This window comes from Frankia canadensis (genome assembly GCF_900197875.1).
GTDB lineage: Bacteria > Actinomycetota > Actinomycetes > Frankiales > Frankiaceae > Frankia > Frankia canadensis.
Genome location: NZ_FZMO01000335.1, coordinates 1 through 41246 on the forward strand (window position 1 = coordinate 1; position 41246 = coordinate 41246).

The 41246-nt window shown below is 72.4% G+C and carries 28 protein-coding genes; 14 read left to right on the forward strand and 14 right to left on the reverse strand.

Annotated features, from left to right (window positions below):
* Positions 1-46 precede the first annotated feature (46 nt).
* From C1A33_RS22865 to C1A33_RS22875, 3 genes are all read left to right on the forward strand, one after another.
* Complete coding sequence (locus tag C1A33_RS22865) at positions 47-2374, forward strand: KR domain-containing protein (protein ID WP_101833421.1); 2328 nt, start codon at positions 47-49, stop codon at positions 2372-2374.
* Positions 2375-2496: 122 nt separating this feature from the next.
* Positions 2497-8469, forward strand: a complete 5973-nt coding sequence (locus tag C1A33_RS37570) for a type I polyketide synthase (protein ID WP_101833422.1) — start codon at positions 2497-2499, stop codon at positions 8467-8469.
* Positions 8470-8481: 12 nt separating this feature from the next.
* The gene (locus tag C1A33_RS22875) at positions 8482-10038 is read left to right on the forward strand and encodes an FAD-dependent monooxygenase (RefSeq protein ID WP_101833423.1); all 1557 of its coding nucleotides are present in this window, start codon (positions 8482-8484) and stop codon (positions 10036-10038) included.
* Between the two features lie 150 nt (positions 10039-10188).
* Here the strand turns inward: C1A33_RS22875 and C1A33_RS22880 are convergent, their stop codons facing one another.
* Positions 10189-13131: an AAA family ATPase gene (locus C1A33_RS22880; RefSeq protein ID WP_165818546.1), complete on the reverse strand. Its 2943-nt coding sequence runs from the start codon at positions 13129-13131 to the stop codon at positions 10189-10191.
* A gap of 622 nt (positions 13132-13753) precedes the next feature.
* Between C1A33_RS22880 and C1A33_RS22885 the strand changes: the two genes are divergently transcribed.
* Positions 13754-14824 (forward strand): LLM class flavin-dependent oxidoreductase, encoded by a 1071-nt coding sequence (locus tag C1A33_RS22885; protein WP_243407852.1) that lies wholly within the window; start codon positions 13754-13756, stop codon positions 14822-14824.
* A 63-nt stretch (positions 14825-14887) separates the two neighbouring features.
* On the opposite strand, the gene C1A33_RS22890 is transcribed toward C1A33_RS22885, so the two are convergent.
* Entirely contained in the window at positions 14888-16390 is a 1503-nt protein-coding gene (locus C1A33_RS22890; protein ID WP_133150794.1) for an MFS transporter, read from the reverse strand.
* A gap of 95 nt (positions 16391-16485) precedes the next feature.
* Here C1A33_RS22890 and C1A33_RS22895 point away from each other — a divergent pair, with 95 nt between their 5' ends.
* The gene (locus tag C1A33_RS22895) at positions 16486-17070 is read left to right on the forward strand and encodes a TetR/AcrR family transcriptional regulator (RefSeq protein ID WP_165818547.1); all 585 of its coding nucleotides are present in this window, start codon (positions 16486-16488) and stop codon (positions 17068-17070) included.
* Between the two features lie 11 nt (positions 17071-17081).
* On the opposite strand, the gene C1A33_RS22900 is transcribed toward C1A33_RS22895, so the two are convergent.
* Entirely contained in the window at positions 17082-18809 is a 1728-nt protein-coding gene (locus C1A33_RS22900; RefSeq protein ID WP_101833428.1) for an acyl-CoA dehydrogenase family protein, read from the reverse strand.
* A 444-nt stretch (positions 18810-19253) separates the two neighbouring features.
* Here C1A33_RS22900 and C1A33_RS22905 point away from each other — a divergent pair, with 444 nt between their 5' ends.
* From C1A33_RS22905 to C1A33_RS33830, 5 genes are all read left to right on the forward strand, one after another.
* Positions 19254-20144 (forward strand): alpha/beta fold hydrolase, encoded by an 891-nt coding sequence (locus tag C1A33_RS22905; protein WP_101833429.1) that lies wholly within the window; start codon positions 19254-19256, stop codon positions 20142-20144.
* A 224-nt stretch (positions 20145-20368) separates the two neighbouring features.
* A complete protein-coding gene (locus C1A33_RS22910) occupies positions 20369-21199 on the forward strand; it encodes a radical SAM protein (RefSeq protein ID WP_243407855.1) in 831 nt (276 codons plus the stop codon).
* Between the two features lie 51 nt (positions 21200-21250).
* Positions 21251-21688: an SRPBCC family protein gene (locus C1A33_RS22915; protein ID WP_101833431.1), complete on the forward strand. Its 438-nt coding sequence runs from the start codon at positions 21251-21253 to the stop codon at positions 21686-21688.
* 16 nt (positions 21689-21704) lie between these two features.
* Positions 21705-22241 carry a MarR family winged helix-turn-helix transcriptional regulator gene (locus C1A33_RS22920; RefSeq protein WP_101833432.1) on the forward strand — a complete coding sequence of 179 codons (537 nt, stop codon included), beginning with the start codon at positions 21705-21707 and terminating at the stop codon, positions 22239-22241.
* 66 nt (positions 22242-22307) lie between these two features.
* A complete protein-coding gene (locus C1A33_RS33830; RefSeq protein WP_115538004.1) occupies positions 22308-22694 on the forward strand; it encodes an SDR family oxidoreductase in 387 nt (128 codons plus the stop codon).
* Between the two features lie 27 nt (positions 22695-22721).
* Here the strand turns inward: C1A33_RS33830 and C1A33_RS22930 are convergent, their stop codons facing one another.
* On the reverse strand, positions 22722-23930 hold the full coding sequence (locus C1A33_RS22930; protein WP_101833433.1) for an acyl-CoA dehydrogenase family protein: 1209 nt from the start codon (positions 23928-23930) through the stop codon (positions 22722-22724).
* 214 nt (positions 23931-24144) lie between these two features.
* On the opposite strand from C1A33_RS22930, the gene C1A33_RS22935 reads away from it, so the two are divergent.
* Positions 24145-25551 (forward strand): NtaA/DmoA family FMN-dependent monooxygenase, encoded by a 1407-nt coding sequence (locus C1A33_RS22935; RefSeq protein WP_101833434.1) that lies wholly within the window; start codon positions 24145-24147, stop codon positions 25549-25551.
* A gap of 261 nt (positions 25552-25812) precedes the next feature.
* Here C1A33_RS22935 and C1A33_RS22940 read toward each other — a convergent pair whose 3' ends face one another.
* The 5 genes from C1A33_RS22940 to C1A33_RS22960 form a co-directional block, all read right to left on the reverse strand.
* Positions 25813-26928 (reverse strand): ABC transporter substrate-binding protein, encoded by a 1116-nt coding sequence (locus C1A33_RS22940; protein WP_101833435.1) that lies wholly within the window; start codon positions 26926-26928, stop codon positions 25813-25815.
* A 26-nt stretch (positions 26929-26954) separates the two neighbouring features.
* The gene (locus tag C1A33_RS22945; protein ID WP_480014664.1) at positions 26955-27806 is read right to left on the reverse strand and encodes an ABC transporter ATP-binding protein; all 852 of its coding nucleotides are present in this window, start codon (positions 27804-27806) and stop codon (positions 26955-26957) included.
* Positions 27807-27882: 76 nt separating this feature from the next.
* Positions 27883-28770, reverse strand: coding sequence for an ABC transporter permease (locus C1A33_RS22950; protein WP_101833437.1), 888 nt, complete (start codon positions 28768-28770; stop codon positions 27883-27885).
* Positions 28771-28795: 25 nt separating this feature from the next.
* Positions 28796-30487 (reverse strand): rhodanese-like domain-containing protein, encoded by a 1692-nt coding sequence (locus tag C1A33_RS22955; protein ID WP_101833438.1) that lies wholly within the window; start codon positions 30485-30487, stop codon positions 28796-28798.
* A gap of 22 nt (positions 30488-30509) precedes the next feature.
* The gene (locus C1A33_RS22960) at positions 30510-31283 is read right to left on the reverse strand and encodes an SDR family NAD(P)-dependent oxidoreductase (RefSeq protein WP_101833439.1); all 774 of its coding nucleotides are present in this window, start codon (positions 31281-31283) and stop codon (positions 30510-30512) included.
* 435 nt (positions 31284-31718) lie between these two features.
* On the opposite strand from C1A33_RS22960, the gene C1A33_RS22965 reads away from it, so the two are divergent.
* Positions 31719-32648 (forward strand): LysR family transcriptional regulator, encoded by a 930-nt coding sequence (locus tag C1A33_RS22965; RefSeq protein ID WP_207770447.1) that lies wholly within the window; start codon positions 31719-31721, stop codon positions 32646-32648.
* Positions 32649-32912: 264 nt separating this feature from the next.
* Here the strand turns inward: C1A33_RS22965 and C1A33_RS22970 are convergent, their stop codons facing one another.
* Positions 32913-33731 (reverse strand): TIGR03620 family F420-dependent LLM class oxidoreductase, encoded by an 819-nt coding sequence (locus tag C1A33_RS22970; RefSeq protein WP_101833440.1) that lies wholly within the window; start codon positions 33729-33731, stop codon positions 32913-32915.
* A gap of 946 nt (positions 33732-34677) precedes the next feature.
* On the opposite strand from C1A33_RS22970, the gene C1A33_RS22980 reads away from it, so the two are divergent.
* Complete coding sequence (locus C1A33_RS22980; RefSeq protein WP_101833442.1) at positions 34678-35259, forward strand: class I SAM-dependent methyltransferase; 582 nt, start codon at positions 34678-34680, stop codon at positions 35257-35259.
* A 50-nt stretch (positions 35260-35309) separates the two neighbouring features.
* Here C1A33_RS22980 and C1A33_RS22985 read toward each other — a convergent pair whose 3' ends face one another.
* Positions 35310-37586, reverse strand: coding sequence for a molybdopterin oxidoreductase family protein (locus C1A33_RS22985; protein ID WP_101833447.1), 2277 nt, complete (start codon positions 37584-37586; stop codon positions 35310-35312).
* A 392-nt stretch (positions 37587-37978) separates the two neighbouring features.
* A complete protein-coding gene (locus tag C1A33_RS22990; RefSeq protein WP_101833443.1) occupies positions 37979-38719 on the reverse strand; it encodes an SDR family NAD(P)-dependent oxidoreductase in 741 nt (246 codons plus the stop codon).
* Positions 38720-38861: 142 nt separating this feature from the next.
* On the opposite strand from C1A33_RS22990, the gene C1A33_RS22995 reads away from it, so the two are divergent.
* Positions 38862-39785: a helix-turn-helix domain-containing protein gene (locus C1A33_RS22995; RefSeq protein WP_101833444.1), complete on the forward strand. Its 924-nt coding sequence runs from the start codon at positions 38862-38864 to the stop codon at positions 39783-39785.
* An 81-nt stretch (positions 39786-39866) separates the two neighbouring features.
* Here C1A33_RS22995 and C1A33_RS23000 read toward each other — a convergent pair whose 3' ends face one another.
* Both C1A33_RS23000 and C1A33_RS23010 read right to left on the reverse strand, forming a co-directional pair.
* Positions 39867-40043 (reverse strand): hypothetical protein, encoded by a 177-nt coding sequence (locus C1A33_RS23000; protein ID WP_207770448.1) that lies wholly within the window; start codon positions 40041-40043, stop codon positions 39867-39869.
* A gap of 982 nt (positions 40044-41025) precedes the next feature.
* On the reverse strand, positions 41026-41246 hold a 221-nt coding region (locus C1A33_RS23010; RefSeq protein WP_133150795.1), incomplete at its 5' end, for a HepT-like ribonuclease domain-containing protein.

The following is a 41246-nucleotide window of genomic DNA, read 5'->3' on the forward strand; positions in this document are numbered from 1 at the left end:
ACCCTGCCCACCTACCCGAGCGCACCGCGACAGCGGATCCAGCGGGTTGGACACCAGCACAGACACCGGCGGCACCGGCACCCCGACCCACACCACCCTGCCCACCTACCCCTTCCAACACCACACCTACTGGCTCACCGAGACGGCTCGGCCGGCCGCGAACCAGAGCGTCGGTGGCACGGACTCCGGTGAACGCGCGTTCTGGGAGGCCGTCGAGCGACAGGACCTGGACACCGTGGCCGAGGCCCTCGGCACCGACCGTTCCGGGGCGCTTGGCGAGGTGCTGCCGGTGCTGTCGGCGTGGCGGCGTGGCCGCCAGGATCGCCAGATCGTCGACTCGTGGCGCGTCCGCACGCGGTGGACACATGTGAGCCGACCGGCCGCGGCTCTGACGGGAACGTGGTTCGTGGTGACACCCACGCAGGCCGTCGAGGAGGGACCGGTCGAGAAGGTCATCGCCGCGCTGCGCGCCGGCGGGGCGCGGCTGGTCCTCATCCCGGGGCCGGCGATCGCGTCCGAGCGTGGCGGCCTCGTCGCCCGGCTGCGCGAAGCCGCCGAGGCTGACGCGGGGGCCGGCCGTGGCGCCGCGGTCGGTGTGCTGTCGCTGCTCGCCCTGGATGAGACACCGCACGCCGAGCACCCGGCCATCACGAACGGGCTGGCGGCGACGCTGCTGCTCGTCCAGGCGCTGGACGAGGCGGACGTCACCGGGCGGCTGTGGATCGTCACGCAGGCCGCGGTCAACGCCGCGCAGGGCGACCGCGTCGACCATCCGCTGCAGGCTCTGGTCGCGGGTCTGGGCCGCGTCCTCGCCGTGGAGCAGCCGACCCGTTGGGGTGGGCTCGTCGATCTGCCCTCCTCACTCGACGAGGAGGTGACGACCCGGCTGGTGGCCGTCCTGGCCAGCGGTGACACCGACGTCGATACCGACGTCGATGACCAGCTGGCGGTCCGGCCGACGGGGACGCTCGCGCGCCGGCTGGTGCGCGCGCCGCTGGTCGACGACGTCGCCGGGGCACCGTGGAGGCCGCGCGGTCCGGTCCTCGTCACGGGCAGCGCCACGGCTGCCGGGGCGCAGGTGGCGGACTGGCTGGAACGCGACGGCGCCGAGCGGCTCCTGGTCGCGGACAACGCGTCGCTGGCCACCGATCCCGCCGGCGCGACCCCGGTGCCGGCCGGCGAACCGCCGACCGCCGTCGTCCACGTCCCCGTCATCGGCGCCGGTGACAACGGCGGCGACGGCGACGGCGACGGCGACGGCGACGGCACCAGTGACGACGGTATCGGTGACGACGGCGGCGACGCTCCGACCGCCCTGATCGCGGACCTGGAGATCGCCGCCCTCGCGGCGGCGGTCGGCCCGGCCGTCGTCGGTGCCTCCCGCCTGCACGAGCAGGTGGCCGACCGGCCGGTGGACGCCTTCGTCCTGTTCTCCTCGGCGAGTGGCGTGTGGGGAGACGCGGGACGCGGCGCCGACGCTGTGGTGGGCGCCTACCTGGAGGCACTGGCCGAGTACCGTCGGGGCCGCGATCTGCCCGCGACCCATCTCGCCTGGGGCCACTGGCCCGACCTGGCGCCCGCCGGGAGCGGCGGGAACGGCGGGCGGGACGTCGTCCCGCAGCCGGGACGCGGCGAGGCCCGCATGGGGGACGCGGTCCGTCCGCTCGTGCCGGCGCTCGCGCTCGGCGCGCTGCGGGAGGCGATCGAGCGCGGGGAGTCCGGCCTGCTGCTGGCGGACGTCGACTGGTCCCGGCTGGCGTCCGTGCGGGGGGCGGCCCCGGCCGGCCTGCTGGCGGCGCTGGCAGGGCCGCGACCCGTCGCCGAGGCCGAGGCCGGGCGGGGCGACAGCGCGAACCGTGCCGCCCAGGAGCTGGTCGAACGGCTGGCCACCCTGGACGAGACCGGCCAGGACCAGGTGCTCGTCGAACGGGTCCGCATCGAGGTGGCGGCCGTCCTCGGCGCCGACAGCCCGGACGACGTCGACCCGCGCCGCGCGCTGAAGGATCTCGGGTTCGACTCGCTGGCGGCCGTGTCGCTGCGCAACCGGCTCAGCTCCGCGACCGGGCTGAGCCTTCCCACCACGGTGGCCTTCGACCATCCGACCACCGAGGCGGTCGCGGCGTTCCTGCGCACCCGGCTGGCCCCGCAGGCACCCGCGGAGGGCGTCGAGGCGCAGCTGGACCGGCTCGCCGCCACCGTGGCCACCCAGACCGACGAGGCGCAACGCCGCCGGACGGCGAACCGGCTCCAGGACCTGCTGCGGCAGCTGACCGTGGCGGCATCCGCCGGGGGCGACGACATCGCGGCGGCGATCCACGACGGCTCCGACGACGACCTGTTCGACCTGCTCGACAGGACTTTCGAGCAGTCCTAGACCGACCGTCCCCAGCCCCGACCGTCCCAGGCCCGACCGCCCCCAGGCCCCGACCGTCCCAGCCCCGACCGTCCCGCCGGAGCACCGGCGGCCGCGATCCCACCGAGCAACGAGGTACCGCCATGTCTGATGACCAGAGGCTTCGTAACTACCTCAGGCGCGCGACAGTCGAACTGCACGAGACCCGCCAGCGGCTCCGCGAGGAGCAGGAACGCCGCCACGAGCCGATCGCGATCGTCGCGATGGCCTCCCGGCACCCCGGGGGTGCCCGCTCGCCGGAGGACCTCTGGCAGCTGGTCATCAACGAGACCGACGCGATCTCGGAGTTCCCCACCGACCGGAACTGGGATCTGGGGTCGCTGTACGACCCGGATCCGGACCAGCCGGGCACGTCGTACGTGCGCACGGGTGGCTTCCTGTACGACGCCGGGGACTTCGACCCCGAGTTCTTCGGGATCAGCCCGCGTGAGGCCGTCGCGATCGACCCGCAGCAGCGGCTGCTGCTGGAGACGACCTGGGAGGCCCTCGAGCGCGCCGGGATCGATCCGGAGGGCCTGCGCGGCAGCCGGACCGGGGTCTTCTTCGGCACCAGCACGCAGGACTACGGGACGAACCTGGCCTCGCTGCCGCTGGACATCGAGACGTACCGGATGACCGGCGTCGCGGCGAGCGTGCTGTCCGGGCGGGTCGCGTACACGTTCGGGCTGGAGGGCCCGGCGGTCACGGTCGACACCGCCTGCTCGTCGTCGCTGGTCGCGCTGCATCTGGCCGTGCAGTCGCTGCGGCAGGAGGAGTCGTCGCTGGCGCTGGTGGGGGGTGTGTCGGTGCTGACGACCCCGGCGGGCTGGGTGTACTTCAGCCGGCAGCGCGGGCTCGCGCCCGACGGGCGGTGCAAGCCGTTCGCCGCCGCCGCGGACGGGACCGCCTGGGGGGAGGGCGTCGGCGTCCTGGTGGTGGAACGGCTCTCCGACGCCAGACGGCTGGGCCATCCGGTCCTGGCCCTGGTCCGCGGCACGGCGGTCAACCAGGACGGGGCCAGCAACGGCCTGTCCGCGCCGAACGGGCCGTCCCAGCAGCGGGTGATCCGGGCGGCGCTGGCGAACGCCGGCGTGCGGCCGAACCAGGTCGACGCCGTGGAGGCCCACGGCACCGGCACCACCCTGGGCGACCCGATCGAGGCGCAGGCCCTGCTCGCGACCTACGGCCAGCAGCGGCCGGCCGACCGTCCGCTGTGGCTCGGCTCGATCAAGTCGAACGTCGGGCACACCGGGGCCGCGGCCGGCATCACCGGTGTGATCAAGATGGTGCTGGCGATGCAGCACGGCGTGCTGCCGAGGACCCTTCACGTCGACGCGCCGTCGCCGCACGTGGACTGGTCCGCCGGCGCGGTGTCGCTGCTGACCGCTGCGGCGCCGTGGCCGGACACCGGCGAGGCGCGCCGCTGCGGTGTGTCGGCGTTCGGTGTGAGCGGGACGAACTCGCACGTCATCCTGGAGCAGGCCCCGCGGCCCGAGTCCGCCGACGCCGTCCTCGACGCCGAAGCCGACGGCGTCGTCGCGACGGGCGGCACCGGCGTCGAGGGCGCCGGGACCGCCGAGGCGGACGCGGACCCCGGGGTGCGGCCCTATCTGGTGTCCGCGCGGGGCGAGGGCGCGCTGCGGGCACAGGCGGCACAGCTGCGCGGATTCGTCGCGACGCGCACCGACCTGGCACCGGAGGAGATCGCGACCGCGCTGGCGTCGTCGCGGGGCCGTCTGGACCACCGGGCGGTGATCCTCGCCGCCGACCGGGCCGGGCTGCTGTCCCGGCTGGGCGAGCTCGCCCGGGGCGAGCACACGGACGGGGTGGTCACGGGGGTCCGCGGCGACTGGCGCCGAGGGCCGGTGTTCGTCTTCCCCGGCCAGGGCTCGCAGTGGGCGGGGATGGTGGCGGAGCTGCCGGCGTCGTCGCCGGCGTTCCGGCACCAGTGGCGGCAGTGCGCGCAGGCGCTGGCCCCGCACGTCGACTGGTCACTCGACGCGGCGGCCGCCGACGCGGCACTGCTGCGCCGGGTGGATGTCGTGCAGCCGGTCCTGTGGGCCGTCCAGGTGTCCCTGGCCGCGTTGTGGCGCTCGTTCGGGGTGGAACCGGCGGCGGTGATCGGCCACTCGCAGGGCGAGCTCGCGGCGGCCGTCGTGGCGGGTGGACTGTCCGTGGCGGACGGCGCGCGTGCCGTCGCGTTGCGCAGCCGGCTGCTGGCGGACATCGCCGGTCAGGGCGGGATGGTGTCGGTCGCCCGGTCCGAGGTCGAGGTCCGGGCGCTGCTCACCCGTTGGGAGGGGTCGCTGGACGTCGCCGCCGTCAACGGGCCCTCGTCGGTCACCGTCGCGGGAGACGCCGACGCCTGCGACGACCTGGTAGTGCTCTGCGAGAGCCGGCAGATCCGGGCCCGTCGGGTGCAGGTCGACTACGCCTCCCACACCCCCCAGGTCGAGGCGATCCGGGAACGGCTGGTCGAGGCGCTCGCGCCGCTGGCACCGGTCTCGTCGAGCGTGCCCTTCTACTCGACGGTCACCGCCGGCCTGCTGGACACCGCCGGGCTGGACGCCCACTACTGGTACCGCAACCTGCGCGAGCCGGTCGCGCTGGACCGGACGACACGGGCTCTGGCCGCCGCCGGCTTCCGGGTCTTCGTCGAGCCCAGCGCGCATCCGGTGCTGACGACCAGCGTCGAGGAGGCGGTCGAGGAGACCGTGGGCGCCGCCGCGGGTCTGGTGGTCGGGTCGCTGCGCCGCGGCGACGGCGGCCTGGACCGGTTCCTGGCCTCCGTGGCGGAGCTGTTCGTCCGCGGCGTCCCCGTCGACTGGCTGCCCGTGCTCCCCCCCGGCGGCCCCCGGCGGCTCGACCTGCCCACCTACGCCTTCCAGCGGCGCCGGTTCTGGCTGGACGGCCCGGCCGAGAGTGCCACGTCGAGCGCACGGTCCTTCGCCGCCGCCCCGGCACGGGGGCCGGCTGGGGACCCGGCGGAGGCGGAGTTCTGGGCCGCGGTGGAACGCGAGGACGGCGCGACCACGGCCACGATCCTGGGCACCGAGCCGGCGGCGCTGCCCGACCACGTCCTGACGGCGTTGCGTGGCTGGCGCCGGGAGCGACGCCGCCGCGGCCGCATCGACTCCTGGCGCTACCAGCAGCGCTGGCAGGCCCTGAGCGAGGCGGGCCCGGCGGTGCTCGCCGGGACGTGGCTCGTCGCGCATGATGGGAGCGACACGACCGCGCCCCTGGCCGCCGAGGTCGCCGACATCCTGGCGGTGCACGGCGCGCGGGTCACGCAGGTGACGGCGACGGCGGGCGGCGACCGCGCCGCGCTCGCCGAACGGCTCCGCGAGGCCGGTGCCGAGGGTGCCGCCGGGATCGTCTCCCTGCTGGCCGTGAACGAGTCCGACGATCCGGGCGAGCCCGGGATTCCGATCGGATTGACGGCGACCCTGCTGCTGGTCCAGGCCCTCGTCGACGCCGCCAGCGCCGCGACGTTGTGGCTGGTGACCCAGGGTGCCGTCGCGGTGGGGCCGTCGGATCCGCTCACCCACCCACTGCGGTCCCTGGTGTGGGGCCTCGCCCGTGGGATCACGGCGGAGCATCCCGGCCTGTGGGGCGGCCTGGTGGATCTGCCGGCGGTCCTGGACGGGCGGACCGGATCCCGTCTCGCCGGCGTGTTCGCCGCGCGGGCCCGGCTGGACGCGGCCGCGCGGACCGGCGACGCGCTGGGGCGCCCTGGCGACGCGGCGGGGCAGGCGGCCGGCGACGCGGCCGAGGACGAGGTGGCCCTGCGCGGCACCGGCGCGTTCGCGCGCCGGCTGGTTTCGGCTCCGCTGACGGCCACGGCACCCGAATCGCCGTGGCGGCCGGATGGCGCCGTGCTGGTCACCGACGGCACGTCGCCGCTGGGCAGCGGCACCGCGCTGTGGCTCGCCCGCGAGGGCGCCCGCCACCTCGTTCTCACGGTGCCGGACGGCGCCGACCCGGCGGCGGCCGACGGCCTGCGCGACCAGCTCACCGAGCTGGGGGTGACGTCCACCGTGGTGGCCGTGGACCTCGCGGACCCGGAGGCGGTCGCCGCTGTGCTCGCCACGCCGACCGGCCACCGGCTGACCGCCGTCTTCCACACCGCCCAGCTGCTCGACGAGGGCCCTCTGGACGCGTTCGGCCCGCAGCGCCTCGCGCACGTCGTGCGCACGAAGGCGGTGGCCGCCCGCAACCTGGACGAGCTGACGCGTCCGCTGGACCTGTCGGCGTTCGTGTTGTTCTCCTCGGCGGCGGCCACCCTGGGTGGTCTCGGCCTCGGCGCGTTCGGCGCGGCCAACGCCTACCTCGACGCCCTCGCCGAACACCGGCGCGGCGCCGGGCTGCCCGCGACCGCCATCGCGTGGGCGGCCTGGTCCGAGCGGGCGGCGAGCACCCACCCCATCGACGGCGCCGACGGGGCCGACGCAACCAACACGACCGACGCGACCCGCGTGGCCTCCCCGACCGACGCGGGTGACGCGGGTGACGCGAGTGACGAGGAGGGTCGGCTCGCGCGGCTGCGCCGCCGCGGTTTCGCCGCGATCGCGCCGGCGCTGGCCCTGCACGCGCTGGGCGAGGTGCTCGACCACCGGGAGAGCGCGATCCTGATCGCCGAGGTCGACTGGGAGCGACTCGCGGGCGGCCGGGTGGCCTTGGGCGGCCCGCGGTCGCTGCTGCGCGGGATCGCGGAGGTCGAGCGGCTGCGACGGGAGTGGGAGCCGGGCGCCGACACCGCCGCGGCGTCCGTGCGGGTCTCCGCCCGCCAGCTCGCCGGCCTGGCCGCCGCCGAGCAGGATCGGCTCCTGCTGGAGCTGGTCCGTACGGAGATCGCGACCGTCCTCGGCCATGCCGCTCCCCACCAGGTGCAGGCGCAACGCGGGCTGCTCGAGCTCGGCTTCGACTCGCTCACCACGGTGGAGCTGCGCAATCGGCTGGGCGCCGCGACCGGACTGCGCCTGCCCGCCCGGCTGATGGTGGACGTGCCCACGCCGCAGGCGCTGGCCCGACACCTGCGCCAGCAGCTGGTCGGCGGCCAGAGTGATGGCCTGGACACGCGCCTGGCCGACGACGCGGGCCTCACCGCAAACGCGGGCCTGGCCGGCGGCAGGGACCCGGCCGGCGAGGCGGCGGACGAGGACCTCGGCGAGGCGGCGGCCATCCCGCGTCAGGAGGCCGGTCCGGCCAGCTCGGCGGCACGGGTGAGCGCGGCGGCCGGCACCTCGTCCCAGGACATGATCAGCACCCTGTTCCGGCGCGCGCAGGAGCTGGGCCGGGCGACCGAGTTCACCGAGCTGATCATGAAGGCGGCACAGTTCCGGCCCACGTTCGACCGGCCCGAGCCGGCCGAGGCTCCCGGCGTCATCCGCCTGGCCGAGGGCCGGGAGCAGCCCGCGCTGATCTGCGTCCCCACGGTGCTGGCGACCACGGGTCCCTATCAGTTCGCCCGTTTCGCCGCCCACTTCGTGGGTTCCGCCGACGTCTGGACCCTGTCGCTGCCCGGGTACCGCGACGGTCAGCGGTTGCCGTCGTCCCTGGCGGCGGTCGTGGAGGCCAGCGTCGACGCGCTGCTCGCGACCGTGGACGGCTCGGCGTTCGTCCTGGTCGGCTACTCCTCGGGCGCGCTGCTGGCGCACTCGATCGCGCGGCGGCTCGAGGAGATGGCGCGGGGGCCCGCCGCGGTCGTGCTGCTCGACCCCTACCGGACCGGCGGTGGCGCGCTGGAGCGGATCGGGCCGGCGGTGCTGGACGGCATGGCGGCCCAGCTGGGCGAGCTGACCCCGGCCGACGAGTTCCGGATCACGGCCATGGGCGGCTATCTGCGCCTGCTGGCCGACTGGCAGGTCAGCGGGCTGCGGGCGCCGACCCTGCTCGTCCGGGCGACCCAGCCGCTGCCCGCCTGGGCGCCGGACACGGCGTGGCGGGCGCACTGGGACGGCGCCGACGCCGTCACCGACGTCCCGGGCGACCACTTCTCGGTCCTGGACGCGCACGCCGGCGCCGCCGCCCGCGCCGTCCAGCACTGGCTCGGCCAGATTCTCGTCACCAGGAGCTAAGGAGCTTCCAGCATGAGCGACAAGACGCCGGTACTGATCGTGGGCGCCGGTCCGTGCGGGCTGGCGCTCGCCGCGACCCTGACCAGACTCGGGGTCACGGTGCGCGTCCTCGACGCCGCCGACGGCCCGGGCGGCGGATCGCGCGCGATCCTGCTGTGGCCGCCGGCCCTCGACGTCCTCGCCGACATCGGAGTGCTCGAGGAGGCACTCTCGATCGGTTTCCAGCCGCGGGCGATGAACTACCACCTCAGCGGCAGGCGGACCGTCCGGGTCGAGCTGGACCCGCGCAACCGGCCGCTGATCCTGCCCCAGGAGCACACCACCCGCCTCGTGACCGCGGCGCTCACCCGGCTCGGTGTCACCATCGAACGGTCCACCCGGGCCACCGACATCACGGTCACCGACGCCGGCGCCACCGTGCGCGCGCTCGGCCCGAACGGGGTCGAGGTCATCGAGGCGGACTGGCTCGTCGGCGCCGACGGGGTGGGCAGCGCCGTCCGCCAGCAGCTCGGCATCGACTTCCCGGGCGAGCAGGTCGCCGTCACCGTGCTGCTCGCCGAGGGGACGGTCGACGGCGACTTCACCCGCGACGAGCTGCACTACCACTTCGGTCACGCCGGTCCGCTGCTGTGCGCGCCGCTGCCCGGCGAGGCCGTCCGGCTGGCCACCCCGGTGGCACCCGGCACGGACCTCACGGCCGAGACGGTCCAGAGGCTGGTGGACCTGCGCGGGCCGGGCGGTCTGGCCGTGCGGGAGCTGGGCACGCTCACCACGTTCACCAGCCAGGAGCGGATCGCCGCGACGCTGCGCCAGGGCCGGGCCTTCCTGGTCGGCGACGCGGCGCACACCCACTCGCCGATCGGCGGCCAGGGCCTCAACCTCGGGCTGTCCGACGTGCGCAACCTGGCCTGGAAGCTGGCGGGGGTCGTGCGCGGCCAGCTCGACGAGTCGGTGCTGAGGACCTACGACCCGGAGCGACGGCAGGCCGCGCAGGAGACGGTCAGGGTCGCGGCCCTGCTGATCCGGCTCGCCGTGCTGACCGGGGCGAAGGCGCGGCTGCGCAACGTCGGCTGGGGCACCCTGCAGCGGACCGGCGCGCTGCGCCGCCTGTACGCGCCGCTGCTCGCCGGCTGGCGGGCGCGGTACCCGCAGCTGCTCGCCGAGCCCGCCGGGCCGGCCCGCCGGTGGCAGCGCCTGCCCCGGCCCGGGCGGTCGGCCCTTCCGGCAGCCGGTTCCCGCACACCGTCCTGGGTTCCGCCGGCGGGCGCCGACATCGCCCCCGGCGCGCTGCGGCTGCTGACGGTCGGCTCCGTGCCGGACGGGCTGGTCGGCGCCACGCGGGCGCTGGCGGACCGCTGGGCGCCGCTGGTCGCCCACGATCAGGTCGACCGCGGCGGCCGGGGTTTCCTCCTGCTGCGCCCGGACGGTTACGTCGCGGCCTCCGGGTCCCGCCGTGAGGATCTGGACGCGGTCGACCGGCTGCTCACCAGGCTGTCCGCGGGCACGAGCCCCGTTCCCGGGACGTCCGCGCACGCCGAGCCGACGGCGGCGGCCTCGAAGTCCGGCTGAGGCCGAGAACGGAGGCGGCTCCCCGGCCCTGGCGCCGGGGGTGACCGCCCCCCGGTCAGACGGAACGGCCGCCCGATACCTCGCCAGGCCGGAGCGGGCGGCCAATCCGGTTTCCGGTCAGGCCGGGGTGGGCGGCCGTCCGGTTTCCGGTCAGGCCGGGGTGGCGGTCCAGTCCCTGGTCAGGCCGGGCAACGGGCGCCTGGCGGCTCCCGGCCTGACCACGGGACGGACCACGCCGCCGGTGCGCTGTTCCGCCGCGGCCGGCGCCGGCGCCCCCACGTCGGCTCCCAGCAGGTTCGTGAGATCCGTACGTCTGCTGACCTGCAGCTTCCGGTAGACACGGGTGAGGTGCTGCTCGACGGTGCTGACGGTGACGTGCAGGCGGCCGGCGATCTCGCGATTGGTGTATCCCAGTCCCGCCAGCGAGGCGACCCGGTGCTCGGCGTCGCTGAGCACCGGGTTCGCGCCGGTGCCGGTGCCGAAGACGGCGGCCCCGCCGAGCAGCGTCGGCACGGCGGCGGCCCGGGACGCCGTCGGCACGGCCTCCGCGGAGCGGTCGTCGGAGTGCAGTCTGCGCACCAACGGCTCCAGCTCCAGCTGCCGGGCCAGGTTGCCGGCGACCCGCGCGACGACCCTGGCCCGGCTGCCGTCGCCGACGGCGCGCAGCACCTCGCTGAGGTCGGTGTAGGCGTAGGCGAGGTCCAGCGAGGTGCCGTGTCCCTCCGCGAGGTCGACCGCCTCCCGCAGCAGCCGCAGGCGCCGCTCGACATCGCTTCCCGCGGCGAGCACGCGCAGCGCCGGGACCCGCAGCCGCGGATGCCCGCTGCCGAGGCGTCGCAGTTCCTCCTCGGCCAGCTCCCGGCTCTGCCGGCCCCGGCCCAGCTCGAGGAAGGCCCAGGCCAGGTCGGTGCGCCAGGTGTCGAAGCCCGGCCGGTCCTGGCACCAGGTCACCACCCGGTCGCGGCAGGTGAGGAAGTCACTGGCCGCCGCCTGGGCCCGGCCCTTCGCGAGGTAGTAGTCCCCGCGCGCGTGCAGGTGGTCCAGGCCGCACACCGTGTCGGCGACGGTCGGGGGCATCGGGATGCACAGGTGGGCCTCCGCCGCGGCGAACCTGCCCGCCGCGCTCGCGCCGCGCACCGCCGTCGCCAGGATCGAGCCGAGCAGCACCCCCCAGTCCGCCGCCGCGAGGGACGTCAGCGCCTGGATGGCGCCCCGCTCGGCGACCGCCAGCTCGCCGTGGGCCAGTCGCCGTTCTCCCTCGACGGCGCTGGTCAGAGCGGCGAAGGTGCCCGACGCCGTGGCTGGCAGCGGATCCTGCCAGGAGCCGAGCGCCCCCATCCGGTCCGCGAAGACCATCGCGGCGAGGGCCACGCCGAGGGTGCCGACCGCCGCTCCCCCCGGATCCCCGGCGGCCAGGGCACGCTCGACCGCGGCGACGGCGTCACCATGGGCGCTCGAGGCCGTCATGGCGGCGAGGGTTTCGGCGCCCCCGCACGGCAGGTGTTCCCCCCAGTTCTCGAGGCCGTACTTCGCGGTGAGTCGACGCAGCAGGCCCATGACCGCCTCGGCCCGACCCGGATACAGGTGGGCCTGTGCCAGCAGCGTGACCGCCGCTCCGCGGGCGACCTCCTGATCGAGCAGGTCGACGCCGCAGACGACGTCCAGGACGGCGCTCGCGCCGGCCCCGTCGCCGTGCCAGAGCAACTGGTTGGCGACGACGAGGGCGTGGCGCCCCGCGAGGTGGCCCGCCCGCACGGCGTCGGCGAGCGCGGGCAGATGGGGGGCCGCGTCGGCGGGCCTGCTCCGCCAGAGCGCGCGGACCAGCAGGACGGTGGCCTCGGCCCGGTGGGTGTCGTCGCGCGCCCGCGCTTGGGCGGCCCGCAGGCAGACCACCGCACCATCGTGATCACCGGCGGCCAGTGCCTGGTCGGCCGCCTCCATCAGGGTCGGATGGACCCAGGGGTCGTCCATCGGACCGGCCGTCACCAGGTACCGGGCCACCTGCGCGGCCGCCGCCCCGTCGCAGTGGGCCAGCCGGGCGGCCTGGGCGTGCAGGGACTCCCGGTCCTCCGCGGACACACTGGCCAGGACCACGGCGGGCGTGCGCGGGTCCCGGAAGCCGTCGGCACCCAGCAGACCGTTGGTCCGCAGCAGGTGGATGACCCGCTGCGCGAGCTCCAGGTCGATCTCGAGCAGGCGGGCGAGCAGCTCCGGGCTGGTCGAGGCGCCCATCACCGCGATGGCCCGCGCGCCCTGGGCCACGAGCGGATCGCTGCGGTACAGCAGCCGCAGGATCGCCTCCCCGAACGCGTCCTCCAGCCCGAGCCGGATCGGGGCGGCCGACGTCGCCGAGCTCTGCCCCTCCAGCAGCGCCCGCAGCAACAGCGGGCTGCCCCCGGTGAGCGCGAAGGCCTCCTGCGCGTCGAGCTCCGGCGGTGCGCTCGCGCACTGGTCGACGATCCGCGCGACGCCATGTGGCGTCAGGGGGCCGATCTGCAGCGCACGGACATGCGGGCCGGCGAGTTCGGCGTAGTAGGCCGGGCAGGCCGGCAGAATATGGGGACTCTCCACCAGCACCACGAGCATGGGCACCGAGGCAAGCCGCCGTCCCAGGTATGACAGGCACTGCAGGGACGCCGCGTCGGAGAGGTGTGCGTCATCGACGATGGCCACGACCGGGCCCCGCTCGGCGCGGGTCAACAGCTGGACGCACAGTCCACGCAGGACCCGGGCCGCACCGACGTCGACCTCGTTGGTTCCCAGTCCGGACCAGGGCGCCCGGGCGCCCTGGTCGAGAAGCGCCTCGAGGGCCGCGAGCTCGGACACCGTCAGATCGGCGCAGTCCAGCAGCTGCGCGACGACCCCGAGCGGCAGCATCAGCTCGGCCCGCGAACCGATCGCGCGCAGCACCGTCATCCCGGCATCGCGGGCAGCCGTCTCCAGGCAGCGGACCAGCGTGGTCTTTCCGCTTGCCACCGGGCCGGTCAGGTGCACTATCCGGCCCGAGCCCTGCAGCGTCGCATCGAGAATCGCTTCCAGCGATCCGAGCTGATCGTGCCTCTCGACCAGATCGGACTCGACGAACCTACCCAAGGCCCAGCACCCCCTCGTCCGCACCTGAACCCACAATCAGCAGGAGTATCACCCGAGACCTCGACACCATGAACATCCGCGCGAATCCTGTAATCCAGATCACAGTGTAACAGAATTGCCTTCGAGGAAAAAGCTCCTTGATTCCCCGCCCGCCCTGCGGTACCGATCGCACCCGACTCCCGCGAATGCCTGCCGACCTGCGACGACGCTGCTACCGGTCCAGGGTCTCGATTGTTGCACGCCCATGACAATTCGTTCCCGACGCAACTATGCGCACGCGATCGGCCGCCGCGGTCCGGGCCACGTCGACGGCCCTGACCTGACGCGTCGGGCCGGGATGGCCGGTAGGCGCGCGACACCCGGCCAGCGCCGCACCGACACCCCGCGGAACACACCCCAACGGCGGCACCGAGGTGCGGTCGTGCCCCAGGCACGCGACCGAGGTGGGGAAAACATGAATGCGACAAGGGGTGGTTAGGGGTGGCGCGGGCGGCCCGGCGCTTCGTAGCATCTCCACCCTGCATGCCCGTGCGACGAAGCACGCCGGAACCCGGTGGGTCGGCGCCGGGAAGCTTCAATACGGACAGGAGCGCACGTGCCCGTCGAGTTTCTTGGCATCGCCATGACTAACGACGCATCGGAAACAAACCCGCGGTCCGGCCCCAGTTTCGACCGGGAATACACCCTGCGACTCGCCCGAGCGCACGAGGAGACCGGCTGGGACCGGGTGCTGACCGCGTACAGCTCGGCCGGCCCCGACCCGGGATTCGCCGCCGCCTACATAGCCGACCACACGGAACGGCTCCAGGTACTGGTGGCGCACCGGCCGAACGTCTCCCATCCGACCTTCGCCGCGCGCGCCTTCGCCACGCTGGACAATCTCAGCGGCGGGCGCCTGGCGGTGCATTTCATCACCGGCGGGAACAGCCATGAGCAGGCCCGGGAGGGCGACCTGCTGGCAAAGGACGACCGCTACGATCGAACCCGCGAGTACATGCGGATCGTGAAGCGCGCGTGGGAGTCCCACGAGCCCTTCGACCACGACGGCACCTATTACCAGTTCGCGGATTTCGCCAGCGAGATCCTGCCGGTGCAGAAGCCACGGCCGTCGGTGTCCTTCGGGGGTTCCTCGCCCGCGGCCTACGCCGCCGGGGCCGCCGAGGCCGACATCTACTGTCTGTGGGGCGAGCCGCTGGCCCGGACGGCCGAGCAGATCGCGTCGGTGAAGGCCGCCGCGCTGGCCGCCGGGCGCGCCGACGTGCCGAGGTTCCAGGTCTCGTTCCGCCCGATCGTCGCCGCGACCGAGGCGCTGGCATGGGAGAAGGCCCACCGGATCGTGGAGACCATCCACGGCCGCCGCCGGTCGAGCCCGGAGCTGATCGGCCGGTACTTCGCCGGGACGGCGCAGAACACCGGCACCCAGCGGCTGCTGGCCATCGCCGGCGAGGGCGAGCGCTTCGACCGGGCGTTGTGGACCGCGACCGCGGCCGCGACCGGCGGCGCCGGCAACTCGAACGCCCTCGTCGGCACGCCCGAGGTGGTGGCCGAGGCGCTGCTCGACTACTACGACCTGGGGATCGACATCCTATCGCTGCGCGGGTACGACCTGCTCGCCGACACGATCGACATCGGGCGCGAGGTCATCCCGCTGGTGCGCCAGGAGGTCGCCCGGCGCGATCGGGCGCGCGCCTGACCACAGCACACACGCGCCGCGTCCGACGGGGGCGAGGTCGGACGCGGCGCGGGAGGTTCGCTGTCAGGCCTGGACGGACGCCTTCACCGGCTCGGGCGCGCTCTGGTCCGCCGCCGCCCGCGAGTCCCGGCCCGAGCCGATCGTCGCCGCGCAGACGACGGCGCCGAGGGCGATCACGATGCCACCGACCACGAACGCCCAGCTCCACCCACTGGTGGTCGCCGACGCGATCGCGGCCGGGTCGCGCGGGGACGGGTTCAGCGCGTCGAACCGCGCGTTCGAGACGGCGATCAGAACGGCCAGCCCCAGGGCGCTGCCGACCTGCTGGGCGGCGTTGACCAGCGCGGAGGCGACCCCGGTGTCCTCCTCCGGGATGCCGGCGATTCCGGCCGCGGTCAGGCTGACGAACGACAGCCCGAGCCCCGCCCCGAAGACGATGAGCGCGGGCAGGACCTCGGAGGCGTAGCTGCCGTGCGGCGAGATCCGGACGAACAGCAGGATCCCGACGATGGACAGCGCCAGTCCCGCGAGAACCACCGGCCGCAGGCCGAAGCGGTCCATGAGGCGCGGGGCGATCTGCGCCATGGTGCCGACCGCGGCGGACATCGACAGGAAGGAGAACCCCGTCCGGATCGGCGAGAAGCCGTGAATCTGCTGCTGGTAGAGGGTGATGAAGAACAGGATCGCCACGATGCCGGCGGACAGCACGAGCATGCCGACGTCCGCGCCGAGGACGCTGCCCGAGCGGAACACCCGCAGCGGCAGCATCGGATTGCGCACCCGCGCCTGCAGCAGGACGAACAGCCCGAGCAGCGCCGCGGCCGCCACCAGCAGGCCGATGATCTCGAAGGTGAGCCAGCCCACCGTGTTGGCCCGTACCAGCGCGTAGACCAGCGCGCTCAGCCCAAGCGTCACGGTCGCCGCCCCGGCGGCGTCCAGGCTCTGGGCCGACTCGTCCCTGCTCTCGGTGACGAAGATCGGCGTCACCAGGATCACGACCACCGCCACCGGAGCATTGATCAGCAGCACCCACCGCCAGGACAGGGTGTCCGTGAGCACACCGCCGAGCACCAGCCCGAGCGCGCCGCCGGCGCCGGCGACCGTCGCCCAGATGCCCAGCGCCCGGTTGCGCTCCTCCCCCTCGGGGAAGGTCACCGTGAGCAGGCTCAGCGCGGCAGGGGACATCAGCGCACCGCCGATGCCCTGCACCGCGCGCGCCGCGATGAGCAGGCCGGGCGACTCCGCGAACCCACCCGCGACGCTCGCCACGCCGAGGATGGCCAGGCCCACCAGGAACACCAGCCGGCGGCCGAAGCGGTCCGCGACCCGTCCGCCGAGCAGCAGCAGGCCTCCGAAGGTCAGCGCGTAGGCGTTCAGCACCCACTGCAGGTCATTGCCGCTGGCGAAGCCGAGCGCCTTCTGAATGCTGGGCAGCGCGACGTTCATGATGGTCACGTCGAGCACGACCATGAGCTGGCCGATCGAGACGATTCCCAGCACGATCCATTTGCGCGCACCGGAGATCGTCGGCGTGCTCGACGCCGGCCGAGTCCCTGCAAGCGTCACGGAGGTCCTCCCGAGGCCCGTTCAACAGTCGTTGACTCAGGTATCGTAGAAGGGTCCGAAAGTCTGGGTCAACACGCATTGAACGAGGGATGCCTGTGACGTCTCACACACCGAGCGTCAGTCGCTCCGAGCGTCGTGCTCTCACCCGCGCGGCGATCCTGGACGCCTCCCGGGAGCTGTTCCGCGAGAACGGCTACCAGGGCACGACCATTCGCGCGATCGCCCGTCAGGTCGGCGTGGACCCGGCGCTGGTCATTCACCACTTCGGTACCAAGGAGGCGCTGTTCCAGGCCGCCTCCGAGATCGAGTTCGACCTGGCCGAGACGCTGCCCGGCCCCAGGGACGAGCTGAGCACCCGCGTCCTGGCCTACCTGCTCGGCAAGCTCGACGAGGAGCCGGACGCGCTGCTCGCGACGCTGCGCTCGATGCTCACCCACGAGCAGGCCGCGGAGGCCGCCCGCTGTGCGTTCCTCGACGACGGCGCCGCCAAGATCAGCAGCGTGCTCGACGGCGACGACGCCGGCCTGCGCTCCGGGCTGATCTGCACGGTCCTGGTCGGCCTGATGGTCACCAGGCACCTGCTGAAGCTCGACGACGTCGTGCAGGCGCCCCCCGAACGCCTGATCGAGCTGCTCGATCCCTGCCTGCGCCAGCTGGTCGACGCGGAGGCCGGCGGCTAGCCCCGCCAGCCTCAGTGCGTGAGGAGCTGGTCGAAGGACGCGCCCGCAAGCCAGTCGCGGCTGATCTTCGCGTGGTCCGGCTCGGCGATGGCCGGCGCCAGGCGCCGCCACAGGGCCTCGACGCGGTGGCGCGCCTCGGTGAGGTAGACGTCCGCGAGCCCCTGGCTGGCACCGCCGTCGTCGCTGGCCAGGTGGCTGGCCCGGGCCAGCGTCACCGCCGCCGTGTACAGCTCGCTCGCGATCCGGCTGATCAGGACGAGCGACTGCTCGTGCAGGGCGAGCTCCCGCGGGTCCGGGTAGCGGCGGACGAGCTGCCGGGTCGCGGCGGCGAACCGCCGGGTCTCCTCGCCCAGCGCGCCGAGATGCTCGAGGTTCGCCGGGGAGAGGTCGGCCGACGCGGCGAAGGCGAGCGTGTCCTCGCCGCCGGTCGCGGCGGAGCCGATCCGGTCCGCCTCGGGCCCGTAGAAGCGCGCCAGGTACTGCCGGCCGGTGATGTTGTCGACCTGGAAGTCGACGTTGCCGATCGTCCGGATCAGGCGGGCGTCCCGGAAGAACCGCTCCACCGGCAGCGGCTGCGCGCCGCGGCGGCGCTTGCTGCGCGCCGTCTCGATCCCCTCGCCGCCCAGCAGCGACACCGTCTGGTCCACGATCCGCCAGTTCGCGGCGCGGGAGACGTTCATCGACCAGACCAGCTCGAACCAGCGGTCAGCCAGGCCCGGCCCGATCAGCGACCACTGCAGGACGCTCTCGGTCGCGAAGACGTCGGCGAGTGACGTCGCCACGATCCGCTGGATCAGGTCGTACTCGCCGAGGTTGCGGCCGTCGATGAAGCGTCGCGACACGAACTCCCGGGACCACTGCAGGCACAGCCGCCCGATGGCGAGCGCCGGCCCCGAGGTGCTGTACATGCGCCCGACGATGCCCATCGCGCGAGTCTGCGGCGCGGCCTGCGGGTTCTCCTCGCCGACCAGCAGGACGTGCTCGCGGGGGACCCGGAGGTTGTCGAAGGTGAGCGCCCCGACCGGCAGTCCCTTGGCGCCGACGAACTCGTGCGCCTGCACGGTCAGCCCCGGCTGGCGGGTGTCCGCGAAGAAGACCGCGATGCGCGGCTCCCCCTCTCCGGTCGCCGCCAGCCCCGTCACGGCCACCAACTCGGCGAGCGGGCCGTTGCCGATGAACGTCTTGTGGCCGCGCAGCAGGTAGGCCGAGCCGTCCTCGGTCAGATATCCGGTCAGCGCCGGCCGGCTGTTGTTCTGCCCGATCAGTTCCGTGTCCGCCCAGCCGCCGATCGCGCGCTCGGTGATGCGCTGCTCCAGCAGGTCGCGCACGGCGCCGGCCGGCAGGGACCGGGCGAGCTCGAACGGTGCGACCCCGTTCTGGACTCCCAGCAGCTGGCCCACCGGCGCCGACCAGCTCACCGCCCGGGTGACGACGCGAAACGCGCCGTACGCCGACAGGTCGTGGCCGCCGATCTCGGCGGACTGGCGCAGCGACAGGAAGCCCCGCTCGCGCAGCTCCTCAACGAAGCCGTCGGGGAGCGCGGCCGTCCCGTCGACCTCCTCCGGGTCGATCCGCGCCTCGACGAACGCCCCGACCCGCTCGACGATCTCGTCCGCCCGGCGCCGCTGCACCGGATCCTCCGCCGGGAAGGGCGCCACCCGATCCCACCGCAGCCGGCCGGAGTCGAGGCTCGCGACAAAGCTCCGCCCGCCGGTCGCGGGCGTGGATGTCGAACTCATGGATCAGCTCCTTGTCGTCAGCTTCATCGCCACGAATTCCGGCGAGGACCAGGACGCGCCCGAACGAACCGGACACCAGGAGATGAAAGAGCCGCCTCACATGGTCCACACGATTCGCAGACCATCGACGCGCTACAGGGCGGCTCCTGCGCCCGATATCGGAGAATAGCGACGGGGTACCCCCTACAGCCAACCCCGACGAACCCCTGTCCGCGACGGCCGGCGGCCCGGCCTCGAACCCCACCACCGAGCCAGCTGGCCAGCGAAATATTCGAGCAACAATGTGGTCGCGGCGCTGAAGCCAGCAGGGATCCGCGGTCCCGGCCGCCAGACCGTGGCCGACACGCCGGGCCCGGCGGTGCCCTTCGCCCGCCCGCGGCGATGACAGGCTGGGTCGCTGTCAGGAACGTGATATTCGGAGAACCTCAGCACCGCGAGGGAATTGTGACCACCTCTATTGCCGGATTCACCTACCGTCGGATCGCCGTCGGAGACGTGACGCTCAACGTGGCGATCGGCGGCGCCGGCACGCCGGTCCTTCTGTTGCATGGATTCCCGCAGACGCACCTCGCGTGGCGGCACGTGGCCGCCGATCTCGCCGCCAACCATCTGGTCGTCTGCCCCGACCTGCGCGGCTACGGGGACAGCGACAAACCGGCCGACGACGCGGAGCACACCGTCTACAGCAAGCGCACCATGGCCGCCGACGTCGTCACGCTCATGCGCCAGCTCGGCCACCACCGGTTCGCCGTCGCCGGCCACGACCGCGGCGCCGGCGTCGCCTTCCGCGCCGCGCTGGACCATCCGGACGCCGTGAGTCATCTCGCCGTCCTCGGGGTCATCCCCTACGGCGACCTGTGGAGCACCCTGAGCTACCAGGCGGACGCCTTCCTCTTCCACCTGCACCTGATGGCCCATCCGGCCCCGTTCCCGGAACAGGTCATCGCCAGCGACCCGGACCTGTACTTCGGCTACTTCCTGGACACGTGGATCACCGATCCGGAGGCGATTCCCGCCGACGTGCGCGCCGCCTACCTCGCCGCCGCCCGCCGGCCCGAGGCGATCGCGGCTGTCTGCGGCGACTACCGGTCGGGAGCGTTCGTCGACGGCCTGCATGACCTGGCCGACCGCGCCCAGAACCGGCAGCTGGCGATGCCGGTCGTCGCCGTGGTCAACGACCTGGGCCAGACCCCGCCGGTCTTCGACTTCGAGGCGGTGTGGAAGTCCTGGGCCCCACGGCTGCGGACCGTCGTCCTCGACGGCGGCCACCTGCTCCCCGAGGACCGGCCCGGCGAGGTCACAGCGGCGCTGCGCAGCCTCGTCACCAGTCCCTGACGGCGGCCCCCGGTCGACCCTCACGGCCTTCTTCTCGCACCGCGCTCGCACGGCCATCCAGTCCTGTTCCAGAACGGCTCGAACGCTCGGCGGCACCGGGGATCGGCCGGTTGGAGCCAGCTTGGAACAGGCCTGGAGACGTCGGCACGACCGTGTCTCGCGTCATGTCCGGTCGGAACCCCTGCGGTCCCGCCGTCGCGCACGCGAGGAGAACAGCCGTGACGATGCTCGAGACAGCACCGCTGTCCGATCCGTATCCCAACAAGTGCTACCTGCCCTTCATTCTCTATCCGCCCGGCATGCACCGGGTCACGGGCGGGGTCGAGTGGCTGGAAGGCCACGTCGACCTGCAGCGGGCCGGGTCCGACTTCGTGCTCTACCTCGGCGTCCCCTTCTGCCGGACCCGGTGCAAGTCGTGCCCCTACTTCGCGAGCCTGCTCTCGGAGAACGACACCCGTGGCCGGGAGGAGCGCTACGTCGACGCGCTGATCGCCGATCTGCGGCACTGGGCGCGGTACCGCAGGTTCGGCACCGGCCTGGTCCGCACCATCTTCATCGGCGGCGGCACGGGCAGCATCCTGAAGACGGCGAACCTGCGGCGCCTGGTCGACGCGGTCTACTCGTCGTTCCAGGTCGCCGACGACGCGGAGTTCACCCTCGAGGGCAACGCCCGCGACTTCGACGAGGAGAAGATCGACTACGTCGTCCGGTCACAGATCAACCGGCTGAGCCTCGGCGTCCAGTCGTTCCAGCCGGAGATCCTCGGCGTGATCGGCTCGCCGCACGCCGCGCAGGACAGCGCCCGGGTCATCCGGGAGTTCCAGGCTCGGGGCTTCACGCCGCATGACATCTGGGCCGTCTGGGTCGACGTCAACGCCTGGCGAACCTGGGACGACGGCATCGAGAGCAGCCGCCTGAACGGCCGCTTCACGGTCGGGTCCACGATCGGGCTCACCCGCCGGGGCGGCGATCCGGTGGAGGGCGCTCATCCGCGCGTCCCGCCGACCGGCCCCGGCCGCCGGCGGACGTGTGCGAGAATGACCGTGCACACATAATCCGTGCGTAGATAATCCACCATCCAGCGAAGACGATCCTGGGAGAACGAGATGTGGGCAACGGAGCACAGCGCGGTCGCCGACGTGGAGCCGCAGGCCGTCTGGGCCGCCCTGCGCGACCTGCACTCCGGGGTGAAGCTGAGCGAGCGCAGTGACACCTTCGAGCTGCACGGCCCCTTCGCGGTGGGCACCGAGCTGTCGGTCACCCCGCAGGGCCAGGACACCTTCCGGTCCACCATCGTGGAGCTGACCGAGCCGCAGGTGTACGCCGACCGCACCACCTTCAACGGGCTGACCCTGCTGTTCCGGCACACCCTGACCCCCGAGGGCCCGGGCCGGACCAGGGTCACCCACCGCCTGGAGATCGACGGGGCCGAGGCGGACCAGGTCGGTCCCGAGATGGGCCCGCAGATCAGCACGGACTTCCCGGACACCTTGGACGAGCTGTTCGACGCCGCCCGCCGCCAGGCGACGACCGGGGCGGCGTGATCCCGGGCAGGCCGGCATGAGCCCGGAGACGAGGATCGCCGGCGGCCCGGACGACAGCCCCGGCTTCCTGCTCTGGCGGCTCACGCTGCGCTGGCAGCGGGCACTCACGGACGTGCTGGCGCCACTGGAGCTCACCCACGTCCAGTTCGTGCTGCTCGCCTGCACCTGGTGGCTGGGCGAGCAGGGCGAGCGGCCGCACCAGGTCGCGATCGCCGCCCAGGCCGGCACGGACGTCCGGATGACCTCGGAGGTCCTGCGGCGGCTGGAGGCTCGCGGGCTGGTGCAGCGCGTCATGGACGTCCGTGACACCCGGGCCAGGGTCATCTCGGTGACCAGCGATGGCGCGGCGCTCGCGCGGCGCGCCATCACCGTGGTGGATCAGGCCGACGCCGACTTCTTCGCCGGCGTCTCACCGTCCTTCGTCAGCCAGATGCGCCGGCTGGCGGCCTACACCCGCGCGGCGGGTCCGGCCACGGCCGGTGCCGGCCAGCACGCCCCACACCCGGCCGCGTCGCAGGTCGCCCCACTGGGCGCGGCCTCGCATGAGGCCTGACGTGCCAGACCCGTTCGAGACCCGGTTGGGGGGCCGGGGACAGGAGCGAACCGGAGGAGCGGACCGGTGAACGCGGTGAGTCCCACTGGAAAGGTGGCTGTCGTCACGGGAGGCTCCGGAGCGGTCGGCTCGGCGATCTGCCACCGCCTGGCCGTCGACGGACACCGTGTCGTGATCGGGTTCAACACGGGTGAGCAGGCGGCAACCCCACGCGGCATCACCGTGAACTCGCTGCGGATCGGGTCGATGGCTCCCGTCACCCTCCCGCCGGCGCAGCCCCCGCGGCGGCCGGAACCCGAGGCGCCGCTCGGACCGTTCCAGCGGCCCGGGCAGCCGCAGGACGTCGCGGATGTCGTGTCGTTCCTGGTCAGCGATGCCGCCAGGTGGGTCACCGGCCAGATCATCGCGGTCGACGGCGCAGCCGTGACCGGCTCACCGGTCAGGCCCGGATGAGCCGGGTGTCCACCTCGCCGATGGCCTCTAGAAGAAGCCCTGGTTGGGCAGCGGGGTGCCGAGCAGTGCGTACCGACCCACCGCGACGGCCTTGAGGGTCTTCGGATTGTGGGCGGCGATCGCGCGGATGTTGCGCCAGTGCCGGTCCAGGTGGGCGCCGCGGCGGACCAGCGAGCCGCCGCCGATGTCGAACAGTTCCGAGGCCGCGCGGTTGGCGAGCTCGTCGATGACGACCTTGGCCTTCGCGTTGAGCAGCGACGCGCGCAGCGAGAGCTCGGGCTCCTCGGCGGCGCCGTGTGCGGCGTAGGCGTCCCGCAGCGCCGCCGCGGCGGTCAGGACGAGGGCCTCGGCGGCGAAGGCCTGGCTGTGCAGCAGCCCGACGCTGTACTGGACGATCGGGTCCTCGGCCGGAACGTCGGCGGTCGCGTGGTAAAACGCACGCGACCTGCTGTGGACCTGCTCGACGGCATCGCTGGCCACCCGCCGCAGGATGCCGGCGATCATCGCGTTCAGCTGGATGTGGAAGAAGGTCGCGGGATACGGGAGGCCGTCGCCGGCGGACGCGCCCGTGCCGAAGTAGTCGTCGGGACCGACGGCGACGTCGTCGAAGGTCACCGTGCCGCTGCCGGTGAAGCGCTGACCGAAGCCGTCCCAGTCGCCCGGCCGGTGCACGCCCGGCCGGTCACCGGGAATGATCAGCTGGGCCTTCTCGCCGTCGAGGTCGGTAGCGCCGATGACCAGCCAGTCCATGTACAGACTGCCGGTGGTGTAGTGCTTCGTCCCGTTCAGGCGCGGGCCGTGTGGTGTCCGGGTGATGCTGGTCTGATAGGGCGCGTCGGTCGCGCCGGCCTTCGCGCCGAGTTCGGTCGACGCCGCGCCGATCAGCTCGCCCCGCGCGACCCGTTCCCGCCACCGCGCGTTCACCGGGCCGGTCCCGCGCAGCAGGTTCTCCACGACGCCGAAGTGGCTGCGCAGAATGTGCGCGACATTGGAGTCGGCGGCGCCCAGCTCGATGAACAGCTCGAAGAGCTCGACCAGTGAGGCGCCGCCGCCACCCTGCGCGACCGGCAGCCGGATCGCACCAAGCCGGGCACGCCGGACGGCGTCGATCGCCGCGAAGGGCGGCTCGTCGCGCTCATCGCGTTCGACGGCCCCCGCGGCGATGTGGTCGATCAGCTCCCGCAGGCGCGGTGAGCCGTAGGTGACGGCTGTGGTGAGGTCGGCAAGGTCGGTCATCAGGGCCCCTTTTCGGCGTGGCAACCCAGTCTTGATCCCGCGGCGGGCGGGATCAACACGGTCCGGCTAACGCCTTGGGACGGCATGCGCTTACCTGTCGCGCCGCACCGACACCGGCCCGACGCGCTGCGTCGCCGACCACGAAGAGGCGCTTCAGGGAACCGGTAGCCGTTCCTCCTTCCTTGGCGCGACGGCTGCACCAAAGGATGCAGGGGTGGCGGAAAGACTCCTGCATCTGAATGTCAACGGCAATGGACTCGCGAAGCCGCCGAACAGCTGGCGACGCAGCGATCCGCCGACCTGGTTCCTCGATGTCGCCCGCTGGGAGCAGCTCGGACGGATCGCCGAGCGCGGCCTGCTCGACGCGGTGTTCCTCGCCGATCATCTGGGCGCCACCGACTTCAGTAAGCCGTGGCATGCCTTCGACCCGTTCATGCTCCAGACGGCCGTGGCCCGCGCGACCAGCCACATCGGCCTGGTCGCGACACTGTCGGCGACCTTCTACCAGCCCTGGGACGTCGCCCGTCGCGCCGCGACGCTCGACCTCGCCTCCGGTGGCCGGGCAGCGGTCAACATCGTCACCTCGGGTGAGGACGCGGCGGCGGCCCTGTACGGCCGGGGCACGCTGCCCGAGCGCGACGTCCGCTACGCCCGGGCCGAGGAAGTGCTGATCGCCGTCAAGCGGCTCTGGGACTCCTGGGACCAGGGCGCCCTGGTCGCCGACCCGGCCGCGGGTGAACTGGTGAAGGACAGCCTGGTGCCGACGGTGGACTACGACGGCACGCACGTCGGCTTCACGGCGCGCTTCCAGTTCCCCCGGTCCGTCCAGGGACGGCCGGTCATCGTCCAGGCCGGTGCGTCACCGCGGGGCATCGACCTGGCCGCCCAGCATGCCGACGCGGTGTTCTGCGCGGTCAACACCATCCCGACCGCGCAGGAGTTCTACCGCACGCTGAAGGCACGCGCCGCCGCCCATGGCCGCGACCCGGACGAGCTGCTGATCCTGCCCGGCCTGAACATCACCCTTGGGGGCACGGAGGCGGAGGCGCGGGCACGCCGCGCCGACCTGGACGGTCCGGCCGTGGTGAACGCCGCCAGTCTGGGCGCGCTGTCGGCGCAGCTCGGCGTCCCGGTGGATCTGCTGGCCGTGGACAGGACGCTGCCCTGGGACTTCATCGATTCGCACGAGTGGCGGCCGCGCAGCGTGGGCGCCGCGACCTCCGTGTTGTCGGTGGCGCGCCGGGAGAACCTCACCGTCCGCCAGCTGCTGGAACGGCGGGCGCACGCGCAGAACGCCCTCGTCGGGACGCCGGAGCAGGTCGCCGACGAGATGGAGGCGTGGTTCACCCAGCAGGCCGCCGACGGCTTCAACATCAATTTCGACATCTTCCCGTCCGGTCTGGAGCAGGTCTCCGACCACCTGGTGCCAGAACTGCAGCGACGCGGGATCTTCCGCCGCGAGTACACCTCCACCACGCTGCGCGGCCACTACGGCCTGCCTCCCCTCTCCCGCGAGGCCCGCCCCGGCCCCGGCGCAGGGGCGACCGTTGCCAGCCCGGCCACCGCTGCCGCGGCCGCCACCGCCCCAGCACACGTCTGGCCAGGAGATCTCCGCGCGTGAGCACCCGTCAGCCGCATCTGAACGTCAACGCGAACGCGCTGGGGCGCGAGTACAGGTCCACAACGCTGCGCGGTCACCTCGGCCTGCCCACCCCGGTACCGTCCCGCCGGTGAGGGATGGGCGCCGGAGCCTACGGCGGCGGCGCTGCCAGGGCGAGCCGGGATCGTCGGCTGACGGCCCAGGGGCCGGAGAACTGGTCACCAAGACGCCCGGCCGGGCCTTCCGTGGGAAAGGTCCGGCCGGGCGGGTGCGAGGGGTGGGTCAGCCGGTGGTGCCGGTCGTGACGCCGTCCAGGACCGTCGAGTAGTTCCATCCGAGCCGGGATCTGACGTTGGTCTTGAGCCCGCCGTAGCCGAACGCGGCGTCGACGGTCGCCTGCTGGATCTGCAGGAACTTCGGATCGCCGATCCGGTAGAAGGTCGAGTGCCGGGCGTTCTCCCAGTTCACCTTGGCGACGTCGGGACGCTGGCCCACCTGCGACACCAGAACCTTCTCGTAGTCCGCCTCGTGGGTCGGGATCCACTTCTCGTAGAAGGTGCGGAGCCGGCCGTAGAAGTCCTTGATCGCCGCGAGTTTGGCCGGGTCCTTCAGCGCGTCGGTCCGGGCGATCCAACCGCTGCCCCCGATGATGCCGAGGGTGTTGTTGTCGGCGATCTTGATCGCGTCGCCCGAGTCGACCAGCTTCTTCACGATGCTGTAGCTGGTGACGACGGCGTCCAGGCTGCCGGCGAGGAAGGCGTTGGCGGCGGCCTGGTTGCTCGGGAACTGCACGCCCTGGACGTCCTTGAGCGCGAAGCCACCCTTCTGCAGGGCGATGACGTATTCGGCGTAGATGTTGCCGCCGTAGTTGAAGCCGATCTTCTTGCCCCGAAGTCCAGCCAGGGAGGTGATGCCCGACTTCTTCGTCACGTACACGGCCGCGGGATAGGGCGCCTGCGGCGTCCAGGTCACGGCGAAGCCCTGGATCGGGGCGCCGTCGGCGGGCCACGGGGTGGCGGAGTTGGCGGCCTCGAAGGCGGCGGTGTTCTCACCGGTCTGGCCGACGTCGATCTGCTTGCCGTAGAGCGCGGCCAGCTGGTTCGCCGGCCCGGCGATGACCGGGATCTGGAACTTGTACGGCGTGTCCTCGAACAGGCCGGACGCCTTGAGCAGCGCCGGGAAGTCGGCCGTCTGGTAGCCGACCTTCAGGGTGACGCCGGAGAGGTCGAGGGACGATCCGCCGGACCCGCCCGTCGCGCGCGCGCCGGTCGACGAGGCCCCGCTCGCGGTCGAGCCGCCGGAGCTGCCGCACGCGGCGACCACCGCCGCCAGCGCGACGGTCGTGGCGGCGGCGGACGCGCGTCGGATGAGACGCCAGGGTTTCCTGTTACTGATCATGAAAAGCGGTCTTTCTCGTGGGCTGGTCAGTGAAGGTCCGTCGTCGGGTTCCGGTCGACGGGGTGATGTCCGGAAGCGGCGACCTCCGTGCTGCCACCACCGACGGTCCGGGCGACGCCAAGCTGTTCGAGCAGCGTCGCCCGCAGCGCGAGGAAGCGCGGATCGTCGCGGTTGCGGGGCTTGTCGATGTCGACCGCCTGGTCCAGGGCGATCGCGCCGCCCGAGAGGACCAGGACGCGGTCGGCGAGCAGAATCGCCTCGTCGACATCGTGGGTGACCAGGACAACGGCCGGCTCGTGCCTGGCGCACAGCGCCGCCAGCAGGTCGTGCATCCTGATGCGGGTCAGGGCGTCGAGAGCCGCGAACGGCTCGTCGAGAAGCAGCAGGTCAGGCTCGGTGACCAGCGCGCGGGCGAGCGCGACGCGCTGGGCCTCGCCGCCGGACAGCGTGCGGGGCCAGGCATTCGCGTGGCCCGCGATACCGACCTCGGCCAGGGCGTCCGTCGCCCGGCGGCGCGCGGCCCGCGGTCGGCGGGCGCCGAGGACGACGTTGCGCCACACCCGCTGTGCGGGAATCAGGCGGGGCTCCTGGAAGACGGTCGATCGCACCCGGGGGACGATCACCCGCCCCGCGTCGGCGGTGTCGAGGCCGCCGAGAATGCGCAACAGGGTCGTCTTCCCCGTCCCGGACGGGCCGAGCAGCGCGACGAAGTTCCCCTTGCGCAGCCGGAGGTCGACCCCGTCGAGCACCGCCCGGCCGTTGAAGACGCGCCGCACACCCAGCGCCTCGACCACATAACCGGCCTCGGCCGCGCCCCGCACTTCGTCCGTGTTGCCCACGCCGTGCGCTGGTTCGGCTGGCGCGGGAAATCCGTCCAGAGTCGCGGCGGCGCGGTCCGCAGTGGCGACTCCGTCCACGGTGGAAACTCCGTCCACGGTGGCGTTCTCGGGAGCGTCAACCGATGCCGACACGGGCCCTCCAGGGCAGGGCGAGGCGCTCCACGCCGCGCATGAAGAAGTCGATGAGGATTCCCAGCACCGCATAGATCCAGATGCCGGCGATGACGATGTCCGGGCGCTGGTTGTTCTGCGCGTTGATGATCAGATATCCGATGCCGGCGGTCGCGTTGACCTGCTCGGCCAGCACCAGCGACAGCAACGAGAACGAACAGGCGAAGCGCAGGCCGGTGAGGATGCCGGGCAGCGCCGTCGGGAAGATGATGCGGCGCGCGATCTGGAAGCCGGTGAGCCCGAAGGTCTTCCCCGCCTCGATGAGCTTCTGGTCGACGCCCTTCACCGCGTGGAACGTGTTCAGGTAGAGCGGGAACAGCGCGGCCGCGGTGATGAGTGCGAGCTTGGAGGGCTCCTCGATACCGAACCAGGTGACGAACAGCGGCACCAGGGCGATGAACGGGACCGTTCGCAGCATCTGCAGGGTGGCGTCGAAGATCTCCTCACCGAGCTTCCAGAGCCCGGCGAAGATGCCGATGACCAGACCGGCGCTCCCGCCGAGCAGCAGGCCCTCGCCGGCGCGGCGCAGCGACACCGGGATGGCGTCCTGCAGCGAGCCGTTGCCCCACAGGTACTTGTAGGCCTCCACGATCGTCTTTGGTGACGGGAGGGTGTCCTCGGAGGTCCAGTGCCAGTTCAGCGCGAGCTGCCAGAACACGATCAGCAGCATGGGAACACCGACGCGCAGCGTCCAGCCGCCCCAGAACCGAATCCGCTGGCGCATCGCCACCACGCGGCCGCGGCCGTTCGGGCTGAGATCGATCAGTGCCCGGTTGAGCGGTGCCTTCGCGGCGGCTTTCTCGTCCGGCGCGATCGCGGTGATGGTGGTCATGATCGGGTCCTCACGGCTGGCGCATTCAGGCGAACGTGGCGAAGGGGACGGTGTCGTCCTGGTCCAGCTCGGCGACCAGGCCGAGCTCCCAGGCCAGGTAGCGACGGAAACCGGCCTTGCGGGCCTCGAGGTCGATCTCGCGCCAGCCCGAGCTCACGACGTCGTTCGGCTCGTGCAGCCAGGCGACCTGGTCGGTCTCCACGGGCAGGCCGGCCGCGCGCCAGGCGTCGGTGCCGCCGTCGAGCACCTGGACCTCCCGGTCGGTGACGGCCGCGAGGTCGGCCGCGGCGTAGCGCGCGAGCACGCCGTCGGTGGAGGTCACGACGATCGGCCCGGTGCCGGGCAGCTGACCGACCGACGCCGCGAGCCGGGCGCGGATGGCGAACCTGGCGCCGGGGAGGTGGCCGGCGCGGTACTCCGGGCTGGGAGCGACGTCGAGCACCAGCACGCTCCCGGCCGGCGCATCGTGCACCTCGCCGGGGGTGATGGAGCGTGGACCGCCCGTCGGCAGGCCGAGGTCATCCGTGGCCGCCACCGGCCCGGTCTCGAGCTCCACCCCGTCGAGCCCGCCCTCAAGAACGAAGACCTCGGCCCAGCCGAACTGGGCGATCCAGGAGGCGGCGACGGTCGCCCGCACGCCGTCGTTGTCGACGAGGACCACCCGGGAGTGGTGCGTCCCGACGTACCGGAACACCCACGGCGCGACCTCCCAGCTCGGGGCCGAGCGCGAGCCGGGCCGATGGCCTGCGGCGAACTCCTCGGGCGTGCGCACGTCGAGGACGTAGAGCGAGCGCGTGTCGTCGGCACCGAAGCTCGCCAGGGTGGCGGCGTCGATCCGCCGGATTCCGAAGCGCTCGCGGAAGCGGTCCCCCGCCGCCTTCGCCGCGTCCAGCGCCGGGCCGGTCGGCAGCGGCGCCTGCGCCTGCCTGCCGTGGTCGAGTTCGTGCCCCTCCAGCACCCACGACTGGGTGCCGCCCTCCAGCGACACGACCCGGTTCGGCAGGCCCGCGTTGATGAGCACCTGGGCGCCGAGGATGCTGCGCGTGCGACCGGCGCAGTTGACGACGACGAGGCTGTCGGGCGAGGACACCACCTCGGCGGCCCGGTAGACGAGCTCGGCGCCGGGGATCGACGTCCCGCCGGGAAGACTGTGGTTCGTGAACTCGCCGATGGGCCGGCTGTCCAGCAGCACGATGTCCTCGCCGGCGGCCCGGCGCTCGAGAAACTCGGGCACGCTGATGTGCGGCGTCGTGTAGATCTCCTCGATCCACTCGCCGAAGGCCTGCCCGATGACGTGGTCGCCGCCGCTGTGGACCTTGTGCCCGGCCGCGGCCCACGCGGCGAGCCCGCCGTCGAGCACGCGGACATCGGTGTAGCCGAGCTCGCCCAGCCGTGCCGCGGCCCGCCCGGCCAGCTCGCCCTCACCCCCGTCATAGGTGATGACCGGCGTGCTTCGGCGCGGGACGAGCGCACCGACCCTGCGCTCCAGGATGCTGAGCGGGATCGAGACGGCGAGCAGGATCGACCCCTGCTCGGCGGTGACGCCGGACTCGCGGACGTCGACGAGCGCGTACTCCCCGCCGTCCCCGAGCAGGGTGCGCAGTCCGGCGGCGTCGATGGTGGCGGCGTCGATGGTGGCGGCGTCGATGGTGGCGGCGTCGAGCGTGGGTGCCGCGGGCGAGGAGGCGGGCGGCGTGGCGGCGGCGAGATCGGTCATGGGGTCTCCCGGGCTTCTGTGCTCAGTAGTAGATGGATCCGGGCACGCCGCCGCCGGCGAAGACGCCGTCTCCGGTGATGGCGACGCTGCGCGGGGAGGCGAGGAAGGCGACGACCCACGCCACCTCGTGGGGCTCGATCACCCGGCCGATGACGGTGTTCGCGGGGGGCAGCGTGCCGTCGGCGGTTCGGGCACTGGCGAGCTCCGCGTAACGCTCCGTACGGGTGGGCCCCGGGTGGACGACCGTGACGTTGACGCCGTGCGGGCCGAGCTCGTCGGCGACGTTCTTCGTCAGCGCGGTGACCGAGGCGTTGCGCACGGAGCCGATGACCGAGACGGTGGAGCGGGAGCCGGTGCCGCTGATGTTGATGATGCGGCCCCAGCCGTTCTCGATCAGCAACGGAGCCACCGCACGGATGGTGCGCAGATAGCCGATCACCTTGACGTTGAGCTGCCGCTGGAACCATGCGTCGTCGGCGTCGTGCAGGCTCGGGCCCTGCTGGGCGGGCTGCTCGGCGGCGTTGTTCACGAGGATGTCGACGCCGCCGAAGGCCGCCCGCACGGTGTCGACCAGAGCGCGCACCGAGTCGTCGTCACCGGTGTCGGCCGGGACGGGGAGGGCGTCAGCGCCGGTTGACTGCCTGATCGCGGCCACCGCCTGGCCGAGTACGTCCCCCCGACGTCCCGCTATCGCGACCCGCACGCCCTCGCGTGCCAGTTCCTCGGCGATGGCGTAGCCGATGCCGGTGCCGCCGCCGGTGACGATCGCGCGCTTGCCGGCCAGTTCGAGACCCACAGGTTTCCCCGATCGAGAGCACGGTGGCAGCGCTCGGCTGCCGGGACGGGCTCAGCGTGCGGGGCGGGGACGCCGCGAACAAGCAAGTTTGTCTACCGAAAAAGGTGGAATCGGGCTTAACCGTGGCGCGCCGAGTCCGGCCGCGCCGGGTCAATCCCGATCATTCCGATCGGCAAGGTGGTGTGTTCGTGCAGGTCTGTGCCATCATCAGGGGGTGAGCAGCAGGATGGACCTCGTCGCGCGTCTGCATGTGGATCTCATGCGTGCCTGCGTCGCCGCCTGTTGTTGTTGAGTCGCTTCGTCCGGTAACCGGGCGGTTGCCCGCCACGCCGGCGGGCGCCGGTCGCGTCGTGCCCTTCCAGACGTCCGTCGCCGACACCGACCGGGGCCTGCCCGGTGTCGTAGCGATCAACTCGCTCACCCCTGAGGTCATCCATGAGCATGCTCGACCTGCGCCGCATGATGTTGCTCCGCGATCTCGCCGACCTTGGCACGGTCACCGCGGTCGCCGAACGGCGCAACATCACCAGTTCCGCCGTCTCCCAGCAGCTGCGGGTGCTCGAGCAGGAGACCGGCGCCATCCTGTTCCGCCGGGCTGGCCGCACCCTGGGCCTCACCCGCAGCGGCCGCGTTCTCGTCGAGCACGCGCGCGTCGTGCTGGGCGCCGTCGACGACGCGATGAGCGCGCTGGCGGCCGAACGTGACCAGGTTTCCGGCCAGGTCGCCGTCGCCTCCTACAACCTGGGCATCCCGGCCTTCGCCGCGCCGCTCGTGCACCGCCTGAGCACCGACAAGCCACACCTGCAGGTCCGGCTGCAGCAGGCCGACGCGGACGGCGCGCTGCGCCTGCTGCGCCAGAACGAGGTCGACGTCGCGATCATCTACCGCTGCGACTTCGAGGCCCAGGACGTGCTCACCGGGCTGACCCAGCAGGCGCTGCTGGTCGAGCCGTTCGTGCTGCTGGCACCGACACGGCTGCACCCGCGGGTGCTCAGCCGGGGGCTCGCCGCCCTCGCGGACCTCGCCTGGGTGACGGGCCTGGTCGACTCGAGCCTGGACATCGCCCTGCTGCGCGCCGCCGAGCGGGCCGGCTTCACCCCGCGGGTCACGCACCGGCTGGTGACCGCCCAGATCGTCTGCGACCTCGCCGCCACCGGAGTCGTCCCGGCGATCGTGCCCCGGCTGTCGGTGCCGCCGCACCTGGCACACCTCATCGTCGAGGACATCCCCGTCGGGCATCGCACGGTCAGCGCGGTCGTGCGCGACCGGCGTCGCGCCGACCCGAACATCGCGCTCATCCTGCGCACGCTGCGCGTGATCGGCGCCCAGGCGCTGGGCGAGCCGCGGCTGAGCGTCGCCTCCTGACGGCGCCACGCCGGCAGCCTCGGTGTGACGCGGTGCGCGCTCGAACCTCGTCATTCCAGGAATCCTCAGCGGGGTGTGACAACCGCGGGTGGCCGCCACCCACGATCCGGGTTGATCACACCGACAATCAATGAGTTACTGCTACATCGTTGCTGTAGGAGAACTTAAGAAAGAAACCGTTGCCCTGAGCTGACGTCTGACGAGGCCGAGCAGGCCCGGCACGGCCGGCGGCTGGCGGACCGGCGGTCACCCAGAATCCGGAAATCAGACCGGCAGTACCTCCGCCAGCGCGCGCAGGGAAGCGAGCGGGGCCTCCTCGCCGTCGGTGACGAGGCTGATGGCGACGTGGTCGGCGCCGGCGGCGGACTGGGCGGCCACGGCGGCGGCGGCCGCCGCGACCTCGCCGTGCGGAACCAGGTCGTCGACGAGCCGGTCGGCCAGCGTGGCGATCTCCTCGTCGGTGAAGCCCATCCGGGCGAAGTGCGCCTGATAGGCCGGCAGAGACCCGAGGAAGCCCAGCGGTGCCCGGGCGGCCGCCCGGGCGCGGGCCGGGTCGGCGGCGTCGAGGACGGCAAGCTGGCTGACGGCCAGCGTCGTGTCGTCACCGAGGGACCCGCGGATCTCCTGCGTGTACTCCGGGGTGACCAGAACGGGGTAGGCGGCCGCGCCGTGCTCGCGGGCGAAGGCGAGCATCTTCGGCCCGAGCGCGGCGAACGCCAGCGCCGTCCGCGGCACGGCGCCGCCGAGCGCGTTGACGTAGTCGGCCAGCGTCCGCAGTGGCCTGGGTCCGTGCGCGCCACCGAGTCCGACGACGAACCGCCCGGGGTGGGACGCCTCCAGCTCGGTGTAGAGCGCGGCGACGTCGGCGGCGGGGAAGAGGTCCACGGACAGGATGCCGGTGGCGACCCGAATCCTGCTGGTGGCCTCGACGACCTGCCTGACCTGGCCGAGGCTCCGCAGCGGGCCGCCGGTCAGCCAGAGCGTCGGGTAACCCAGCGCCTCCACCTCGCGGGCGGCGGCGGCGAGCCCGTTCGTCGCGGGGCTGAGCACCACGCCCACAGCCCCCAGCTCGATCCTTGGCATCGCGGACTCCGTCCGGTAGTTCGGGTCGGGTGTCCGGACTGACGCGTCGGGCCCATCGGGCCATGGCGCGCGCCGGTCCGTCAGCGATCGGCAACCCGCCCGGTCGCGCTCCTGTTCCCCCGCGCGACGCCGCCGCCCGCACCGCCCCGCCGCTGATCCACTCCCCCGCCGCCGATGGCCACCCCCACGTCGACACACTCGATCAAATAGACGACACAGACAGTAAAGCGACGCATATCGCAGGGAATATGCTCCCGTGGTGTTGCATTGTGGAAGGCACCAACACAGACGAGGAGCGGCGACATGCATTCTGTGAATCCCGTCACCTTCACGACACCATCGGAGGGCGGCTTAGGCATCAAGGTGCCCCGCCAGGATGTACGGCACCGCGTCGAGATCGCGGGCCGACCGGACTGGACGGGTGCCCGCGTTCGGGCAGCCCTCGCCCGCGCGAACCAACCCCTTCGGGCCCGTGCGTTGGCGCACATTCTGGGCCTCCCCGCCGTCGAGGTGAAGGCAGCCCTACGGCGACTGCAGGACCTGGGAGCCGCCGCCTCCCACGATCGCAGGTGGACCGCCGTCACAGAGCCTTAGACAGAGCCTTAGCCCCAGGACGGCTCCCGAACGCCGTGACGCACCAGCCGGGCTTCACCGGCGGGGCCATCCGCCCGAGCATGCGCTCCGCCTGATTCCGGCGACCAGCAGATGAACTCCAGGCGACGCGGGGACGGCATATCGCGCACCGCGCTTTGTTGCGCATTCTTTCGCGTCGCCGTCGAGGCTGGCGGGTCGCCGTCGCTTTAGCCACGGCCGATGTTCTGCCGGCAAAGCACGCCCGGTCCGCGCCCCGGGAGAAGCGGGAGCAGCGACGCCCACCACGCCGATGACCGCCAGCGACGAAGCTGGCGGTACGGGCGTCAGGGGGCCTCTCCGCTGACACTGAAGTATGGAGCAGTTTCACTTCGACCCACAGACCTACCTGGCCATGGTCCTGGCCGACGTCCCCTTCTACGAGGAGGTCCAGGACCAGGTGGCCGCCGCCACGGCCGGTCTGGCCGCGAGGTGCGTGCTCGATCTCGGGGCAGGCACCGGTGAGACCAGCCGACGGGTGCTCGCGCTCCACCCCACAGCCGCGCTCGTCGCACTCGACGAAAGCCCACAGATGCTCGGCCACGCCCGCCACCACCTACCAGACGCGAACCTCCTCGTCGGCAGACTCGAGGAGCCACTACCGACCGGCCCGTTCGACCTGGTGATTTCCGCCCTCGCCGTCCATCACCTGGATGGCCCGGGAAAGGCAGACCTGTTCCACCGGATCGCCGCCGCCATCCCGGCGGGAGGGCGGTTCGTGCTCGCAGACGTGATCGTGCCGGAAGACCCCCAGAACGCCGTCACACCTGTCAACGGCGTCTACGACAAACCCAGCCGTCTACCCGACCAGCTCGCCTGGCTCCACCACGCAGGCTTCGAACCGGCCGTCACCTGGCAGCGCGACGATCTTGCGGTCATCACCGCCGACCGGCACTGATCAGCCTGCATCCAACTCGGGCCGCGCGGGCTGACGCGACTCGGGCGGGTTCAGCTCGCGGTGACGGCGGCCGGAGTGACCGTCACCGGGATGCCGTTGAGCACCGCGTTGCCGGACAGCGGGTCCATGACGGTCTCGTCGATGAGGTCGTTCACGTTGGTTCCGGGGCGTCCCGCCGCGACCCGCAGGTTGGTGCCGGGCCGGCCGTGCCCCCAGCCGTGCGGCAGGCTCACCACTCCCGGCATCACCGCGATGGTGATCTCCACCGGCGCCTCGACCGCACCCACGTGGCTCGACAGCCGGGCGGGTTGGCCGTCGACGAGGGCGAGCCGGGCGGCGTCGGTCGGATGCACCTGCACCGTGCAGCGATCGCGGCCCTTCACCAGGGTGCCGATGTTGTGCATCCACGAGTTGTTCGATCGCAGGTGCCGCCGGCCGATCAGGATCAGCGTGTCCTCGCCGGAGCGTGACGACAGCGCCTCCCTCAGCCGGTCGACATCCGCGGCGATCGGCGCCGGCGCCAGCTCCACGGCTCCCGACGGGGTGCGCAGGGCGTCCGGGAGGCGGGTCCGCAGCGGCCCGAGATCAATGCCGTGCGGCTGGGCGAGCAGGTCGTCGAGGGAGAGCCGGTACGGGCCGCCACGCAGCATCAGGTCGAGCAGGCGGTCGGGTCCGCGGCGGGGCGAGACGGCAGCGAGGAGTTCCGCGCCGCTGGCCGCGCCGATCGTCCGCGCGGTCCGTCCGGCGAGCCGGGACGCGATCGCGTCGTCGGTCGCGGTCACGGCCGCCGCGAGACCCTCGGCGCTCAGGTCCGGGTCGTCGGGCTCGGTCGCCGACTGGGCGATGCGGGCGAGGCGCAGGAGGATCTCCCACTCGTCGAACTCGCCGGCGGCGCGTTCCACGAGCGGCTCGGAGTAGTTCGCGATGTTGCGCACCGCGAGCTGGTAGTTGCCGAGGTCGTAGTGGCTGCGCGTGAGGATCCGGGGCGCCGGCAGGATGAGGTCGGCGTGGCGGGTCGTCTCGTTGCGGTAGATGTCGACGCTGACCATGAAGTCGAGCGAGGCCAGCGCGCGGGAGATCCGGGGACCGTTCGGCGCCGACAGCGCCGGATTGCCGGCCAGGGTCACCAACGCGCGGACCTGCCCCGTCCCCGGGGTGTCGATCTCCTCGGCGAGACAGCCGGCGGGCAGCTCGCCGAAGATCTCCGGATGCCCGCCCACCCGGCTGTGCCACCGGCCGAACCGGACGCCCTGGCCGCGGCCGGGCAGGCCCTGTGTCGTCGCCGACCCGCTGGCGGGCAGGGTGAACATGGCGCCACCCGGCCGGTCCAGATTTCCGGTCAGCACGTTGATGACGTCCACGAGCCAGCTGGTCAGCGTCCCGAACTCCTGGGCGCAGGTCCCGAGCCGTCCGTAGACCGCCGCCGACGGGGCCGCGGCGAGCTCTCTCGCCAGCCGCCGGATAGTCCCCGCCGGGACCGCGCACCGCGACGCCACCGCCTCGGGGGGGAAGGCGGTGGCCAGCCGCCCGACGTCGGCGACACCGTTGACGAGGCCATCGAGGTGGCCGAGCCGCACCAGCCCTTCCGCCACCAGGACGTGCACCACCGCGAACAGGAAGTACGCGTCGGTGCCGGGACGCAGCGTGACATGCTCGTCCGCGAGCTCGGCGGTCCGGGTGCGGCGCGGGTCGACGACCACCAGCCGCCCGCCCCGGGCACGCAGGGCGCGTAGCCGCCCCGGCATGTCCGGCGCGGTCATCAGACTGCCGTTCGACTCGGCCGGGTTCGCGCCGAGCACCAGCAGGTAGTCGGTCCGGTCCACATCAGGCACGGCGATGCTCATCTGGGTTCCGAACATGAGCCCGGCCGCGACCATCTTCGGCATCGCGTCGAGCGTCGTGGCCGTGAAGTAGTTCTGCGTGCCGAGCGCGCGCAGCAGGACGGACGTGTACAGCAGCCCCGACAGATTGTGGCTGGTCGGGTTGCCGGAGTACAGCGCGACGGCGTTCGGCCCATGCTCGCGCAGGATGGGCACCAGCCGCCTGTGCACCTCGGCGAAGGCGTCGTCCCAACTGACCGGGACGACGTCGTCCCCGCGCCGCAGCAGGGGGGTACGGACGCGATCCGGGTCGGTGTCGAGCGCGGCCACCGACACGCCCTTGGGGCACAGGAAACCACGGCTGAACACGTCCGCGGCGTCGCCACGGATCCCGACGACCTCGTCCCCGGCGAGCGAGACGGCCAGGCCGCAGCTCGACTCGCACAGTGGGCAGGTGCGAAAGCCGACCCGGATCCCGTCCGGTGTCGTGGTGTGCACCCGGCTCATCGCGACGTCCCCCCGGGCGGCGTGCTGACGGTTCGAGGCTGGTCCAGCTCCATCGACGCGGTCCTCCCAGGTCGCCGGCACCGCGGTGGGCCGGTGCCCCGGATGGGGCGGCGCGGGCATGGCTCCGCGAGAGCCGCTCGATCGCATGCCGGTGAATTATTTAATCTAATTAGCGTATTGATTATGCCCAGGGGTGGGCATCGGCGCAACCACTGGCCGGTGCCGGCACGTTCGCCGCGCTCCTGCTCGTCTTCGGCGTCGCCAACTTCCTGAGCACGGTCCTGGCGCCGCGAGGGCCCGGACGCTGCCGGCGCCGCCTGGCTCGACCTGAGGCAGGGTCGCGGCCTGGACGATCAGGGCGGCTGATCCATGGTGTTCGCCCGGCCGCGGGCTCAGATCTGGCCCAGGCCGCCGTCGACGTAGACGTTCGCCCCGTAGACGAAGCTGCTCTGCGAGGAGGCCAGGAAGGCGACGACGGCGGCCACTTCGCCCGGATCACCCGGGCGCCGGGCGGGGATGCCAGCAGCGACGCTGGTGATCATCTCCTCGGCTCGGTCCCCGAAGGCCGTGTCCCACAACGGGGTGGCCACCGGCCCTGGTGAGACGACGTTGACCCGGATGCCCCGCGGGGCCAACTCACTGGTCCAGGCGCGGGCATACGCGCGCACGGCGGCCTTGGAAGCGCCGTATGCGCTCATGCCGGCAGCTCCACCCGACCCGGCCGTGGATCCGGTGAGGACGATCGACGCACCGTCGTTGAGCAGCGGAAGGGCCTTCCGCACGGTCAGGAAGACGCCCTTGACATTGACGTCGAAGATCGCGTCGTGCGTCTCCTCGGTGAGCTCCTCCAGGCTCGCGAGCGGGTTGATGCCCGCGTTGGCGAACACCACATCCAGGCCATCGCCCCGCTCCCGTACCCGCTCGTAGAGGCGATCCACGTCGGCCGCGACACTGACGTCGCCCGCCACCGCGGTGGCGTTGCCGATCTCGGCGGCTGCCTTGTCCAGCTCGGCCTCGCGGCGGCCGGTGATGAACACGTGCGCGCCGTGGGCCGCCAGCCGCTTCGCCGTGGCCAGGCCGATCCCGGCGTTGCCGCCCGTCACCACAGCGATCTTGCCGTCGAACTGTCCCATTTTCCGGTTCCCTTCAAGGTCGGCGGTCCGGACCGGACCATCGCCGACGCTAGGTAAGGCTCCGCGACCGACCCAGAGCCCTCTCCAGACAGGGGACTGGCAGGGCCCCCCTGGCCACGACGAGCCGGCCTAGAGTGGGGACGTGAGCGAGACGACCAACGCCCTCGGCGCCTTCCTTCGGGCCCGTCGGACGCTGGTCACGCCACGGCAGGCCGGGATCCCGGAGAGCGGCGCGCGACGCGTCCCCGGTCTGCGCCGCGAGGAGGTCGCGATGCTCGCGGGCATCAGCGCTGACTACTACCTGCGCCTCGAGCGCGGCCGCGACCGCAATCCGTCGGTGCAGGTGCTCGAGTCGATCGGCCGGGTGCTCCAGCTCGATGACGAGCACACCGCCCACCTGCTGTCGCTGGCCGCGGCCGCCCCCCGTCGACGCCGCCCGCGGGCCCGCATGGAGACGGTCCCACCCGGCGCGTTGAAACTGCTCGACTCGATGGCTCAACCGGCCTTCATCGAGGGTCGCTACTTCGACATCCTCGCGGCCAACAGCCTCGCCCGCGCGGTCTCGCCTCGGTTCGACGTTGGCGGGAATCAGCTCAAGGACATGTTCCTCGACCCTGACCAGCAGTCCTTCCACCCGGAGTGGGAGGCGATGACGGAGTGCTTCGTCGCCAGCCTGCGCCAGGCCGTCGGGTCCGACATCGACGACCCGCGCTTCATCGACCTCACCGGCGAACTCTCCCTGGCCAGCCCGAGGTTCCGCCAGCTGTGGGCCCGCCACGAGGTACGCGGCCAGACGGGCACGCCGATCCGCATGATGCATCCGCAGGTCGGCGAGCTAACCCTCAACCGTGACCGGCTCGCGATCACAGGCACCGACAACCTGATGCTCGTCGTCTACCACCCCGACGCCGGCTCCACCGACGCCGACAAGCTCGCGATCTTGGCCTCCGCGGGTCTACCCACTCGGTCTACTCGGGCCGGTAAGGACAACAACCCTGGCTCAAGCCCGGGGGTAACGAATGTGGTCCCGACGGAACGCGGTACCGGCGACTTGCGTCAGCGATAACCTCGGAGAACATCTACGGCCGAACCACGGGGCGGGGCAGGCCAATCCCATGTGCGATCGGAAACCATGGCCTGGGCGGGGTCACATGGGAGGAAGTTTGAATCGAACCCCGGTGAGCTCCTCGGAGATGTCCCAGAGGCGGCGGCCGGTCTCGGTGTCCCTCGCCGAGGGCGCCAGGTCCACGACCTTGGGCGCGCCACGCAGCTCGGCCATGCCGCCGGGTCGCCGTTCCGCGGCACTTTCCGCCGAAAGTTCCATATCTCGATTTTAGCATGAATCTTTAATAAAGAAAACAGAGTCACGCTCCACTAGACCCGGTGCCGTCCGCGCCGACGAATACCGGCGCGGGCGGCGACATCCGTTTCAGGAGTCACCGGAAGGGGCGGCCCATGGCGCCTGGTAACGACCGTTGAACGCCTGACCCCGAGCGGCACGCCGGAGATACTGGCCGCCACCACCACCACGGCGGCCTCCCCCCGGGTCCCTGATGTCGTTGGCGACGACCGCGCGGTGACCGTCTGCACAGGGAGCAGACCCAATCCCTGATTACCCAACGGGATCTTGCTGTGGTGAGACCTGGAATCAGCGGCCTGGCTTCAGGGGCGGGCGGCGTTGTGTGGCGCGGTCGGGTGAGGCAGCGCTGCTGGAGTGCCAGGATCCGCACCTTCGCGACTGAGCCGGCCGACACCGCCGAGGACGGCCGGCACGGTTAGCAAGATCGGCGAGTTGGGACGTCACAACCGCGAAAAGCCCAGGTCCGACGGCATGAGACACCTACCCAACGCTCGACCGGTGGACCATGTGTACCAGCATCCGAACCGATTGATCTTGGTTGCTGGCCCTGAAATCGCTGTCCGACCGGTCGCTACCCGGACCCTGACCAGGGACGATGCCCAGTGACCGCGCCGACCTCTACATTATCTAGCGAATCGAACACGTGTCCCGAATTCCTGGCGGCGTCGGACACTTCGGCCCGTCTCGTGACCGTGATCGTCGGCGTGGTGGTCGCGTTGATGTTCTGCTTCGGGTTCGGCATGTCCTCGCGCTCGGGCTGCATCTGGGTGTTCCGATGTGCATAGCGCCGCTGGTCGGCTGAGGAATGGTAGTGGAGGCAGCCGCTCCAAACAGTGACCTTGCCGGGTGATCGCGCTGACTAGAACATCATCGACAGAGGAGAGCAAGCGTTCCGAACGTCTGGCGGTCCGGGCATTTCTGGGCCGACAGGTGACCGTGATCATGGTCAGTGCGGCTGGTCGAGTTGGCTGGCGATGAGCGGGAACTCCGCCTTGAGGAGCGTTGTCAGTTGCTCCTGAAGGTCGCGCAGCGCGGTCGTGGCGATGCGCCACACGATGGACCAGTCGACGTCGAAGTAGGTGTGCACGGCGATGTTGCGGAAGCCTGTGACCGATCGCCACGGCACGTCCGGCCAGCGCGCGCGGATCTCGGGCGAGACTCGCCCGG

What these genes read in the sequence shown, in the direction of transcription:
- C1A33_RS37570 (WP_101833422.1), top strand. Translation starts at nt 2,497, where the DNA reads ATGTCTGATGACCAGAGGCTTCGTAACTACCTCAGGCGCGCGACAGTC.
- C1A33_RS22875 (WP_101833423.1), top strand. Translation starts at nt 8,482, where the DNA reads ATGAGCGACAAGACGCCGGTACTGATCGTGGGCGCCGGTCCGTGCGGG.
- C1A33_RS22885 (WP_243407852.1), top strand. Translation starts at nt 13,754, where the DNA reads ATGACTAACGACGCATCGGAAACAAACCCGCGGTCCGGCCCCAGTTTC.
- C1A33_RS22900 (WP_101833428.1), bottom strand. Translation starts at nt 18,809, where the DNA reads ATGAGTTCGACATCCACGCCCGCGACCGGCGGGCGGAGCTTTGTCGCG.
- C1A33_RS22910 (WP_243407855.1), top strand. Translation starts at nt 20,369, where the DNA reads ATGCTCGAGACAGCACCGCTGTCCGATCCGTATCCCAACAAGTGCTAC.
- C1A33_RS22915 (WP_101833431.1), top strand. Translation starts at nt 21,251, where the DNA reads ATGTGGGCAACGGAGCACAGCGCGGTCGCCGACGTGGAGCCGCAGGCC.
- C1A33_RS22920 (WP_101833432.1), top strand. Translation starts at nt 21,705, where the DNA reads ATGAGCCCGGAGACGAGGATCGCCGGCGGCCCGGACGACAGCCCCGGC.
- C1A33_RS22930 (WP_101833433.1), bottom strand. Translation starts at nt 23,930, where the DNA reads ATGACCGACCTTGCCGACCTCACCACAGCCGTCACCTACGGCTCACCG.
- C1A33_RS22940 (WP_101833435.1), bottom strand. Translation starts at nt 26,928, where the DNA reads ATGATCAGTAACAGGAAACCCTGGCGTCTCATCCGACGCGCGTCCGCC.
- C1A33_RS22950 (WP_101833437.1), bottom strand. Translation starts at nt 28,770, where the DNA reads ATGACCACCATCACCGCGATCGCGCCGGACGAGAAAGCCGCCGCGAAG.
- C1A33_RS22955 (WP_101833438.1), bottom strand. Translation starts at nt 30,487, where the DNA reads ATGACCGATCTCGCCGCCGCCACGCCGCCCGCCTCCTCGCCCGCGGCA.
- C1A33_RS22965 (WP_207770447.1), top strand. Translation starts at nt 31,719, where the DNA reads ATGAGCATGCTCGACCTGCGCCGCATGATGTTGCTCCGCGATCTCGCC.
- C1A33_RS22970 (WP_101833440.1), bottom strand. Translation starts at nt 33,731, where the DNA reads ATGCCAAGGATCGAGCTGGGGGCTGTGGGCGTGGTGCTCAGCCCCGCG.
- C1A33_RS22980 (WP_101833442.1), top strand. Translation starts at nt 34,678, where the DNA reads ATGGAGCAGTTTCACTTCGACCCACAGACCTACCTGGCCATGGTCCTG.
- C1A33_RS22985 (WP_101833447.1), bottom strand. Translation starts at nt 37,586, where the DNA reads ATGAGCCGGGTGCACACCACGACACCGGACGGGATCCGGGTCGGCTTT.
- C1A33_RS22990 (WP_101833443.1), bottom strand. Translation starts at nt 38,719, where the DNA reads ATGGGACAGTTCGACGGCAAGATCGCTGTGGTGACGGGCGGCAACGCC.
- C1A33_RS23000 (WP_207770448.1), bottom strand. Translation starts at nt 40,043, where the DNA reads ATGGAACTTTCGGCGGAAAGTGCCGCGGAACGGCGACCCGGCGGCATG.